The 57,671-nt window shown below is 70.0% G+C and carries 46 protein-coding genes (2 of these 46 only partly in view); 27 read left to right on the forward strand and 19 right to left on the reverse strand.

Annotation, left to right across the window (positions count from 1 at the left end; translation table 11 throughout):
- The 5 genes from ACRSBM_RS19325 to ACRSBM_RS19345 all read left to right on the forward strand — a co-directional run.
- Positions 1-303 carry the 3' portion of a DUF305 domain-containing protein gene (locus ACRSBM_RS19325; protein ID WP_434445012.1) on the forward strand. It extends 246 nt beyond the left edge of the window, so 303 of the gene's 549 nt are visible here — the last part of the coding sequence; the start codon falls outside the window, past its left edge; it ends in the stop codon at positions 301-303.
- 47 nt (positions 304-350) lie between these two features.
- Positions 351-779 (forward strand): hypothetical protein, encoded by a 429-nt coding sequence (locus tag ACRSBM_RS19330; RefSeq protein ID WP_434445013.1) that lies wholly within the window; start codon positions 351-353, stop codon positions 777-779.
- A gap of 29 nt (positions 780-808) precedes the next feature.
- Positions 809-1,138 (forward strand): hypothetical protein, encoded by a 330-nt coding sequence (locus ACRSBM_RS19335; protein WP_434445014.1) that lies wholly within the window; start codon positions 809-811, stop codon positions 1,136-1,138.
- A 27-nt stretch (positions 1,139-1,165) separates the two neighbouring features.
- Positions 1,166-1,570 carry a PRC-barrel domain containing protein gene (locus ACRSBM_RS19340; protein WP_434445015.1) on the forward strand — a complete coding sequence of 135 codons (405 nt, stop codon included), beginning with the start codon at positions 1,166-1,168 and terminating at the stop codon, positions 1,568-1,570.
- 66 nt (positions 1,571-1,636) lie between these two features.
- A complete protein-coding gene (locus ACRSBM_RS19345; protein WP_434445016.1) occupies positions 1,637-2,029 on the forward strand; it encodes a VOC family protein in 393 nt (130 codons plus the stop codon).
- A 46-nt stretch (positions 2,030-2,075) separates the two neighbouring features.
- Here ACRSBM_RS19345 and ACRSBM_RS19350 read toward each other — a convergent pair whose 3' ends face one another.
- Positions 2,076-2,438 (reverse strand): anti-sigma factor antagonist, encoded by a 363-nt coding sequence (locus ACRSBM_RS19350; RefSeq protein ID WP_434445017.1) that lies wholly within the window; start codon positions 2,436-2,438, stop codon positions 2,076-2,078.
- A 171-nt stretch (positions 2,439-2,609) separates the two neighbouring features.
- On the opposite strand from ACRSBM_RS19350, the gene ACRSBM_RS19355 reads away from it, so the two are divergent.
- Positions 2,610-3,530 (forward strand): anti-sigma factor RsbA family regulatory protein, encoded by a 921-nt coding sequence (locus tag ACRSBM_RS19355; protein WP_434445018.1) that lies wholly within the window; start codon positions 2,610-2,612, stop codon positions 3,528-3,530.
- Here ACRSBM_RS19355 and ACRSBM_RS19360 read toward each other — a convergent pair.
- The 4 genes from ACRSBM_RS19360 to ACRSBM_RS19375 all read right to left on the reverse strand — a co-directional run bounded on the left by ACRSBM_RS19360 (position 3,464) and on the right by ACRSBM_RS19375 (position 5,070).
- Positions 3,464-3,964, reverse strand: a complete 501-nt coding sequence (locus ACRSBM_RS19360; protein ID WP_434445019.1) for an MSMEG_6728 family protein — start codon at positions 3,962-3,964, stop codon at positions 3,464-3,466. The genes ACRSBM_RS19355 and ACRSBM_RS19360 overlap by 67 nt on opposite strands.
- Positions 3,965-3,968: 4 nt before the next feature.
- Positions 3,969-4,424, reverse strand: coding sequence for a general stress protein (locus ACRSBM_RS19365; RefSeq protein WP_434445020.1), 456 nt, complete (start codon positions 4,422-4,424; stop codon positions 3,969-3,971).
- 58 nt (positions 4,425-4,482) lie between these two features.
- Positions 4,483-4,617 carry a DUF3072 domain-containing protein gene (locus tag ACRSBM_RS19370; protein WP_245982555.1) on the reverse strand — a complete coding sequence of 45 codons (135 nt, stop codon included), beginning with the start codon at positions 4,615-4,617 and terminating at the stop codon, positions 4,483-4,485.
- A gap of 111 nt (positions 4,618-4,728) precedes the next feature.
- On the reverse strand, positions 4,729-5,070 hold the full coding sequence (locus tag ACRSBM_RS19375) for a hypothetical protein (RefSeq protein ID WP_434445021.1): 342 nt from the start codon (positions 5,068-5,070) through the stop codon (positions 4,729-4,731).
- A 116-nt stretch (positions 5,071-5,186) separates the two neighbouring features.
- Between ACRSBM_RS19375 and ACRSBM_RS19380 the strand changes: the two genes are divergently transcribed.
- Positions 5,187-5,543, forward strand: a complete 357-nt coding sequence (locus ACRSBM_RS19380; protein WP_434445022.1) for a DUF6401 family natural product biosynthesis protein — start codon at positions 5,187-5,189, stop codon at positions 5,541-5,543.
- A gap of 44 nt (positions 5,544-5,587) precedes the next feature.
- On the opposite strand, the gene ACRSBM_RS19385 is transcribed toward ACRSBM_RS19380, so the two are convergent.
- The 3 genes from ACRSBM_RS19385 to ACRSBM_RS19395 form a co-directional block, all read right to left on the reverse strand.
- A complete protein-coding gene (locus ACRSBM_RS19385; RefSeq protein WP_434445023.1) occupies positions 5,588-6,409 on the reverse strand; it encodes a mechanosensitive ion channel family protein in 822 nt (273 codons plus the stop codon).
- 80 nt (positions 6,410-6,489) lie between these two features.
- Complete coding sequence (locus tag ACRSBM_RS19390) at positions 6,490-6,666, reverse strand: hypothetical protein (protein ID WP_166051932.1); 177 nt, start codon at positions 6,664-6,666, stop codon at positions 6,490-6,492.
- Between the two features lie 156 nt (positions 6,667-6,822).
- On the reverse strand, positions 6,823-8,601 hold the full coding sequence (locus tag ACRSBM_RS19395; RefSeq protein WP_434445024.1) for a hypothetical protein: 1,779 nt from the start codon (positions 8,599-8,601) through the stop codon (positions 6,823-6,825).
- Positions 8,602-8,736: 135 nt separating this feature from the next.
- Between ACRSBM_RS19395 and ACRSBM_RS19400 the strand changes: the two genes are divergently transcribed.
- The 6 genes from ACRSBM_RS19400 to ACRSBM_RS19425 are packed head-to-tail and all read left to right on the forward strand — an operon-like array spanning position 8,737 to position 15,151.
- On the forward strand, positions 8,737-9,726 hold the full coding sequence (locus tag ACRSBM_RS19400) for a LacI family DNA-binding transcriptional regulator (protein ID WP_434445025.1): 990 nt from the start codon (positions 8,737-8,739) through the stop codon (positions 9,724-9,726).
- Positions 9,727-9,740: 14 nt separating this feature from the next.
- Complete coding sequence (locus ACRSBM_RS19405; protein WP_434445026.1) at positions 9,741-11,336, forward strand: FAD-dependent oxidoreductase; 1,596 nt, start codon at positions 9,741-9,743, stop codon at positions 11,334-11,336.
- A 12-nt stretch (positions 11,337-11,348) separates the two neighbouring features.
- Positions 11,349-12,554 (forward strand): ABC transporter substrate-binding protein, encoded by a 1,206-nt coding sequence (locus tag ACRSBM_RS19410; protein WP_434445027.1) that lies wholly within the window; start codon positions 11,349-11,351, stop codon positions 12,552-12,554.
- Positions 12,551-13,438 carry a carbohydrate ABC transporter permease gene (locus ACRSBM_RS19415; protein WP_434445028.1) on the forward strand — a complete coding sequence of 296 codons (888 nt, stop codon included), beginning with the start codon at positions 12,551-12,553 and terminating at the stop codon, positions 13,436-13,438. The genes ACRSBM_RS19410 and ACRSBM_RS19415 overlap by 4 nt, the downstream gene beginning before the upstream one ends.
- Positions 13,428-14,261, forward strand: coding sequence for a carbohydrate ABC transporter permease (locus ACRSBM_RS19420; RefSeq protein WP_434445029.1), 834 nt, complete (start codon positions 13,428-13,430; stop codon positions 14,259-14,261). The genes ACRSBM_RS19415 and ACRSBM_RS19420 overlap by 11 nt, the downstream gene beginning before the upstream one ends.
- Positions 14,258-15,151, forward strand: coding sequence for an alpha/beta hydrolase (locus ACRSBM_RS19425; RefSeq protein ID WP_434445030.1), 894 nt, complete (start codon positions 14,258-14,260; stop codon positions 15,149-15,151). The genes ACRSBM_RS19420 and ACRSBM_RS19425 overlap by 4 nt, the downstream gene beginning before the upstream one ends.
- Here the strand turns inward: ACRSBM_RS19425 and ACRSBM_RS19430 are convergent.
- Positions 15,142-16,206: a family 2 encapsulin nanocompartment cargo protein terpene cyclase gene (locus ACRSBM_RS19430; RefSeq protein ID WP_434453125.1), complete on the reverse strand. Its 1,065-nt coding sequence runs from the start codon at positions 16,204-16,206 to the stop codon at positions 15,142-15,144. The genes ACRSBM_RS19425 and ACRSBM_RS19430 overlap by 10 nt on opposite strands.
- Positions 16,207-16,223: 17 nt before the next feature.
- Entirely contained in the window at positions 16,224-17,078 is an 855-nt protein-coding gene (locus ACRSBM_RS19435; RefSeq protein WP_434445031.1) for a geranyl diphosphate 2-C-methyltransferase, read from the reverse strand.
- 454 nt (positions 17,079-17,532) lie between these two features.
- Between ACRSBM_RS19435 and ACRSBM_RS19440 the strand changes: the two genes are divergently transcribed.
- A complete protein-coding gene (locus ACRSBM_RS19440; RefSeq protein ID WP_434445032.1) occupies positions 17,533-20,400 on the forward strand; it encodes a right-handed parallel beta-helix repeat-containing protein in 2,868 nt (955 codons plus the stop codon).
- A 78-nt stretch (positions 20,401-20,478) separates the two neighbouring features.
- Here ACRSBM_RS19440 and ACRSBM_RS19445 read toward each other — a convergent pair whose 3' ends face one another.
- On the reverse strand, positions 20,479-21,258 hold the full coding sequence (locus ACRSBM_RS19445) for an ion transporter (protein WP_434445033.1): 780 nt from the start codon (positions 21,256-21,258) through the stop codon (positions 20,479-20,481).
- A gap of 60 nt (positions 21,259-21,318) precedes the next feature.
- Positions 21,319-22,260, reverse strand: a complete 942-nt coding sequence (zapE, locus tag ACRSBM_RS19450) for a cell division protein ZapE (protein WP_434445034.1) — start codon at positions 22,258-22,260, stop codon at positions 21,319-21,321.
- A 32-nt stretch (positions 22,261-22,292) separates the two neighbouring features.
- On the opposite strand from zapE, the gene ACRSBM_RS19455 reads away from it, so the two are divergent.
- The 3 genes from ACRSBM_RS19455 to ACRSBM_RS19465 all read left to right on the forward strand — a co-directional run bounded on the left by ACRSBM_RS19455 (position 22,293) and on the right by ACRSBM_RS19465 (position 24,854).
- The gene (locus ACRSBM_RS19455; RefSeq protein ID WP_434445035.1) at positions 22,293-23,234 is read left to right on the forward strand and encodes a pirin family protein; all 942 of its coding nucleotides are present in this window, start codon (positions 22,293-22,295) and stop codon (positions 23,232-23,234) included.
- Between the two features lie 306 nt (positions 23,235-23,540).
- Positions 23,541-23,942, forward strand: a complete 402-nt coding sequence (locus ACRSBM_RS19460; protein WP_434445036.1) for an SsgA family sporulation/cell division regulator — start codon at positions 23,541-23,543, stop codon at positions 23,940-23,942.
- A 96-nt stretch (positions 23,943-24,038) separates the two neighbouring features.
- Positions 24,039-24,854, forward strand: coding sequence for a helix-turn-helix domain-containing protein (locus ACRSBM_RS19465; RefSeq protein ID WP_434445037.1), 816 nt, complete (start codon positions 24,039-24,041; stop codon positions 24,852-24,854).
- On the opposite strand, the gene ACRSBM_RS19470 is transcribed toward ACRSBM_RS19465, so the two are convergent.
- The 5 genes from ACRSBM_RS19470 to ACRSBM_RS19490 all read right to left on the reverse strand — a co-directional run bounded on the left by ACRSBM_RS19470 (position 24,848) and on the right by ACRSBM_RS19490 (position 30,037).
- A complete protein-coding gene (locus tag ACRSBM_RS19470; protein ID WP_434445038.1) occupies positions 24,848-25,780 on the reverse strand; it encodes a glycoside hydrolase family 6 protein in 933 nt (310 codons plus the stop codon). The genes ACRSBM_RS19465 and ACRSBM_RS19470 overlap by 7 nt on opposite strands.
- A 24-nt stretch (positions 25,781-25,804) precedes the next feature.
- Complete coding sequence (locus ACRSBM_RS19475) at positions 25,805-26,002, reverse strand: hypothetical protein (RefSeq protein WP_434445039.1); 198 nt, start codon at positions 26,000-26,002, stop codon at positions 25,805-25,807.
- Positions 26,003-26,094: 92 nt separating this feature from the next.
- Positions 26,095-27,705 carry a glycerol-3-phosphate dehydrogenase/oxidase gene (locus ACRSBM_RS19480; RefSeq protein ID WP_434445040.1) on the reverse strand — a complete coding sequence of 537 codons (1,611 nt, stop codon included), beginning with the start codon at positions 27,703-27,705 and terminating at the stop codon, positions 26,095-26,097.
- 27 nt (positions 27,706-27,732) lie between these two features.
- Complete coding sequence (gene glpK, locus ACRSBM_RS19485) at positions 27,733-29,250, reverse strand: glycerol kinase GlpK (RefSeq protein ID WP_434445041.1); 1,518 nt, start codon at positions 29,248-29,250, stop codon at positions 27,733-27,735.
- A 31-nt stretch (positions 29,251-29,281) separates the two neighbouring features.
- Positions 29,282-30,037, reverse strand: a complete 756-nt coding sequence (locus ACRSBM_RS19490; protein ID WP_434445042.1) for an MIP/aquaporin family protein — start codon at positions 30,035-30,037, stop codon at positions 29,282-29,284.
- Between the two features lie 243 nt (positions 30,038-30,280).
- On the opposite strand from ACRSBM_RS19490, the gene ACRSBM_RS19495 reads away from it, so the two are divergent.
- Both ACRSBM_RS19495 and glpK (ACRSBM_RS19500) read left to right on the forward strand, forming a co-directional pair.
- Positions 30,281-31,045, forward strand: coding sequence for an IclR family transcriptional regulator (locus tag ACRSBM_RS19495; protein ID WP_434445043.1), 765 nt, complete (start codon positions 30,281-30,283; stop codon positions 31,043-31,045).
- A 25-nt stretch (positions 31,046-31,070) separates the two neighbouring features.
- Positions 31,071-32,564 (forward strand): glycerol kinase GlpK, encoded by a 1,494-nt coding sequence (glpK, locus tag ACRSBM_RS19500; RefSeq protein WP_434453128.1) that lies wholly within the window; start codon positions 31,071-31,073, stop codon positions 32,562-32,564.
- Here glpK (ACRSBM_RS19500) and ACRSBM_RS19505 read toward each other — a convergent pair.
- Entirely contained in the window at positions 32,561-33,937 is a 1,377-nt protein-coding gene (locus ACRSBM_RS19505) for an aminopeptidase P family protein (RefSeq protein WP_434453131.1), read from the reverse strand. The genes glpK (ACRSBM_RS19500) and ACRSBM_RS19505 overlap by 4 nt on opposite strands.
- 185 nt (positions 33,938-34,122) lie before the next feature.
- Here ACRSBM_RS19505 and ACRSBM_RS19510 point away from each other — a divergent pair, with 185 nt between their 5' ends.
- On the forward strand, positions 34,123-35,067 hold the full coding sequence (locus ACRSBM_RS19510) for a LysR family transcriptional regulator (protein ID WP_434445044.1): 945 nt from the start codon (positions 34,123-34,125) through the stop codon (positions 35,065-35,067).
- A gap of 10 nt (positions 35,068-35,077) precedes the next feature.
- Here ACRSBM_RS19510 and ACRSBM_RS19515 read toward each other — a convergent pair whose 3' ends face one another.
- Positions 35,078-36,655: an MFS transporter gene (locus tag ACRSBM_RS19515; RefSeq protein WP_434445045.1), complete on the reverse strand. Its 1,578-nt coding sequence runs from the start codon at positions 36,653-36,655 to the stop codon at positions 35,078-35,080.
- A 401-nt stretch (positions 36,656-37,056) separates the two neighbouring features.
- Here ACRSBM_RS19515 and ACRSBM_RS19520 point away from each other — a divergent pair, with 401 nt between their 5' ends.
- The 7 genes from ACRSBM_RS19520 to ACRSBM_RS19550 form a co-directional block, all read left to right on the forward strand.
- The gene (locus ACRSBM_RS19520; RefSeq protein WP_434445046.1) at positions 37,057-37,818 is read left to right on the forward strand and encodes an ESX secretion-associated protein EspG; all 762 of its coding nucleotides are present in this window, start codon (positions 37,057-37,059) and stop codon (positions 37,816-37,818) included.
- A 518-nt stretch (positions 37,819-38,336) separates the two neighbouring features.
- Positions 38,337-38,735: a hypothetical protein gene (locus ACRSBM_RS19525; protein ID WP_434445047.1), complete on the forward strand. Its 399-nt coding sequence runs from the start codon at positions 38,337-38,339 to the stop codon at positions 38,733-38,735.
- Positions 38,736-38,778: 43 nt separating this feature from the next.
- Positions 38,779-40,476, forward strand: a complete 1,698-nt coding sequence (locus ACRSBM_RS19530) for a PPE domain-containing protein (RefSeq protein ID WP_434445048.1) — start codon at positions 38,779-38,781, stop codon at positions 40,474-40,476.
- Entirely contained in the window at positions 40,473-41,225 is a 753-nt protein-coding gene (locus ACRSBM_RS19535) for an ESX secretion-associated protein EspG (protein ID WP_434445049.1), read from the forward strand. Before ACRSBM_RS19530 ends, ACRSBM_RS19535 begins: the two co-directional genes overlap by 4 nt.
- Positions 41,226-41,266: 41 nt before the next feature.
- Positions 41,267-41,785, forward strand: a complete 519-nt coding sequence (locus ACRSBM_RS19540; protein ID WP_434445050.1) for a YbaB/EbfC family nucleoid-associated protein — start codon at positions 41,267-41,269, stop codon at positions 41,783-41,785.
- A gap of 9 nt (positions 41,786-41,794) precedes the next feature.
- Entirely contained in the window at positions 41,795-43,531 is a 1,737-nt protein-coding gene (locus ACRSBM_RS19545; RefSeq protein WP_434445051.1) for a hypothetical protein, read from the forward strand.
- A gap of 67 nt (positions 43,532-43,598) precedes the next feature.
- A protein-coding gene (locus tag ACRSBM_RS19550; protein WP_434445052.1) for a hypothetical protein crosses the window boundary here: on the forward strand, positions 43,599-57,671 show its 5' portion. It continues 3,189 nt past the right edge of the window; 14,073 of the gene's 17,262 nt are visible here — the first part of the coding sequence; it begins with the start codon at positions 43,599-43,601; the stop codon falls past the right edge of the window.

Raw genomic sequence — 57,671 nt, forward strand, 5'->3', positions numbered from 1 at the left:
ATGAAGGGCTGGCTGACGTCGTGGGGCGAGCCCCTGACGGCACCACCCGACTCGCACGCGGACCACGGCGGCATGCGGAAATCGGACCCCGAGGAGGTGGCGAGACTGACGGCGTTGCGGGGCGCCGAGTTCGACGAACGGCTACTCAACGTCATGATCGCCCACCAGGACGACGCCGTGCAGATGGCGCGGTGGGAGGTGGGCAGCGGTGCCCACCGGGAGGTGAAGGCCCTCGCCGACCGGATCGAGAAGTCGAGGACCGCGCAGATCGGCATGATGAAGACGTTCCTCGACAGGGTGTGACGGGTACTCGGTGGCTGGTCTCGACCATGCCACCGAGGAGGTCAGCCATGATCAGCCGCTCACTCCTGCGCCAACTGCCCGTGCGCGTCGCCATCGGCGCGTTCGTGCTCCACTCCGGACTGGGCAAGCGCAACGCCGACCAGGAGGCGGCCGAGCAGATGCACGGCTGGGCCTCGAGCACGTACCCGGTCCTGCGCAGGATCGAAGCACGGCGGTTCGCCTCCCTGCTGGCCGCGGGCGAGATCGCCACCGGTGCGGCACTGCTGGCACCGTTCGTCCCGGCTGCCGTCGCCGGTCTCGCGCTGACCGGGTTCGCCGGGGCGTTGCTCGGCATGTACGCGAAGACGCCGGGAATGCGGCAGGAAGGCAGCATCTGGCCGACCGAGCAGGGCACCGCGCTCGCGAAGGACGTGTGGATGCTCGGCGCCGGCCTGTCCCTCGTGGTCGACGGCGTGACGCGGCCCGACCACGGGTAGCACTCCGGTGGACCGGGTAGCCGACCACCATGAGTACGGAACTTCCCATCCCGGGGTACGACCAGCTGCCGCTCGGCGACCTGCGGCACCGCATCCGCTCGCTCGACGAGCAGGACCTGCGGAAACTGCGTGAGCACGAGCGGGAGCACGGCGACCGCGCAGCCGTCCTGCAGGCGATTGACGCGCGGCTGGACGAGCTCGCCGCAGGTGCCGAACCGTCCGGCGGCGACCAGCGCAACACCCCACCCATCAGCGGCAACGCCGGCACGTCACCGGTGTCGCCGGACCACACGCCGGACGACAACACGCCACTGCGCCACGGCGTGCACCAGCAGACGCCCGCACGGGGACGCAACTGACGCGTTCCACCGAGCAGGGAGGCCGACATGCAACCAGTCCCGTTCATCCCGTGGATGTGGCGCGATCCGTCCTGGACGGAGGCACCCGAACCCGACGAGCAGGACCTCGCACGACGCCCCGACACCGGCCTGATCGGCTACGAGGTCGAGGCGACCGACGGCGGCATCGGCAAGGTCGACGAGGACAACGCCAAGGTGCCGCACGACTGCCTGATGGTCGACACCGGACCGTGGATCTTCGGCCGCAAGGTCGTGCTGCCCGTGGGCACCGTGCGGCACGTGGACCACGAGGAACGCAAGGTCCACGTCGACCGCACCAAGGAGCAGATCAAGAACGCACCCGAGTACGACGCGGACGACCACGAGGGCTACCGCAGCCGCACGGACGACTACTACGCCGAGAGCTACCGGCTGATGCCACCGATGCTGTAGTCCTCAGTGGACGCCGTTGGTCCGCGACCGGCCGGAGGTGCCGGACGGCGGATTAGGCTGTCCCGCATGGTCTCGGTGTTGCAGAACGTGGCGATCGACTGCGCGAACGCCTACGAACTGGCTCTGTTCTGGAGCAAGGTGACCGGCCGCCCGTTGCACCCGGACGACAAGCCGGGTGACCGGGAGACCGAGGTGCTGCTCGCGGAGGGTCCCGTGCTGTTCTTCAACCAGGTCCCGGAGCCGAAGACGGTCAAGAACCGGCTGCACCTGTGCCTGCGCCCGGAGACCTCGCGGGACGAGGAGGTGCGGCGACTGCTGGACCTCGGCGCCACGTTCGTCGCCGATCACCGCAACCCCGACGGCACCGGCTGGGCGATCCTCGCCGACCCCGAGGGCAACGAGTTCTGCGTGCTGCGCAGCGAGTCGGACCGTGCTGCCCGGACTCAGATCCTGTCCTGAGGGCACTACCTGGACGCGAGGCACAAAGCCCCGCGGCACAACCGGCCTAGGCCCGCACCAGAGCCTGCGGCACGCTCGGGCGCACGCCCAGCACGGACGTGAGCTCCAGCGCCTGCAGCGGCCGCAGCACCGCGGCGGAGTTCGCCACGACCACCAACGCACTGCCGCGGCGCAGGCAGAGGTCCTGGTGGTCGAGCAGCAGGCCGATGCCCTGCGCGCCGAGGAACCTCAGCCCGGTCAGGTCCACCACGACCGTCGCCGGCGCGACGACCGATCTCACCGCCTCGCCAAGGCGGTCGGACAGGAACTGGGCCGTCGAGCAGTCGAGCTCGCCGGTGACGCGGACGAGGACCGCGTCGCCGACTCTTTCGCAGGTGGCGCGGAAGGGCATGTGACCGTCGGTGAGCACGCGGCAACCTCCAGTAAGGGCGGCACGGGTGGCCGCCACTCAGGCTGCCTGCTCAACCCGACAACGACCGTAGCGCAGTCCACGTGTGTACGCCCCCTTTCTGCCTCGGGGAACTCCAGAGGAGAAGGTTCGCTCAGATGGCCCACACTCGCGCGCGTAGCATCGGTTTCCGTGACCGGTTTCTTTCATGAGACCGCCTTCTACGGTTCGGACGACGACTTCCTCGCGCACGTCGTGCCGTTCCTCGAGAGCGGCTTGCGCGCGGGTGAGCCGGCGGCGGTGGCGTGCGGCGGCCGGAACATCGCCCTGGTTCGTGACGCGCTCGGCCGCGACTCCGCCGTGCTGTACCTGCCGGGCGCCGACCACTACTCGCGCCCGTCCGACGCGATCGCGAGCTACCGCGCCCTCTTCCAGGAGCACACCGCCGCGGGCGCCCGGCAGATGCGCGTGGTCGGCGAAGTGCCGCACCCCGGCGTCGGAGCGCCGTGGGACTGGTGGGCCCGCTACGAGGCCGCCGTGAACCGGGCCTACGCCGAGTTCCCGGTGTGGGGCCTGTGCCCGTACGACACCAGGACGACGCCCCCGCACGTGCTCGCCGACGTCGCGCGCACGCACCCGAACATCGCCACCGCACCCGGCACGCACGAGGCGAACCCGAGCTACCGCGCGGACCTCGCGTGGTCGCCGCAGACCCCGGACCTGCTCGAACAGGACAGCCCCCTGGTCGAGCTCGTGGACCCGACCGCGGCCGCGGTGCGCGAGGCGGTCGGGGTGGCCATCAGCGGGATGAGCCTGACCGAGGACGACGCGCATGACGCCGTGTACGCGGCGAACGAGATCGTCACGAACGGCCTGACGCACGGCACGGCGCCGGTCCGGTTTCGACTGTGGGCGGACGGCTCACGCGTGGTGGTGGCGGTGACCGACCAGGGCCCCGGCCCGTCTGACCCGCTGGTGGGCCTGGTGCCGACCACCGAGACCCTTTCGGCCGGGCTCGGGCTGTGGATCCTGCACCGCACCTGCGACTACGTGTCGATGGGCCGCGACGCCGACGGGTTCACGGTGCGCGCGAGCGTCGGCGGCCAGACGTAGGGCAGGTCGTCCGGCACGCCGGGGAAGAAGCGGCGGTAGTGCGCGGGGTCCTTGCGCACCAGCGACGACTGGTGGCTGCGGTGCACCGCCTCGTCGCCGAGCCAGCCGGGCAGGTCGCCCGCCTCGGCCAGTTCGTCCTGCGAGCGCACCACCACAATGCCCGTGGCGTGCTCGAGGTCCGACCGCATGGTCGCCTCGCACGTGTCCTGGAACCCCTGCGCACGCCATTCCGCGCAGATTTCCAGGCCGTACCGCACGAGCGCCTCCTCGTGGCCCACCCACATCTTCACCGCGGGGTGGTGCCGCCAGCCGTGCCCTGGCACCACCAGCGCACGCTGGACCTGGAGCGCCTCGACCCGCTGCTTGCCGAGCCTGCGCCGGTCCAGCACGCGGGCGGAGGCGGCGAAGTCCGGGTACGGCAGGAAGGTCTGCACGGGCTCAGAGCACGTACCGGGCCGCCTGGCCGGCCATCGCCCGGTCGACGTGCACCTCGTACCGCTGGGCCTCCAGCGTCATGACGCTGGAGAAGTCACGCCGGCCGCGCGTGCTCCAGTGCGCGACGAAGCCGAAGACCGCGCCCCAGAACGCGCCGATCAGCAGGCTGATCAGCAGGAACCAGAGCCAGCCCGCTCCGGCGGTGAACAGCCCGAACAGCAGGCCGATGAACACACCGAACCAGGCACCGCTCGCCGCGCCCGCGGCCGCGGCGCGACCCCGGGTCATGCGGCCCGTCACCTGTTCGACCGTGCGGACACCGTCCCCGATGATCCGGACGCTCTCCACCGGGAAGCCGTCGTCGGACATCCTGTCGACCAGCCGCTGCGCTTCGACGTAGTCGGCGAAGCTCGCGAGCACGCTGGACTCGGTCCTGGTCACCTCTTGGTTGATCTCCACACCGAGCGGCTACCCGCGATCGCCGCTCCCGACACCAGCGACAGCGGTCCCGGAGTGGTCAGCTCCCGCGGCCGGTCTTCTCCTGGAGCCGGTCGATGAGCTGGGACGCCTCGACCTTGGTGAGCTCGGCCGGCACCTCCTCGCCCGCCTCCTGGGCGAGCGTGTGCAGGTAGGACTCCTGCGGGCCGGTCATGGGCTCGTCACCGGTCGTCCAGTCCCGCGGGTCCTTCTCCGGCGTGCGGTTCACTGTCGTCCCCTTTCACTCGAACGCACGTTCGAGGTACCCGGGACGGCAGCGGCTCAATCACCGGCCGAGAACGACGTCGCCGGGAGCGGACGGGCCGGGGACGACCGTCGGGGCCGACCCGCGGGAGAGCAGGCGGTGGGCGACGGTCAGCAGCATCCGCGCCTCCAGCCGCTCGCCGTAGCGCAGGTGCTCGTCCGCGGCTTCGACACACCCCGTTACCTGCGGTGACACGCTGACTCCCGCCGAGGCGCAGGCCGCCAGCGCCTCCTTGAGGCGGGTGCGGGCCGCGTCGGCCTCGGGGTCGGCCAGCGCGGTGCAGACGGCGTTGTCCAGCTTCTCCAGCGCGGTCAGGCGCAGCTGCCGCGACGAGTTGTCGCCGAGTTCGGTGGTCACGATCATCGCCCGCCTTCACAGCCGAAAAGCCGGCGCCGACTGCTTGACGCAAGTGCGGCGGGTTACCCCGTTCGAGCGCCCTCAAACCAGGCCGCGAAGCCGGCCCGGTTACCGTGGCGGGCATGCGTGCGACCTGGCGCGAGAAGAACGCGCGACAGTGGATCTCCGAGCTGTCCGACCGGATCGGGATGGCCGGGTGGGCGGCGCTCGCCATCACCCCCGCCCTCGCCGCCGAGGTCGACCAGCACGGCGCCGCCGTCCGGGACATCCTGCTGCTCGGTGTCGAGGGTGCCGGCACGGTGGGAGCGGTCGTGCTGCTGGCCTCGTACGGGCGCGGGCTGCTCGACCACGCGGTCGACGCGGACTGGACGCCGACGTCGTGGCTCGGCGTCCGGCTGATGGCCGTCTGCCAGCTGGCGCACCTGCACGACGTGAAGCCGTTGACCGACGACGTTCACGCGCTTCCGAAGCTCACATGAGACGAGGCGCACCTGGTGGGTACGCCTCGTTCTGGAACCGTCGTTCAGCGGTCGTCCGGCCTCCGCGTGCCGAGCACCGGATCCTCCGCCGGCATCGGCCGCGCGGCCGGGGTGACGGGCGCCGTCGCCGGTTCGGCCGACGTGACCGGCGTGCCCGCCCGCACGGCGTCCTCACGCCCGCGCTGGTAGGCCTCCGTCTGGGCCTGGGCCTGCGGGAACTCCTGCTCCGCGCGTCCCAGCCAGCCTTCCCACCGCTGCTGCATCGGCCGCACCAGGCCACCGCCCACACCGACGACGAGGATGCCGCCGACCGTCGCGAGCACCGCGATCAGCACCGGCGTGGTCACCGTGGTGGCGACACCGATCTGGTTCAGCGCGGCGATGATGCCCAGCGCCCAGATGAAGATGGACGCGATGTTCGCGAGGATCCGCCCGTAGGACAGGCCACCGAGGGCACCGCCGATGAAGTCCTTCACCGCGTTGGCGACCGCGCCGGCCACCACGACGATGATGATCGCGACCGCGGCCTTCGGCAGCCACGACACGATGCCGGTCAGCAGCACGGAGACCGGGTTCGGACCCCACACGCCGAACGCGATCTGCAGCGTGATCAGCACCAGCGCGTAGTAGACCAGCTTCGCGATGAGGTCAGAGGCGTCGTACTTGCTGTTCGCGAGCATCCGCCGGATGCCGCCGCGCTCCACGAGCCGGTCGAACCCGACCCGCTCGAGCACCTTGTCGACGAGCTTCGCCACCGCCTTGGCGACGAACCAGCCGATCAGCAGGATGAGCAGGAACGCCGCGAGCTTGGGTACGAACGTCGCCACCGCGCGCCAGGCGTCATTCAGCCCTTGTCCGAAGTCCATGTCGAACTCCCTTCGCACGGGCGCCCGACCGGGTCACCCGCACTGGGCAATACCCAGTGCGGGTGAATTTCACACGGCCTTCACGACACCTGCCGGAGCTCGCGGTCGCTCGCCACGAGGTGCTCCCAGGTCCGGCCGCGCTGGCTGGGCGGCGCGGAGCCGTCCGCGGTGCACACCGGGTACACCAGGCCGAAGGGAACCGGCTGATCGAACTCGTCACCGGTGCGAACGTCGACGAGACGACGCAGGTGTGCCATGACAACCACTCCTCACGACCGGCCGGGGCCACACACGTCCGGACCACCCACCCGAACGGGGGACCTGGGGTTTGGGATCACCGAATACCCCGTGAGCTGCGCGGACATGCGCACAACCGTTGCTACATCAGGGTGAATCCCTCCGTCCACAATGGACTAACGGGCCGTGACCACCAGGGTGAAGGTGCCGTCGTGCGGCACGGTGAGGATGTGCATCCGCCTGCCGGGATAGGTGATCGTCGACGCCGGCCGCAGCTGGGGAACCAGCGACCGGCCCCAGTCGAACCGCACGACGACCCGTCCGCGGGTGAGCGTCAGGCCGCGCGAGTCGAGTGAGACGGTGTCGGAATCCCGTACCACCAAAGGAATCTGCTCGGTGGCGGCACCGCTCGCCCGCACCGTCCGCGTGATCCGGTCGCCCACGGTCACCTCGGTCACCACGGACCCGGACGCCGTGCGGTAGCGGAACCGGTAGGGCTCGCCGCCGAGGAACTCCGCCTGCTGCGGCCCGTTCGCGTCCGGCACCTGGCCGGGGAACACGGTGGCCCAGCACGCGTGGTTGTTGTTGTTCATCGACTGCACGAGTGTGCCCGCCACCGGGTGCCACAGGAACGTCAAACCGGTGCGCGCCAACGAGGTCGCTCGCCGGACACCGAAGTACCCGCCGAGGTACCACCGCGGCCGGCGGACGAACAGGAAGTCCTGTCCCTGATCGCTGCGCCGCTCGGTGAAGTGCGCTCGCTGGTAAGGCAGCCGCGCGATCGCCGCCGTTCGTTCGGCACGGCTCGGGTACCGCTCGCCGTAGATCGCGTGCGAGAGGATCCGCGGTGACGTGTCCGGCTTGACCAACGCGGGCACCGGCGCCGGATCGGCGGCCCACGCGGTCCGCGCGGCGGCCAGGTCCTCGCGGCTCGACAGGAACGCGGCCAGGTCGGGCACCACCGGCACGAACTGGTTGTTGAGCGCGGTCCGTTCCGGATCGGGGCGCACGTCGGCGTAGAACTTCGAGGACGTGCGGGAGTTCGGGGCGATGTTCGCGAACCAGCCGGAGCCGTCCGGCTCGCGCAGCAGGTTGTAGCCGAGCCAGTCGGTGTACTTCCTCGTCATGGCGACGAGGCTGGGGTCTTCCGACTGCCGCCACGCGTCGGCGAGCTCCGGCAGCATGACCTCGAAGTTGTAGTTGGTGTCCGCGCCGGACTCCTCGTAGAAGTACCCGGCGGGGCTCTGCCCGGTCCGCGCCAGGCGCGCGAACGCCTCGGTCAGCCGCTGCCGCAGACCGGCGTCCGGGTCCTGCTTCAACGCGAGCGCCGCACCGGCGAGGCCCGAGGCGGTCTGGTTGGCCCACGTGAGCGGCGACTGCCAGACGGTCTCGTTCGCACCGTCGAGGAACCACGTCATCGCCCGGCGCAGCGAGGCGGTGATCTGGGCCTGCCTGCCGGGCAGCACCCCGGCGCGGCGCAGCAGCGCGTTCGTCTTGCTCAGGTACCCCATGCCGAACCCGGTCGCGGCCAGCGAGTGCTGGTCGCGCGAGTACTCCGGCCACGACCCGTCGGCGTGCTGCAGCCCGAGGTAGTGGCCGAGCCCGGCGTCCAGCGCGGCGATCACCTGGGCGCTGCCGCGGTACGGGTTCCACGAGCGGGACTGCGTGGCGAACCACGCCAGCGTGTAGACGTGCTCCTGGACGCGGGCGTTGTACGAGGCGTTGGGGTTGCGCCACCAGCCACCGCCGAAGAAGCCGCTCGCGTTCATGTCCGCGACCATCGGCGAGACGAGCATCAGGTACTGCGCGAACCGCTGCTCGGCTGGCGCGAAAGCGCGGCGGTTCGGTGTGACGGGTGGGGGCGCGGGCAAGGCGTGCGCCGACGTGGGCAGAGCGGCGAGCAGTCCGATCGCGGTGGCACCGGTGATCAGGCTGCGACGGCTGAATGCGTTCACGGGCCTACCTCCTTGGCGCAGCACCCTCGCTCGCCCAGGCCCGGCCCGTCAAGATGCTAATTCGAATTATTACAGGGTTGACGGCGGCGCGGATGCTGACGCAGACTCTCGGCCAATGCGAATTGGCAGGTGTTCATGGCCAAGAGGCTCACCCAGCAGGACATCGCGCGGATGGCGGGCGTCAGCCAGGCCACGGTGTCGCTGGTGCTCAACAAGCGGACCGACAGCGGCGTCCGCATCGCGCCGGAGACCCGTGCCCGCGTGCTGGAGGTCATCCGCAGGACTGGCTACGTCGCGAACCCGATCGCGCGCCGGTTGCACGACCAGCGCAACCGGATCCTCGGCGTGTTCACCTACGAGGCCGTCTTCCCGAGCACCCGCGCGGACTTCTACCAGCCGTTCCTCGAGGGCATCGAGGAGCAGGCGGAGGAGGCGGGCTGTGACCTGCTGCTGTTCACCAGCGCCAAGGCGGCGGGTGACAAGCGGCGGATCTTCAGCGACGACAGCAGGATCCGGCTCGCGGACGGGTGCGTGCTGCTCGGTCGTTCCGTCGACCGCGACGACCTCGCCCAGCTCGTGAGCGAGGGCATCCCGTTCGTCTCGATCGGCCGGCGCGACGACGCGGGCGGCCCGGTGCCGCACGTCGGCGCCGACTACGTCCCGGCGGTGCGGGACCTGGTGCACCGCGCGGCCGCCCTCGGGCACCGCCGGTTCGCCTACCTCGGCGCCGGCACGGGCGCGGAGTCGTCCGCGGACCGGTTGCTCGGGTTCAAGCACGCCGTTGCCGCGCACGGTGTTCAGGGCACGCACATGCCGTACGCCGACCTCGGCCAACTGCTCGACGCGGGCGTCACGTGCGTGCTCGCCGAGGAGGTCTCCGACGGTGCCGCGATCGTGCTCGCCGCCCGCGAGCGCGGCCTGTCGGTCCCCGGCGACATCTCCGTGCTCACTCTCGGCGCGGCCACCCGGCCCGCACCGGACGACGTGGCGCTCACCGGCTTCCGCATCCCCCGGCGCGAGATGGGGCGGCGGGCGGTGCAGGCGCTGACCGAGGTGCTGGAAAGCGGCACCACCCCGCGGGAACTGCTCGCGTGCGAGTTCGTCGAGGGCACGACCCTCGGTTGATCAGGAGGAACCTGTTGCTGCACAACACTGACGTGGTCGTCGTGGGTGGCGGGCTCGGCGGAGTCGCCGCGGCCCTCGCCCTGCTGCGCGCCGGCCGCCGGGTCGTGCTCACCGAGGAGTTCGAGTGGCTCGGCGGGCAGCTCACCAGCCAGGCCGTGCCGCCCGACGAGCACAGCTGGGTGGAGCGCTTCGGCGTCACCGCGAGCTACCGGGCGTTGCGCGAGGGCATCCGCGACTACTACCGCCGCCACTACCCGCTCACCGCACGGGCACGGGCGTGGCGCGAGCTCAACCCCGGCGCGGGCAACGTCAGCAGGCTCTGCCACGAGCCCCGCGTGGCCGTCGCCGTGATCGACGAGATGCTGGCGCCGTACCGGGGCAGCGGCAAGCTCACGATCCTCCAGCCCGCCAGGCCGATCTCCGCGCGCAGCGACGGCGACCGGATCGTGTCGGTCACCGTCGAGCACGACGGCGAGCAGATCGAGCTCGCGGCTCCCTACATCCTCGACGCCACCGAGACCGGCGAGCTGCTGCCGTTGTCCGGCACCGAGTACGTGACGGGCTTCGAGTCCACACTGGACACCGGCGAGCCGAGCGCGCCCGAGGTGGCGCAGCCGGCGAACATGCAGGCGATGTCGGTGTGCTTCGCGATCGACCACGTCGACGGCGACCACACGATCGACCGGCCCGCGCGGTACGACTTCTGGCGGAACTACCAGCCGGAGTACTGGGGCGACCGGATGCTGTCGTTCCGCTCCCCCGACCCGCGCACGCTGAACACCGCCGAGCGCACCTTCACCCCGAACCCGGACGACGACCCGCTGTCGGTCGTCTCGGACCAGCGGGTCAGCGCGGGTGACGGCAACCTGTGGACGTTCCGGCGGATCGCCGCCCGCCGCAACTTCGTCGAGGGCGCCTACGACAGCGACATCTGCCTGGTGAACTGGCCGATGATCGACTACTTCGAGTCGCCGGTGATCGACGTCCCCGACGCTGCGCGGCACATCGCGGCGGCGCGGGAACTCTCGCGCTCGGTGCTGTACTGGCTGCAGACCGAGGCACCGCGCGCGGACGGCGGCACCGGCTTCCCCGGCCTGCGGCTGCGCGGTGACGTCACCGGCAGCGCGGACGGCCTGGCCCAGGCACCGTACATCCGCGAGTCCCGCCGGATCCGGGCCGAGTACACGATCGTGGAGCAGGACCTCTCACTCGCCGTACGCGGCGACAAGGGCGCCGTGCAGCACGTCGACGCCGTGGGTGTCGGCATGTACCGCATCGACCTGCACCCCTCGACCGGCGGCGACAACTACCTCGACGTCGCGAGCTGCCCGTTCGAGATCCCGCTCGGCGCGCTCATCCCCCAGCGGGTGGAGAACCTCCTGCCCGCGGGCAAGAACATCGGCACCACCCACATCACCAACGGTTCCCACCGGCTGCACCCGGTCGAGTGGAACGTGGGCGAGGTCGCGGGCGCGCTCGCGGACTTCTGCCTGGCGCACCGAGTCACCCCTCGCGCGGTGCGCGACACCCCCGCCCTGCTCGCGGACTTCCAGCACCGGCTGGAACGCGACGGGGTCGAGCTCCGCTGGCCGGACGTGTCCGGTTACTGATGGGAGACAACGATGTCTAGACTTCTGGCGCTCATCCTCGCCGGCCTGCTCGCTCTCACGGCGTGCAGCGGTTCGTCCGCACAGTCCGGCCCCAAGTCGCTGCGCATGACCGTGTGGACCGCGAACGAGGCGCATCTCAAGCTGCTCAACGAGATCGCGAGCGAGTACAAGGCGTCCCACCCGGACGTCACGGAAATCAAGTTCGACTCGATCCCGGCCGACGGCTACACCACCACGCTCACCACCCAGATCGCCGGCGGCAACGCGCCGGACCTGGCGTGGATCCTGGAGGAGTCGGCACCGGACTTCGTCGCCTCCGGCGCGCTGGCGCCGATCAGGGGCAAGGTCGAGAAGGCCGACGAGCTGGTGCCCTCGGCGACGAAGCTGTGGGAGAAGGACGGCGAGCTGTACGCGTTCCCGTTCTCCACCTCGCCGTTCGGGCTGTTCGTCAACACGGACCTGGTGAAGGACGTGCCGCCGGACTGGACCTGGGACCAGGCGATGGCGGCGGCCGCGGCGTCCGGCAAGGGCCTGGTGCTGCCGGACTTCAAGTACCAGAACTGGGCCGTGCTCTCGGCGATCTGGCGTGGGTGGGGCGCGAACGCGTGGAGCGAGGACGGGAAGTCCTGCGGCTTCTCCAGCCCCGAGATGAAGGACGCCCTGTCGTTCGTCCACAAGGCGATCTTCACCGACAAGGCGATTCCCGGCCCCGGCACGACCGTGGACTTCTTCGCGGGCAACGCGGCGATGGCGGTCAGCCAGATCTCGCGGGCGGGCGCGTTGAAGGAGGCCAAGTTCGGCTGGACGCTGCTGCCACTGCCGAAGGGTCCCGAGGGCGACTACGCGGTGATCGGCCAGGCGGGCGTGGGCGTGCTCAAGCGGTCGAAGAACGCCGAGGCCGCGGCGGACTTCCTCGGCTTCTTCACCAACACGGCCAACTCCGCGAAGCTCGCCCAGTTCTTCCCGCCGGTGCGGCAGTCGCTGCTCAACGCGGACACGCTCGCCAAGAGCAACCCGCTGATCAAGCCCGAACAGCTGCAGTCGGTCGTCATCGACGGCATCAGCAAGGGCGTCGTGAAGCCGAGCCACCAGGGCCAGGAAGAGCTGAACCAGACGATCCGCGCGGCGCTCGACCCGTTGTGGACGCCGGACGCCAACGTCGGCGAGGTGCTCGACGGGGTGTGCGCGAAGATCAAGCCGTTGCTGGAGCGCCAGTGACGTTCTGGACGTATCGCAGGCGCGACAACCTGGTCGGCTACCTGTTCGTCGCGCCTGCGCTGCTCGGCAGCCTCGCGTTCGTACTGATCCCGTTGGCACTGGTCGGCTGGTACAGCCTCAACGAGTGGAACGTGCTCGGCGGGACGTTCGAGTTCATCGGTGCCGAGAACTACGAGAAGCTCCTCGCCGACGAGAAGCTGCGGGAGTCGCTCGTCGCCACCGCGTGGTTCGCCGCGGGCCTGGTGGTGCTGAACCTGTCGCTCGCGTTGCTGCTCGCGGTGCTGCTCAACCAGAAGCTGCGTGGCACCACGTTGTTCCGCACGCTGTTCTTCTCCCCCGTGCTGGTGTCGCTGGTGGCGTGGACGCTGGTGTGGCAGCTGATGCTGCAGCCGGAAGGCAGCGTCAACGGGCTGCTCGGCGTCTTCGGCGTCGACGGCCCGAACTGGTTGCGCGGCGACGCCACCGCGATGGTCTCGGTGATCGTCGTGCAGGTGATCAAGAACGTCGGGCTGAACATGGTGCTGTTCCTGGCGGCGCTGCAGGGTGTGCCGGCGCCGTTGTACGAGGCGGCGAAGATCGACGGTGCCGGGGCGTGGACCCGGTTCCGGCGCATCACGATCCCGTTGATCAGCCCGACGATCCTGCTCACGTCGATCATCACGATCGTCGGCTCGCTGCAGGTGTTCGCGCAGATCGCGGTGCTCACCCAGGGCGGTCCCGGCACCTCGACCACCGTCCTGATCTACTACCTGTACCAGCAGGCGTTCCAGTTCCACCACTTCGGCTACGGCGCGACGATCTCGGTGCTGCTGTTCGTCATCGTCGCCGCGTTGACCCTGCTGCAGTGGAGGATGCGCCGGAAGTGGGTGCTCCATGAGTCGTAACGTCTCGAAGCGGAACGTCGCGCTCTACGGGTTGCTGTGTCTGCTGTGCGTGCCGTTCGTGTTCCCGACGTGGTGGATGGTCACCTCGTCGATGAAGCCGATCAGTGAGATCTTCTCCGAGTCGCTGTTGCCGCGCGAGTGGACGTTCTCGACGTACGAGCAGGTGTTCCGGATGCAGCCGTTCGGGCAGCAGTACTGGAACAGCCTCTACATCGCGGTGATCGTCACGATCGGCACGATGGCGGTGGCCGCGATGGCCGGGTACGCGTTCGCGCGCATCCGGTTCCCCGGTCAGAACGTGCTGTTCGTGGTGGTGCTGACCGGCCTGCTCATCCCGAGCGAGGTCACGATCGTGCCGTTGTTCCAGCTGTTCCAGTCGCTGGGGCTGACGAACACGCACTGGCCGTTGATCATCGTGCCGATCTTCGGGGCGCCGTGCGTGCTGGCGATCTTCATCATGCGCCAGTTCTTCATCGCGCTGCCGCCCGAGCTGGAGGAGGCCGCGCGCATGGACGGCCTGGGCCGGGCGGGGATCTTCTACCGGATCGCCCTGCCGCTGTCCCGGCCGGCGTTGGGCGCGGTCGCGATCTTCACGTTCCTGCACTCGTGGAACCTTTACCTGGAACCGATCGTGTACCTGTCGACGCCGGACATGTTCACGCTGCCGCAGGCGTTGACGCAGTTCGTCGACATCTACGGCGGTCCGATGTGGAACGTGCAGCTGGCCGCCGCCACGATGACGGCGGTGCCGATCCTGATCGTGTTCGTGCTGGCGCAACGGCAGTTCATCGAAGGGCTCGCGCACACGGGCGTGAAGGGGTGATCGACCCGGAGATCGCCGCCGCGGTCGACCTCTCCCGACCGCCGCTGACCCCGGACGGGATCGCGGAGAGGCGGGCGAACGGGCGGGTCGTCACCGACGCCGAGCTGACGCGGGGCGGCACGGTGACGTTCACCGAGGAGGACGCGGACGGCGTGCCGGTGCTCGTGCTGCGCCCGGCCGGATTGCCCGAAGGCCCGCCCGTGCTGCACCTGCACGGCGGCGGGATGGTCGCGGGCACCCGGCGCTCGGACCTGCACGTGCTGGCGGAGTGGGTCTCGGAGCTGGGTGTCGTGCTCGTGTCGCCGGAGTACCGCCTGGCGCCCGAGCACCCGCATCCGGCGCCCGTGCGGGACTGCTACCGGGCGCTGACGTGGATGGAGCGCACCGGTTTCGGCCCGCCCGTCGTCGCGGGAACCTCGGCGGGCGGCGGGCTGGCGGCGGCGGTCACGCTGATGGCCCGCGACCACGGCGGACCGGCCATCCTCGGTCAGCTGCTGATGTGCCCGATGCTCGACGACCGGTGCGAAACCCCGTCCAGCCACCAGTTCCTCGACGGCACGACGTGGGTGCGCACGTCGAACATCACCGGGTGGACGGCGTTGCTCGGTGCCGCGCGGGGCGGGCCGGACGTGTCCCCGTTCGCCGCTCCCGCGAGGGCTCCCGACCTCTCCGGCCTGCCCCCGACCTACGTCGACGTCGGCTCGGCAGACCTCTTCCGCGACGAGGCCGTCGGCTACGCCTCCCGGATCTGGCAGGCGGGCGGGGACGCCGAGCTGCACGTGTGGCCCGGCGGGTGCCACGGCTTCGACCAGCTCGTGCCGGACGCCGTGTTGTCGCGACGCGCCCGGGCCACGCGGACGGCGTGGCTCAGGCGGACGCTCTACCGGTAACGCGGATGGGTGGTGTGCCATTCGAAGCCGCCGCCCATCCAGGCCTTGGTGCCCTTCAGGAAGCGGTGCAGCTCGACCGACGGCACCGCGAGCAGCGCCCGGTGCCCCGCCTCGAAGTCGCGCACCAGCTGGTTGTGCAGCTCCACGGTCCGCGCGGTGGCCTCGGCGATCGAGCACTCCCGGTCGGCCGCGATCTGCAGCACCATGTTGCAGACCGGCTTCTCGTCGGCGGCGTCCTTCTCCACCGACACCAGGTCGTTCACGATCACCGACGCCGTGCCCGCGGCCGTGAGCAGCTGCCGCACGCGCGGGTCGTAGTACAGCGGCGCGGGCAGCTCGTAACCTCCGACGGCGTCGATCAGTGTCATCGACGTGTAGAAGGTGTCGTGCTGTCTCGTCGCGAGGTACTGCCATGCGGGCGGGTAGTTGCCCGTGTGCCGCCAGGCCGCGTAGGCGCTCCACGACACGAACATCGCGAACGTCGAGTAGCAGACGCGTTGCACGACCGTCGCCGTGCTGCGCGACGTGAGGTGGGCGATGCCGGAGCGCAGGCCGACGAGCACCGGGTCGGCCGCGAGCGTCTCCTCCAGTTCGACGGTGAACTCGGCAGCGGGTGCGACCGGGTCCATCGCGGCCATCGCCAGCGCCAGGCGTGGCGGCAGCTCGGCCGGGACCGCGCCCATCTCGGTGCTGTCCGCGTACAGGTCGTCGGCGGCCCACCAGGCGGCGTTGAGACGAGCGGCGATCAGCAGCTGGTCGACATCGTCGGTGTCCACGTGGGTCAGCACCGCGAGCCGGCCGAACATGCCGCCCAGGAACCGTTCCGGCTCCTCGAAGCCGCACTCGTCCGCCCACGCGACGAGCCGTTCGTCCACGGCGGCGGCGAGCAGGGCGTCCTCGCGTTCGAGCACCGGCACGTACAGCGGCGGCGCGGTGCCGTCACCCCAGGGGCGTTCGGCGTAACCGGGTTCGGGTGGCAGGGCAACGGCCTCGAGCCGCCCGAGCCGGGCAGCGGAGGTGCCCAGCCCGGACGGCCCGGTGAGGAGGTCCTTCATGTCAGCCACGGACTCCGTCAGATCCGGTCGGCAACGATCAACAGGTAGTGGAAGCTGCCTTCCTTGTAGGCGGTGAGGAACGGGGCCTCGACGCCGGTCGCGACCGACGACCTGGCGCGCAGCTCCCAGTACGGGATCGTGTCCGGCGTCAGGTCGACGACGCTGATCGGCACGAAACCGTTGTCCGCCAATGCCCTGAAGTACTCGCTGCGCGGGTGGATGTTGCAGATGTAGTGCTGGTCGATCTGGCTGACCGCGCGCGAGCGACCGCCCGTCAGGTCGTTGTAGCAGCCGGTGATGCACACGTACCGGCCGCCGGGCGCGATGAGCCGCGCGAACTCGCCGTAGAGCTGCTGGAGGTCCACGTACATCGTGGTCTCGTTGGTCCAGATGCCGTTGAACGAGCCGGTCTCGAACCCGGTGTCGAGCATGTTCTTGAAGTGGAACCGGACCTGATCGGCGACACCGCGTTCCACGGCCTGGTTGTTGGCGAACGCCACCTGCTGCTCGGAGATGCTGACGCCGTCGATCCTGGCGCCGAAGCGGGCGTTGGCCATGAAGCTCGTGCCACCACGGCCGGAGCCGCCGTCCATCAGGTGGCCGCCGGGCGCAACGGCGCCGAACGCGTCCAGCAGGACCTCGGCCTGCGCGGTCTCCAGCCGGTGCATCTCGGCGATGATCGCCTCGTCGCGCACTTCCGCCGGGGCCTCCAGCACCGCCGGGTCGTACTGGCCGAGCCCGTAGTGGTGGTGGTAGAGCCCGTCCACCTCACCGAGCTTGATGTTGACCGGGTCCTTCTCCCTGTTCCAGTAGTCCGCGACGGAACGCTGGTAGTCGGTGCGCAGAACCGGCTTCACAGTGGGGCTCGCCATGACCTGAGTGGCTCCTGTTCGTTGAACGCTCACTGCCGAACAGCAACTGACCTTTGCACCTGACGGCCCAACCCGCGATCCTCCTTTCAGGCTTGGTTCGGCCACGAACGGGTACGGCCAGTACCGCCTCTGTGCGTGCTCCCTAACCCGTGCGGCCGCCCCGATATCCCCACTTTCGTGGGGTTCTCCCGCCCATCCGGATGACAGCCGGGCAGGATTCCGCGCGGCCGGGCACGAAGTTTCCGGTACACCCCGCCGCACCTCCATACCCGCGGCCGGCCCGGCGACTCACACGATTCAGACGCGTGAGCTGCCCGGGAACTGTCCAATCAGGCAAAAGAAGTAACCAAAACCATTGCGGCATTACCTATTTCATGAATGTGAATGTTTGACACACATCTAAACCATCGACTACAAAGAAATCACCCCGCCCTGCCGAAGAGGGTTGTCAATGATGCGAACCTCCGTGCCCCTGCTGTCCCTGCTCTTAATAGGTTCCCTGGCCGTGCCGGTGAGCACGGCGACCGCGGCACCCGCACTGACTGGCCTGGACGTCTCGTCAGGCAACCGGCGCGCCCCCATTTCCGGCCTCTACGACTGGTCGAAGGCGGGCTATCGCGGCAATGGCGTGCTGCCGGGAAACAATGACGTGAACAGCAACGCCACCTGTCAGATCACGGCGGCCGAGCTCGCTTCCCAGCACAACGTGCGCCCGAATGACGCGGCCGACGACACGGCGGGGCTCCAGGCCGCGATCGACGCCATCAGGACCCAGTGCTCGCCGAGTGCGAGCTACTCGAAGCTCAGCCTGATCACGCTGCCGGCGGGCGAGCTGAAGGTGTCGAAGGAGCTGCACGTCGACGCCGACTACCTGATCATCAGGGGTGCCGGCGCGACCGCCACGAAGGTCGTCTACACGCCCGACGCGAACACCCGCTACGACGCGCTCACCCCGGACGGGTCGGACTGGGACGAGGACGGGATGACCTTCGGGCAGGGCAAGGGCGGCTGGCTGTGGCCTGGCCGCGGCCTGTTCCGGGTCCAGTCGCGCGGCGTGCACTCTGCCTACGCGAGCGACTACGCCTCGGCCCCGGAGAACCGCAAGGACATCTTCGAGGGCACGGTCAACGTGCACTGGAAGGCCGGCGCGAAGGTGAGCGCCGCCGCCAAGGCCGGTGACCGCACGATCAAGGTCTCGTCGGTCACCAACATCAGGGCCGGGTCGCTCGTCAACGTCCGGGCCGCCAACTCGGTCAGGTTCTACGAGCAGCAGTTCGCCACCGGGACGCCGTACCCGATGCTGAACATGCACATGCGCCAGCAGATCTTCGCCGTCGCCTCGGTGTCGGGCACCACCGTCACGCTCGACAGGCCGCTGGAGTTCGACGTCCCGGTGAACTCCACCTCGGACGGTTCACCGGCGATCGACGGGACGACCTACGCCTCCAAGGTGTCCCCGCTCGTGGACCCGGTCCTCGGCGTCGGGTTCGAGAACTTCGGCTTCACGCAGGCGATGCCGGACCTGAACCAGGCCGAGGCCGTGCACAACTACGGCAACATGTCCCCCGCGGACCAGATGCACGGCATCGTCTTCAAGTGGGCGGCGAACTCGTGGGTGAAGGGTGTCCGCGCGGACATGACCGGGTCGCACCCGATCGTCACCGAGGAGGCCAAGAACCTGCAGATCGTCGACAACCAGCTCGACGGTTCGTGGAACAAGGGCAAGGGCGGCAACGGCTATTTCCGCGGTTCGCGGGTGTGGGACTCGCTCTACGCCGGCAACACCTCGCGCAACCTGCGGCACTTTACTTTCCAATGGTCCGCCTCGGGCAACGTCGTGATCGGCAACGACTTCGACTCCGACCTGAACCTGCACGGCGGGTGGGAGCGCAACAACCTGTTCGAGAACAACACGGTCCGCGTCTCGTACGCGCACCGGTCCGGCAACTGCCGCGCGAACTGCGGTGAGGAGGGCGGCGGCGGTCCCGACGACTCGAACTGGTTCCCGATCTGGTGGGGTGCGGGTCGCAAGGCCGTCAAGTGGTCGGGTGCGACCGGGCCGCGCAACGTCTTCTTCAACAACACCATGACCAAGCAGCTGTCGACCGGTGGCTCGTACGACCCGTTCTACAGCGAGGCGAGCCGCGTGTACCAGTTCGGCTGGGACGGCAGCGCCTACAAGCACCTCGACGTCGGCGGCACCGCGATCGCGGACTGGGCGAAGAACGAGCAGCGTGACTACACCGGCGGTCACGGCGTCGACGCGACCAGGACCGACTCCGGCAGGTCGTTGTTCCTCAGGAACCTTCCCACCGGCAGCACGCCGGAGGAGCCGGAAACACCTGCCGGGACCGTCCCGGTGTCCACAGTGGACCAGCTGAGGGCCGCGCTGGCGAACGCCCGGCCGGGTGACGTCATCTCGCTGGCGCCCGGCACCTACCGCGGTTCGTTCGTTACGCAGAAGGCCGGCACGCCGGGCAACCCGATCACGCTGACCGGCCCGTCGTCGGCGGTCCTGATCAACGACGGTCCGGCCGGCCAGGCACCGACGCCGTGCCCGGTGCCGACCGCGGGCTGGGACTCGGGCTACGGCCTGTGGCTGTACAACGCGCCGTACTGGACCATCAAGGGAATCACGGTCGCGGAGTCCAAGAAGGGCATCATCCTCGACAACTCCCACCACGTCACGATCGACGGCGTGACCGTGCGCGGGACCGACGAGGAGGGCGTGCACTTCCGGCGCTCCTCCGCGGACGGTGTCATCAAGAACTCGACGATCACCGACGCGGGCGTCGTGACGAAGGCCTACGGCGAGGGCGTCTACATCGGCTCCGCGAACTCGAACTGGAAGTGCCACGGCAACTCCGGCGGCGTCGACAGGTCCGACCGCGTCCAGGTGCTCGACAACAGGATCGGCCCGAACGTCTCCGCCGAGCACATCGACGTCAAGGAAGGCACGCAGGGCGGGCTCATCAGCGGCAACACGTTCGACGGCACCGGGATCAGCGGTGCGAACTCCGCCGACTCGTGGGTCGACGTGAAGGGCTTCGGCTACCGGATCGAGAACAACACCGGCACCTTCGCCTCGCCCGGCACGTTCCGCAACGGGTACGAGACGCACAACCCGAGCACCACCCCGGCGTTCGGCAACGGGTGCGGCAACGTGTGGCGTGGTAACAGGTCCGACCTCGGCAACGTCGGCGAGTACGCGGTGCGCGTGTCGTCCACGTCGAAGTGCCGGAGCAACCCGAACGTCGTCCACGCCTCGAACACCGTCACCAGGGCGAAGAAGGGCGTGTCGAACATCCCGGTCACCCCGTAGAAGGCGGGGGTTACGGGAGTTCCGATCGGTGCACGGCGGCGTCGCCGATCGGGACTCCCGGCTCTCCGGCCGCTGCGATCAGGCGTGGGAGCGCAGCGCGCGGACCTCGTCCCGCAACGCCCGCACCTCCTGCAGCAGCAGGTCGTCGTGCGTCGCGGCACGAGGTGCGGGCAGCTGCCGCACGTCCGGCTCCATCGCGCTGCACACCACCGCGATGAACAGGTTGAGCATGGTGAACGTGCCGACCATCAGGTAGCAGAGGAAGAAGATCCACGCGAGCGGCTGATGCTCCATCAGGTCGCGCATGACGTCGGACCAGCCGTCGCCGGTGGTGATCTGGAACAGGGTCAGCAGCGTCGAGCCCAGGCCGGCGAACCGCGGGTCGCCGGAGTCGCCGAACAGGTTGCTCGCGATCACGCCGCCGACGTAGAGCAGCAACATCAGCAGCCCGGTCAGCGAGAGCAGGCCGGGCACCGACTTCACCAGCGCGGTCACGACCCTGCGCATGCTCGGCACCATCGCGACGAGCCGCAGTGCCCGCAGGATCCGCAGGGACCGCAGCACGGCGAGCGGACCGGCGGCGGGCAGCAGCGCCACCGTGACGACCACGAGGTCGAAGACGTTCCACGGATCGCGGAAGAACCGCCGGCCAGACGCGTACAGGCGGGCCGCGAGCTCGGCGACGAAGACGGCGAGCGCGAGCCGGTCGATCGTGCCGAGCAGGTCGCCGTGCCTCGCGACGATCGACGGCGAGGTCTCGGCCCCCAGCGTGACCGCGTTGACGACGATCACACAGATGATCGTCCACTGGAAGCGGGTGCTCTCGACGACCTCGCCGATGCGTGCGCGCAACGTCATGCCTGACTACTCCTTGCCGGGGGGACAAGGGCTCTATCGGCCGGCACGGCTCCGAGCTGATCACCCGGTCGTGTTGATCAGCTCCAGCCGGCTCGCGGTGCGGGCGAGGTCGAGCGCGTCGCCGCCGATGATCTCGCTCAGCGGGTGGTCACTCACCAGTGTCAGCCGGACGTCCTTGTCCACCAGGACGTCGATGACGTTCGCGAACCGTTGCTGCGCCTCGCGGCCGCAGGTGTCCATGCGCGGCACCGCGGTGATCACCCAGTCGTCGAAGCGACCGGCGAGCACCAGGTAGTCCTGGGTCGAGGTCGGCTTCTCGCACAGGTCGCCGAAGTGGAGCCAGATCCGCGACCCGTGGACGCCGAGGGCGGTGATCGCCCGGCTGTTGACGTCGAGCTCGACCGGCGTGGGCGGGACGTCGGTGTGCGTGACGATCCCGCCGGTCTCGAACCGGGAGCGCGCCTCACCGCGCAGGTGCCGGTAGTCGGTGGGGCCGTCGAGCTGCACGACGTCCATCAGTTCCTTGACGAGCGCGATGCCCGGCAGGAAGTGGTCGTGGTAGAGCGGGTCGGGCAGCAGCCCGTCCGGCGGGTAGTTGGACGTGGCGATGATCATCACCCGCTGCCGTTGGAGCGCCTCCAACAGCCGGGTCATCAGCATCGCGTCGCCGACGTCGTGCAGGTGGAACTCGTCGAACGCGAGGACCTCCGCCCGCCCGGCCAGCTCCTGCACCGCCTTCGCGACGGCGCCGCGTTCGCGCAGGCGCCGGGAGATCCGGCCGTGCAGCTCCTGGAAGAAGGAGTGGAAGTGCACGCGCCGCTTCCGTTCGACCGGCAGCGCGTCGAAGAACGCGTCCGCGAGGAAGCTCTTCCCCCGCCCCACCGGTCCGTGCAGGTAGACGCCCCGGCGCCGCTCCCCCAGCTCCTCGAGCCTCGCGATGGCGGCCAGCTGTGCGTCGTCGAGCACGTACCCGCTGCTCGACACGTGTGCGCGAAGATCCACTGTTCCCCCCGTGCCAGCTTACGATCGACCCCGTGAGCAATGTCGAGGCCGACCCCGTGGAAGTGACGTGCGCCTCCGTCCCCGGCGGCGTGGAGGTTCTGGGCCCGCGTGACGTCCCGCTGGGCGGCCCGCGGGCGATGTCGGTGCGCCGCACCCTGCCGCAGAAGCAGCGCTCCCTGATCGGCGCCTGGTGCTTCTGCGACCACTACGGCCCCGACGACGTCCGGATGGACGTGGCCCCGCATCCCCACACCGGGCTGCAGACCGTCAGCTGGCTCTTCACCGGCGAGATCGAGCACCGCGACAGCCTCGGCGTGCACGCCTACGTGCGCCCCGGCGAGCTGAACCTGATGACCGGCGGCCGCGGCATCGCCCACTCCGAGGTCTCCACCGCCAGTTCGTCCGTGCTGCACGGCGTGCAGCTGTGGCTGGCCCTGCCCGACGCGCACCGCGACGCCCCGCGCGACTTCCAGCACTACGCCCCGCCCGTCGTGGAGGTCTCCGGCGCGTCGGTGCGCGTGTTCCTCGGCTCGCTGGCGGGCTCGACGTCTCCCGTCCGTACCTTCACGCCACTGCTCGGCGCCGAGGTCGTCCTTCCCGCCGGGGCCTCTCTGACGCTCGACGTGTCTCGTGAGTTCGAGCACGGGCTCCTGCTCGACACCGGCGACGTGACACTCGGCGACACCGCTCTCGCGCCCGGCGACCTCGGTTACGTCGGCACGGGCCGCTCGACGCTGACGCTCTCCTCCGCCGAGGGCGCGCGGGTCGTGCTGCTGGGCGGCGAACCGTTCGGCGAGGAGATCGTGATGTGGTGGAACTTCGTGGGGCGCACGCACGACGAGATCGCCGCCTACCGGGACGAGTGGCAGGCGGAGAGCGACAGGTTCGGCCGCGTGCAGGGCTACCCCGGCGACCGCCTGCCCGCGCCGCCGCTGCCCGGCGGCCGGCTGCGGCCGCGCGGCAACCCGGCCTGACCCCGCTATCACTTTCCGTGCCGAATTCGCTACGGAAAGCTCTGCGAAGGTTAAGCCGAATTAAGGTGGCGCTGCTGCCGGTTTCCCGACTTCCGGGGCTTGCCGGCCCGTGACGTCGTCCACAGATCAACAAACGAGAAGCGTCTTTTATGCCTAAAAGTGCAGCTCAGCGACAGTGAAGGCACACGTCTCGGCTGGCACCGGACATCCATGTCAAAAGTCATACTCCGGGACCATTGAAAATCACGTTCCGATCGCATTTCCTGGTCGAGGCATCCACGGAGGTTGCCGGACGTCCAAGGAGGCATGACGAACGTGACACGAGTGGGCGCCGAGTCCGTCTTCGCCTTCATCGCTCCCTCCGGGCGCCCCATGCCCGTCGAGGTCGAGCTCGGCTACCGAGCCGACGACCCGCACGCCGTGACCATGACGTTCCGCATGGGACGCCAGGAGACCGTGTGGCTCGTCAGCCGCGACCTGCTCGCCGACGGGTTGATCACCACCAGCGGCGCCGGCGACGTGCGGCTGCGTCCCCACAACGCCACGACCGCGGTGCTCGAGCTGCAGTCCGACGTCTCGCGCGCGGTGTTCCACGTGCAGTCGTCCGAGCTGCGGGAGTTCCTGAACTCCACCTACGACGTGGTCGCCCCCGGCTGCGAGACCGACTACGTCGACTTCGACGCCGAGCTGCGCAAGCTGCTCGACTGATGCGCCTCGCCTGATCTCGGACGGGCCGTGCGGGCCGCTGTTTTCACCCGAACGAGCCCGTATCATGGACCGATTCCAAGCCATACGTTCGACGTCGTGACCGTGACGACTTCCACCGCGTACAGCCGAGACCTGGGCGACGAACTGCGCCGGTTGAGGCAGAGGTTCACCGGCCTGAGGGGCCGGAGCCTCGCCATCCAGCTCGGCTGGGATCCCAGCAAGGTCTCCAACCTGGAGCACGGCAAGATCCGGGTGAGCGAGATCGACCTCGCCCAGTACCTCACCGCGTGCGGCAAGGACATCGACTTCATCGACGACTTCTGCCGCCGCTACCGCAACGCCTTCGACCCCTACCTCGCCCAGAGCGCCGCCGACGTCCGCACGCTCGCGATGACCGAGGCGATGGCCACCAAGATCACCGCCTACGACGTCCTGACCGTGAACAGCCTTCTGCAGACCCCGAAGTACGCCCGCGCGCTGCAGGCCGCGACCGGGCACGTGCCGGAGGACATGGACCGGCAGGCGGTCCTGCGGCGCCCAGGTGGTCCCACCTGTGTCTTCTACCTGCACGAGCTGGCCCTCCGCATGCACCCTGGCGACGCGCAGGTGATGGAGGAGCAGTGCGCCTCGCTCCAGGCCAACTCACGCCTCGTGCGCATCGTGCCCGCGGAGGCGGAGACGGCCGCCTTCCAGTCCCAGTGCACGTTGTACGAGTTCGAGAAGGCGACGCCGCTGGTGTACGCGGAGTCCGACCTGGCCCAGGTCTTCGCCCAGGACGACACGGCGGTCGAGCGGAGCCGGAAGCTCTTCGACCTGCTCGACGCGGTCGCCCTGGACGAGACCCGGTCACAGCGCCTGCTCGCGGAGTACCGCGGGCCGACACGGCTGCACGTCCTGGCAGGCTCTCAGTAGCCGTAGACCAGGTCGAACGCGAGCTGCGGGTCGAACCTGCCGGCGTCGACGCCCGGCGCCTTGCCGCAGCGCCCGTCCGAGTCGCCGGGAACCTTGACCCACAACAACATCTCCGCGCCACCACCGGTCCGGGCGGGCGTACCGAGCTTGCGTCCGCCGGGGTTGCACCACTCGCCGTTGTGCCCGTTGCCGTTGCGGCTGGTGTCGATCACGTACGGCTTGGTGTACGCGGGCAGCGCCCCGCTGACCGAGTTGCCGTAGGCCGTCGAGGCCGCGGTGGTGTGGTAGTTCGACACGTTGATCGAGAAGCCGCGCACGTTCCGGACGCCGGCGGAGTCCAGCCGGGACGCCATCGTCGCCGCGGGCACCCACTGCGCGTTGCCCGCGTCGAGGTAGGCCCACGTGTTGGGCGCCTTGGCCTTGAACTGCTCGGTGGCGTACTTGATCATCGCCGTCCGCTCGGCGATCTTGGCGCCGTCCATGCAGTTGAAGTCCGCCAGCGAGTCCGGCTCGATCACGACGACGGCCGGCCGCGTGCCGATGCCCGAGGCGAACGCGGAGATCCAGCTCCGGTACGCCTCGGGCGTGCCCGCGCCGCCACCGGAGTGGCCACCGCACGCGTCGCGGCCGGGGATGTTGTAGGCGACCAGCACGGGCAACTTGGTACCGGTCTTGCCGACGTAGGACGACACGGCGGTCTTGACGTCACCGCTCCAGCTGCCGAACCAGCGGGCGATCGGCTTGGTGGAGATGTTCGCCTTGATCGCGGCCTGCCGCCCGTCGCCCGCGTGGTCGCGGACCCAGACGGCGGGGTTGGAGTCGGGGTCGACGTAGAAGCCGTCGGTCAGGCTGACGGGACTGGCGGCGTGCGCGGCCGGGGCGGTCGCCACGACGGCCAGCAGGGCCAGCGCGAGTGCTCTCATCATGAGCCTGACACTCGCGCCCGGCAGTTAAGGAGCGGTAAGTCCTGACGGCAAGAGCGGAGCCACGACACGGGCCAACGGGCCGCTCCGCACCTCGCAGACCGCCCTGGCGAACGGCGCGGCCGGGTCGAGTGAGTCGGGCAGGCGAGCCCACACGGCCCACTGCTCGTCCCACGCCTGGACCACGTCGAGGTGCCCGCCGGGGAGGAACCGGGCCAGGTGCACCCCCTGCGACCTGCCCGGTGTTCCCCAGCAGCGGGAGGAGACGGAAGCCGCCTTCCCGCCGCAACCTCTCGATCAGCTCCGCGCTGTCCATCTCATCTCGCCGCCAGCTCCGTGTCGGCCCGGTAGGCCTCGACCGCCGCATCACGCTCGGCGCCGGACCAGCCGAGCGGCCCGCTGATCAGGTCAGCGACCCGGCCGGCGACCGAGGCGCCGAAGTCGAGGTGCTCCATCGCGATCCGCGTCCGCCGGGCCAGCACGTCCTCGAGCCCCAGCGCGCCCTCGTGCGTCACGGCGTACACGATCTCCGCCGCCAGGTAGCCCGCCACCGGCGACGCCAGTGACGCGTCCTGCGCGATCAGCTCCAGCACGTCGGGCACCGCGGAGCCGTAGCGGCGCAGCAGACGTTCCACAGTGGACGTGGGCAGGCCGGACTCGGCGGCGACGCGGGCCCGGTCCGCCCACAGTTCCTGGAAACCGACGGCGCCGCACAACGGCAGCCGTGCGGTCAGTGACGGTGCGACCGCGCGGCCCAGACCGGCGACGGCGGCGTTCACGACGTCGGCGGCCATCACGCGGTAGGTCGTGTACTTGCCGCCCGCGATCACGAAGAAGCCGGGCTCCGGCTGGGCCACCGCGTGCTCGCGCGACAGCTTCGCGGTGTCGCCGGAAGCCCCGTCCAGCAACGGCCGCAGGCCCGCATACGTGCCGACGACGTCGTCCACGCTCAGCGGCGACCGGAGCACGGCGTTCACGTGGCCGAGGATGTAGGAGACGTCCTCGGGAGTGGCGGAGACGTCCTCCGGCGAACCGGAGTAGGGCGTGTCCGTGGTGCCGATGATCCAGTAGGCACCCCAGGGGATCACGAACAGCACCGACTTCTCGGTCTGCGTGATCAGCCCGCCGTCCAGCTGGATCCGGGAGCGGTCCACCAGGACGTGCACACCCTTGGACATCCGCACGTGGAACGGCGGCGTGCCGGGCGACATCGAGTTCAGCGAGTCGGTCCAGACACCGGTCGCGCTGATGACCCGCCGGGCCCGCACCACGTGCGTCACGCCGGACAGCTCGTCGCGCACCGAAGCACCGGAAACCCGGCCCTCCGAACGCAACAGCGACGTGACCCGCGCCCGCGAGACGACCGTCGCGCCGTGCTGGGCGGCGGTGCGGACCAGCGTCGACACCAGCCGGGCGTCGTCCATCTGCGCGTCGTAGTAGCGGATGGCGCCGGCGAAGGCCGAGGAGTCCAGCGACGGGCCGACGGCGGCCATCTTGCGGCGGGACAGGTGCCGGTGCATCGGCACGGCTCCGGCGCCGCCGATCGAGTCGTACAACAGCACGCCCGCGCCGACGTAGGCGCGTTCCCACTGCTTCTTCAACGGGAAGAGGAACGGCACCGGCCGCACCAGGTGCGGTGCGAGCCGGCGCAGCAGCAGGCCGCGTTCCTTCAGCGCTTCCCGGACCAGCTTGAACTCCAGCTGCTCCAGGTACCGCAGCCCGCCGTGGACGAGCTTGCTGGACCGGCTCGACGTGCCCGCCGCCCAGTCGTCGGCCTCGACCAGGGCGACGGAGAGGCCGCGGGACGCCGCGTCGAGCGCAGCGCCCGCACCGACCACACCACCGCCCACGACGAGGACGTCGAACTCCGTGCTGCCCAGCGATTCGAGCGATCGGGCACGCCGAGCCGGATCCAGCCTTGCGAACAACTTCTTCAGCTCCCTAAAGAAAAGAAGTCAGCGAACGTCGGCGTCGACCCAGTCGAACGACTTGGTGACGGCCTTCTTCCAGTTGCGGTACTCGCGCTCACGCTCGTCGGCCGCGAGTTCCGGCGTCCAGCGCTTGTCCTCGGACCAGTTGGCGCGCAGCTCGTCCAGGGACGACCAGTAGCCGACGGCCAGACCGGCGGCGTACGCGGCACCGAGCGCGGTCGTCTCGGCGACGACCGGGCGCACCACCGGCACGTCCAGCACGTCCGCCTGGAACTGCATGAGCAGCTCGTTGGCGACCATGCCGCCGTCGACCTTCAGCTCGGTCAGCGGCACGCCGGAGTCGGCGTTCATCGCGTCCAGCACCTCGCGGGTCTGGAACGCCGTCGCCTCCAGCACGGCCCGCGCCAGGTGGCCCTTGTTGACGAACCGGGTGAGGCCGACGACGGCGCCACGCGCGTCCGCCCGCCAGTACGGCGCGAACAGACCGGAGAACGCCGGCACGAAGTACGCGCCACCGTTGTCGTCCACCGTCTTGGCCAGCGTCTCGATCTCCGCCGCCGAGCCGATGATGCCGAGGTTGTCCCGCAGCCACTGGACCAGCGAACCGGTGACCGCGATCGAACCCTCGAGGGCGTAGACGGGAGCCTCGTCGCCGATCTTGTAGCAGACGGTCGTCAGCAGGCCGTTCTTGGACGCGACCTTCTCGGTGCCGGTGTTGAGCAGCATGAAGTTGCCGGTGCCGTAGGTGTTCTTGGCGGTGCCGGGCTCGTAGCAGGCCTGGCCGAACGTCGCGGCCTGCTGGTCGCCGAGGATGCCCGCGATCGGCACGCCCTTGAGCACTCCGCCGGGCCCGCCGTTGCCGTAGACCTCGGAGGAGGAACGGATCTCCGGCAGCATGGACACCGGAATGCCCATCTCGCCGGCGATCTCGGCGTCCCACTGCAGCGTGTCGAGGTCCATCAGCATGGTCCGCGACGCGTTGGTGACGTCGGTGGCGTGCACACCGCCGTTGGGGCCGCCGGTGAGGTTCCACAGCGTCCACGTGTCGGTGTTGCCGAACAGCAGGTCGCCGGCCTCGGCACGCTCACGGGCACCCTCGACGTTGTCGAGGATCCAGCGGATCTTGGGACCGGAGAAGTAGGTCGCGAGCGGCAGGCCGACCTTCGCCTTGTAGCGGTCGGCACCGCCGCCGAGCGCGCCCAGTTCCTCGACGATCGCCTGGGTGCGGGTGTCCTGCCAGACGATCGCGTTGTAGACGGGCTCGCCGGTGTTCTTGTCCCACACCACCGCGGTCTCACGCTGGTTGGTGATGCCCACGGCGGCGAGGTCGCCGGTGTTGAGGTCGGCGGCGGAGAGCGCCTGACCGATCACGAACCGGGTGTTCTCCGAGATCTCCACCGGGTTGTGCTCGACCCAGCCGGCGCGCGGGAAGATCTGCTCGTGCTCCTTCTGGCCCACGGCGACGATGGAGCCGCTGTGGTCGAAGATGATCGCCCGCGTGCTGGTCGTGCCCTGGTCGACGGCGAGAACGTACTGCGTCATCGAAAAGTCCTTTCGGGATGGTCAGAACACGTCAGAACGCGAGCGAGGCGACGAGGCCCGCGATCGCGCCGCCGATGATCGGGCCCACGACCGGCACCCAGGAGTACGCCCAGTCGGAGTCCTTCTTGCCCACGGCCTCGCCGTCGGTGCCCTTGTAGGACAGCGGCAGCAACGCGTGCGCGATGCGGGGGCCGAGGTCGCGAGCGGGGTTGATCGCGTAGCCGGTGGGGCCGCCGAGGGAGGCGCCGATGCCGACGACCAGCATCGCGACGGCCAGCGGGCCGAGCTGGGTCGGCGTCTTGCCGAGCGCGAGGACCACGAAGACCAGGACGAACGTGCCGATGACCTCGCACACCAGGTTCCAGGTGTAGCTGCGGATCGCCGGGCCGGTCGAGAAGACGGCGAGCTTGAGGCCCTCGTCGGGCGTCTCGTCGAAGTGCGGCTTGTACGCGAGCCACGCGAGGACGGCACCGAGGAACGCGCCCAGCATCTCACCGGCGAAGTAGACGAGCGTCGAGCCCACGCCGACCGGCACACCGGGTGCGAACTCGTCCGCGCCGCTGGTGAGGATGCCGATCGTCACGGCGGGGTTGAGATGCGCACCCGACTTGTACGCGATGTAGACACCGGCGAAGACACCGAGACCCCAGCCGAAGTTGATCAACAGCCAGCCGCCGTCGAAGCCCTTCGACTTGGCGAGTAGCACGTTCGCCACCACGCCCGCACCCAGCAACAGCAAGATGCCCGTACCGAGCACCTCGCTGAGGAACACTGTCCCGAGACCCACGCTGGCCTCCCAATCGTCTGAGAACGGCTGATCACCCCGTGGTGATTGACGCGGAACGTAATGAGCCACGTCACGTCTGCTCAACGGGCACGGTTCGACAATGTCGACACCTGCGCCCTGCGAAGGTGTGACCGACTGGTTACGCTGCGCGCAGACAAGGCGTTTCAGCCCCGTACCCAGGGGTGATGGCGGTCCCAGCTGTTCGACATTGCCGACACGGGTCGTCTCAATTACGTTTCACGCGTGCCGGGACCAATCCAGTCGATCGAACGCGCCGCAGCCGTGCTGCGGCTCCTGGCGCGTGGCTCCGGCCACCACGGTCTCACGGAGATAGCCGACTCGCTCGGTCTCGCGCGAGGCACCGCCCACGGAATTCTCCGTACGCTGCAACGGGTCGAGTTCGTCGAACAGGACCAGGCGACGGGCCGCTACCGGCTCGGCGCGGCCCTGCTGCACCTGGGAACGTCCTACCTGGACGCGAACGAACTGCGTTCTAGATCGATCAACTGGGCCGACACCCTGGCCGCGCGGAGCGGTCAGGAAGTACGGATCGGCATGCACCACGACGGCGCGGTGCTCGTCGTGCACCATGTGTTCCGGCCCGATGACTCTGTGCAAACACTGGGGATCGGCGCGATGCTGCCGTTGCACGCCACCGCGCTGGGCAAGGTGCTGCTCGCCTACGACCCGGACCTGTCGGCGGCCGCACGCCGGCGGGAGCTCACGTCGCTGACGCGCAGGACGATCACGCGCTCCCAGATGCTGGAGCGCGTGCTGACCGAGGTGCGCGGGCAGGGCTGGGCCGGCGAGGCCGAGGAGTACATGCCGGGTGAGGCCAGCATCGCCGCGCCGATCCGGATCCCCGGCGGCCTGGTGATCGGCGCGATCGGCATCTCCGGCGCGGCGGACCGCTTGTGCGACTCGGCGGGTCGTCCGCGTGCGACGCTGGTGCGCCAGGTCGTGCAGGCCGCGGAATCCGTCACCACCTCGCTTGTCGACGAGAACTGAGGGGCTCGCCGTGCAACGGTTCGTAATGGCGATCGACCAGGGCACGACGTCGACGCGCTGCATCGTGTTCGACCAGAACGCCCGGCTCGTCGCGGTCGCCCAGCGCGAGCACCGGCAGTACCACCCGCGGCCGGGCTGGGTGGAGCAGGACGCCGTGGAGATCTGGCGCAACGTCGACCGGATCATGCCGCAGGCGTTGCGGCAGGCCGGAATCACCGCCGACCAGGTCGTCGCGATGGGCATCACGAACCAGCGCGAGACGTTCGTGCTGTGGGACCGGCACACCGGTGTCCCGGTAGGACGCGCGATCGTCTGGGAGGACATCCGCACCGAGGACCTCGTCGCCGAGCTCGGGCGCAAGCCCGGGATCGAGGAGGTCCGCGACCGCTGCGGCCTGCCGCTCGCGACCTACTTCTCCGCACCGTCGTTGCGCTGGATGCTCGACAACGTGGCCGGGCTGCGCGCGAAGGCCGAACGCGGCGACGTCCTGTTCGGCACGATGGACACCTGGCTGATCTGGAACCTCACCGGCGGCGTCAACGGCGGCCTGCACGTCACGGACGTGACCAACGCGTCGCGGACGATGCTGATGAACCTCTCGACGCGGCAATGGGATCCGATGCTGCTGGAGTTCTTCGGCGTGCCCGCGTCCATCCTGCCGGAGATCCGTCCGTCGACCGAGATCTCGGGCACCACCACCCGAGTCGTGCCGGGCATCTCGATCACGGCCGCGCTGGGCGACCAGCACGCGGCCCTGTTCGGGCAGACGTGCTTCGAAAAGGGCTCCATCAAAGGCACCTACGGCACCGGCGGGTTCCTGTTGATGAACACCGGCACCGAGCTGGTGCGCTCGAAGCACGGCCTGCTGACGACGATCGGCTACCAGATCGGCGGCGAACCGGCGTACGCGCTGGAGGGCTCGATCGCCGTCGCCGGGTCGCTGGTGCAGTGGTTCCGCGACAACCTCGGGCTGATCCACAGCGCGCCGGAGATCGAGACGCTGGCGCGCACGGTGAAGGACAACGGCGGCTGCTACATCGTGCCGGCGTTCTCCGGGCTGTTCGCGCCGCACTGGCTCGCGCAGGCACGCGGTCTCGTCGTCGGGCTGACCTCGTACATCAACAAGGGCCACCTGGCGCGGGCCGTGCTGGAGGCGACCGGCTGGCAGACGCGGGAGGTCGTCGACGCGATGAACGCCGACCTCGGGGCGCCGACGCCGGTGCTGAAGGTGGACGGCGGGATGACCGCCGACCACCTGCTGATGCAGTTCATCGCGGACGTCCTGGACATCCCGGTGCAGCGGCCGCTCGTGGCGGAGACCGTGTCACTGGGCGCCGCCTATGCCGCGGGCCTCGCCGCCGGTTACTGGCCGGACCTGGAGGGATTGCGCAGGAACTGGCACCTGGCCGCGCGGTGGAACCCGGTGATGGACGCCCAGCACCGGGAGAACGAGTACGCGAACTGGAAGCGGGCCGTGGAACTCACGTTCGCGTGGGCCCGCTCCACTCCGTCCAATTAGGAGCGCTGCTTGCGCACCCACGCGGCGACGTCGTCCGCCTCGATCGGCAGCGCGTCCGAGAGGATGTCGGCGCCGGTCGACGTCACGACCAGGTCGTCCTCGATGCGCACACCGATACCGCGCAGCTCCGGCGGCAGCGTCTCGTCGTTGGGGTGGAAGTACAGGCCGGGCTCGACGGTCAGCGCCATGCCGCGTTCCAGGATGCCCTGCTGGTAGGTCTCCTGGCGGGCGTCGGCACAGTCGTGCACGTCCAGGCCGAGGAAGTGCCCGGTGCCGCAGACGATGTAGCGGCGGTGGTGCTGGCCGCTCGGGTCCAGCGCCTTGTCGACGCTGACGGGCAGCAGTCCCCAGTCGTGCAGGCCCTCGGCGAGCACGCGCATCGCGGTGTGGTGGAAGGCGCTGTAGTCGTTGCCCGGCCGCACTTCCGCGAGCGCGGCGACGTGCGAGGCGTGCACGAGGTCGTAGACCTGGCGCTGAGCTTCCGAGAACTCGCCGCTGACCGGGAACGTGCGGGTGACGTCGGCGGTGTAGAGCGAGTTCATCTCCACACCGGCGTCGAGCAGCAGCAGGTCCGCGTCGTTCACGCGCCCGTCGCAGCGCGTCCAGTGCAGCACCGGGGCGTGCGGACCGGCGGCGACGATCGAGGTGTAGCCGGGGCCCTTGCCCTCGGTGCGGGCGCGGCGGTCGAACGTGCCCTGCAGCCAGCGCTCTCCCCCGCCGCGCACGGCCTGGCCGAGCTCCATGGCGACGTCGGCGAAGCCCTTCACGGACGCGTCGACAGCCTGCCGCAGCTGCTCGACCTCCCAGTCGTCCTTGATCCGGCGCAGCTCGGCGAGCACGGTGCGCAGCTCGTCGCTGTGCGAGCCGGTCAGGGCGTCGAGCACCGGGTCGACGCCCTTGGCGACGAGCGTCTCCGGGTGGCGGCCGCGCAGGGCGTGCGCGAGTTCTTCGAGGGGACGGGCCGTGATGCCGAGCGCCTCACCCCACTCCTTCGGGCCCGCCGCGGCGCCGATCCAGAACGGGCTGCGGTCGGCGTCACCGAAGAAGTCGACGCTGTGGGCCTCCGACGGCACCGGCACGAACAGCGTGGCATCGGAGTCGGACAGCACCAGCACGGCGCCCTCGACCTGACAGCCGGTCAGCCACACGAAGTCGCTGTCGGCGCGGAACTCGTGGAACGTGTCGTTGGACCGGACGTGCGCCCGTCCCGCCGCCAGCGCGATCCGCTTGCCGGGCAGCGCACCCGTGAGCCTGGCACGGTGGGCCCGGGCCGCCTCGGCGGTGCCGGCCGGCAGGTCGACGGAGCTGTCCCACTCCCCCCAGCCGTCGCGGATGTACGTGCGGAAACCGTCCGCGTCCACCAGTTTCGCCATGTCGCGGCGTGTCCGAGCCAATGCGCGTCCTTCCAGAGTGGTCCTTCCTGCCAGCCTTCCCGCCGGCGGAGGGGTTCCGCCAATCTCAGATGGCCATAGCGTGGAGCTATGGAAGACGGTGCGTCCCCGGCCGGGCACCTACCACGAGGAGGCATTCGCCACAAAGAGGCGTATAGCCTCGCGCTATGGAACTGGAGATCCGGCACCTGCGGGCGATCTGCGCCATCGGTGACGCGGGCAGCCTCTCCCGCGCGGCGACGCAGCTCGGCATCTCCCAGCCGTCGCTCACCACTCTGTTGCAACGTGTCGAGCGCATGGTCGGCGGGACGCTCTTCGACCGCGGCCGCTCCGGTGCGGTGCCCACACCGCTGGGCGCGCAGCTGCTGCAACGGGCCAGGTTGCTGCTGGTCGAGCTGGAGGCGTTCGGCTCGGACACGGCCGGCCGCGGCGGGCCGATCCGGTTCGGTTCCGTCCACATGGAATGCGTGGCGGCCCTGTACTCCCGGCTGGAGCAGGCGCTCGACGACGTCACGCTGGTGGTCGACGCCTCGTCGACCGGACTGGCGCTGGCGCTGGCGAACGGCCACCTCGACGCGGCGGTGATCGCCGTCGACGAGGAGGCCGACCTGGGCCTGCCGCGCGGGGTGGCGCAGCGGGTCGTCGTGCCGTGGGTGCCGGTGTTCATCGCCGTTCCCGCTGGTCATCCCCTGGCCTCGCGGACGGAGGTGGACCTCGCCGATCTCGCCGGGGAGGCGTGGATCGGGCCGCCGGGCGCCGAGGACGGGTCGCTGACGGCGTTGCGCGCGGCCTGCCGGGCGGCCGGGTTCGCGCCGCGGCTCCGGTTCGAGATGCCGAGCGGTGCCGGGCGGCAGCTGATCGCGGCGGGCAAGGCGGTGCAACTCGTCGAGCCGACCTCACAGGGTGGTCCGGGGGTGGCGGTGCGGCCGCTGGTGGGAGCCCCGATGCGGATGCGGCTGGTCTTCGCGTGGCGGCGGGAGCGGCTGACCTGGAGCCAGGCCGGCCGCGTGTTCGCCGAGGTGCTGGGCGCCTACTCGGACCAGGCGCTGGCCAGTCCGGTGTTCCGGCCGTGGTGGGAGGCACGCGGCGAGGCGCTCACGGCAGCGACCTGAGCAGGCCGGCCTACTCCGGTTTCGGGGGCGCGGCGAACAGCAGGTGCCGCACGTGCGGGGCGTCCTTGGCCAGCGCCCGCGCGGTCTCCTGGTTCTGCTGGTCGACGACGGTGCCGCGTTCGACGTGCTGGCGCAGGTGCTCCTGCCAGGTCGCCACGGTGAAGGTCTCCAGGAACGTCTCGGGTTTCCCGGTGTCCCGGAACAGCCCCCACATCGTCGCGCCCGTACGCCTTCGCGCCCTGCCCACGCGCTGCATGGCGTCGATGAACGCGTCCTCGTTCTCGGGCGCCACCGGCCACTCGACCGTGACCAGCACGGGGCCCGCGTCGGTGTCGTCGATCTCCGGCGGTTCCTCCCAGTAGGTCGCCGGGCTGACGTCGAGCGGCCGGTCGATCAGCGGCAGCCACCTCGTCGCGCCCACCACCAGCACGACCATCGCCACCGCGGGCACGATCATGGCCGTTCGCAGGCTGTACGCGTCCGCGATCGCGCCCCACACCACCGCGCCGAGCGCCTGCCCGCCCATGAGGATCAGCTGGTAGTAGGCCAACGCCCTCGCCCGCGTCCACGCGGGCAGCATGACCTGCGCGGAGGCGTTGAACGTCGACAGCGTCGCGATCCAGCACGCACCCGTGAACAGCATCGCCACGATCACCAGCGACACGCTCTCGGTCAGCACCGCCGTGCTCGTCGCCGCCGCGTAGACGAGGGTGGCGAACAGCACCAACCGGTTCTTGCTCATGAGCCGCAACAGCTTCGGCACCACGAACGCGCCACCGATCGCACCCGTGCCCACGCTGCCGAGCAACACGCCGTACCCGCTGGCGTCGAGCTGCAGCGGACCGCGTGCGATGGCGGGCAGCAACGCCCACAAGCCGCTGCCGAACACGATGAACAACGTGAGCCTGGTGAGCACCCGCCGGAACATCGGCGAGCTGCGCACGTACCGCGCGCCCGTCCGCATCGCGGTGGCGATGTGCTCGGTGCCGAGCGGGCGGTGGTCCGACGGCCGGCGCCACCGCGCGAGCACGATGAGCACGCCGAGGAACGAGACGGTGTTGAACGCGAACGTCGCCTCGGGCCCCACCAGCGCGATCAGCAGACCGCCGAGCGCGGGCCCGATCGCGCGGCCGACGTTCATGTTGACGCCGTTGAGCAGCGCGGCCTGCGGGATCTCCTCACGCGACACCAGTTCGGGCTGGATCGCCTGGAACGACGGCATCGACAGCGCCTGCCCGATCGCCATCAGCGCCAGCAGCCCGAGCAGGCTGGCGGGCGACGCGCCGCCCGTGCCGGCGAGCAGCATCAGCCCGCCCGCGCCCGCCAGCATCAACGCCTGGCCGGTGATCAGCACGTGCCGCCGGTCGAGGATGTCACCGAGCGCCCCGGACGGCACGACCAGCAGGAACACCGGCAGCGTCGTGGCGGTCTGCACGAGCGCGACCTGCAGGGCGGTGCCGCCGAGGTCGCCCATGAGCCACTGGGCGCCGACGGTCTGCGCCCAGGTGCCGATGTTCGACGCGAACTGGGCGAGCCACAGCGCTCGGAACGCGCTGCGGCGCAGGGGTGCCCACGCGGAGACAGTCACCGCTTGATCTTCACACCCGTGGGTGTTCCTTGCCGAGCACAACCGGGAGGTTTCTTTTAGTCTACACTGAAATCATTGAGAATACAGACTCCAAGCCGTGAGCCTGCGACCGAGATCAGCCCATGTGAGTTGGACCACAGCGGGACTGGCGGATGACCCGTTTCCGCAAGGCGACCAGGCCGGAACGGGCCGTTCCCAGCACCTGAGAGCGCTCCCCGAAACCAGCGGAAACAGCCCCGCGAACGGACCGCGGACACACGGAGGAAGCCCGTTTCGTCCGCCATGACGGATTGTGAGTTTTCGCCTCGACCGGGTGTGCATTCGCTGATTCGAGAACGGTCGGCGGGATTCTGATCGATACTGCGCGCAAAGCTGGCTGAGCAGAAAGGTTCCGAGCACTCGTGATCACGCCCGAGTTCTTGCTGTCTACCCGCGAGTTCGAGGTGCTGTGGCAGACGCTGCGGCTCGGCAGGATGCCGTACCCGCTCGACGTGCCCAGCGAAGGAGCGACCGAGAGCGACGTCAAAGCGTTGCGGGACAAGACGATCGCCGGTCTGCGCGAGCGCGGGATCGCCGACGACGTGCGGCTCGAGGACCTGCTGCGGCTGCTCGACGACCACGAGGTGTCCGTGGACGCCGTCGCCGGGCTCGGCCGGACCATCCGTGCGCTGGCCGCCTCCAACGGCAGGCAGGCCGTCCTGGCCGTCATCGACGGCGAGCAGGTCGGCCTCGCGGAGATCCGGCCGACCGGGCTCGCCCGCGAGATCGTGCGGGTGCTGCCCGAGGGCGTGGCGGGTCCCGGCAACTCGCTGTCCGTGCGGCTGGAGACGTTGCAGCAGGCCGTCGCGCTGCAGGAGGCCGAGCAGGACGAGGACTCCGAGGACCCGTGGGGCGCGGCCGACGAGGAACTGGACGACCGCGGCGCGTTGCTCAAGGCGGGACTGTCCGCACAGGACGCGAAGCAGATGGACGAGCTCGCGGCGAACAAGGTCGCGGGCGGCCAGTTCGGCGTGACGCACGGCCGCAGCAGGGCCGACGTGGTCATCAACTGGTTCGACACCCACCAGGGCCGCTACCTGATGGTCCGCTCGGACGGCTGGCTCAGCCTGTCGCCGACCGACAACGACCGGATCGCCGCGCGAATCGACACCGTGCTGGCGTGAGCGGCGTTCCACGCTTCCCCGGCCGGCCGCCGGCCGGCCGGGGATTCGGGTGCTCCGAAGCCGGACGCATCGCGTCTCCGGCAAGGCATTCGCCACGCGGACCGGCACTCACAGCAGAAGGCCTGCTTCCGCTCAGCGCTGACCGCTCGACCGAACGCGGGCGTACTCTCCGGATGTGCCCTCGTTCGACTGCGTGTCACCCGATCCAGTGAGCGGCGAACCATGGCGTGACGAACCTCAAGAGAGCCCTAAGTTCTAGATGGTTCACCGGTGTGATTTAGGCCACATTGGCCGCACGTCAAGACCCGATCAGGTTGTGAACGGAGATCAGGAGCCCGAACGGGCTTTACCCGGAGAGCGCTCCCACAACCAGGGCAAACGATCACGCCCGTTACAGGACGTTCACCTGCTAGTGGCCCGTTTCCCTATGTGGCAACGCATTGTGAACGTAAGTCTCAATTGGCAACTCGTACGCGGCAAAGCGAGCGTTGCACGAAAACACACCCGATACTGCCCGCATGTACATCGTCGGTGACAAAGACGCTGTCCCGCTTCGTGACCCCGTGCCGCTTCGTGACACCGTCACCTCGGGTCAGGTGCAACTCGACCCGGCCGCGGGCGAGGAACTCCGCAAGCAGTTCCAGGCCCAGATCGACCAGGTCGACTCGTGGATCGAGCGCGCGAACACCAGCATCGCCCGTCCCGTACCGCTGGGAGCGAACCCGGTCGGCGACAAGATGCGCGAGAAGTTCACGCAGCGCGCCGAGGGTGAGCCGCACTCGTTCGTCAGCGTCATGACCGCGTATCGAACGGTGCTGGAACAAACGAAGAACTCGATCGTCGAGGCGATCGAGAACTTCAGCCGCCTCGATGAGGACAAGCAGGCCGAACTGAAGAAGCACATGGGTAACAGCTGATCTTCGGGCCAGCTGATCCACCGACGCGAGAGGCAAGCCGGTCATGCCCCCCGAGACCGACCCGAGCGAGATCGACAACGTCCCGGTCCTCACGGACCCGCAGAACTGGGCGTCGCGATCGCACCACGAGCTTTACGCCGCGGTGCACAACAACAACGACCCCGGTCAAGCCGGCCAGATCAGCTCCGACTGGAGCACGTACGGCAACGAGCTGACCGAGGCGTCCCGGACCATCAACTCGGTGATCACCGCGTCGGAGTCCAAGTGGACAGGTGACGCCGCCGAGGCCGCCCGAGCCGCGATGAAGAAGCTCGGGGACTGGGTCGACGAGACCGCGAAGACCGCCGTCGAGGTCGGTGCCAAGGTCGCCGACCAGGGCCGCGTCATGGAGACCGCCCGGGCGCAGATGCCCGCGCCCGTCGAGTTCGACTGGGGCAAGGCCGCGGCCGCGCTCTCGCAGCCGGGCACGCCGGCCTTCGTGCTGGCCTCCGTCGACATCGCGGTGGCCAACGCCGCGTCGCGCGAGGCGAAGGACCAGGCCGTCACCGTGATGACGGACATGGAGAACAACTCCCGGCAGATCGACTCCTCGACACCGGTCTTCAAGCCGCCGTTCAACCCGAACACCGGCGAGGTCGAAGAGCCGAAGATGATGATGGCGCTTCGCTCGAACGTACCCGCCCTCGGCAACGAGGTCGAGTTCCTCCAGGGCACCCGCGCGCAGGGTGCGGCCACCGCGCTCGCTCCCATGGGCACCGAAGCGGGTGTGGCCGCGTCCGGTGGAGCCGGCGGCCAGAGCGCCGCCAGTGCGAACCAGACCGCCGCCGCGGCGGCCTACACGCCGACCGCCCCCGGCTACACGCCTGCCGCCGGCCCCGCCGGTGCCGCGGGCGGCGCCGGTGGTGCCGCAGGAGGCGGCGCGGGTGGTGGCGCCGGTGGCAACTACACCCCCCAGATGCCCGGCTACAACCCCGGCAACACGAGCACGAACACCGCTGCGGCGTACACCCCGACCGCGCCCGGCTACACGCCGTCGACCAACACCGGCAGCACCTACACCAGCGGTGGCGGTGGCGGCGGCAGCAGCTACACGCCGCAGATGCCGGGCTACACCCCGCAGACGGGCCCAGGCAGCACCATCAACAAGGGTGGCGCCAACCAGTACATCCCGAAGGTCCCCACGGTCGGCAAGGACATCGCCAACCCGAACTACACGCCGCAGAACCCGAAGGGTCCAGCGGCCTACACGCCGACGGCGCCCGGCTACAACGGCCCCGGCGGCACCGGCGGCGGCGCGGGTGGCGGCGGCGGCGCGGGTGGCGGCGGCGGTGCCGGTGGCGGCGCGGGCATGAAGGGCGGCCCGATGCCGTTCACGCCCTCGATGGGCGCGGGCGGTGGCGGTGGTGCCGGTGGTTTCGGTGGCGGCGCGGGCGGTGGCGCGGGTGCTGGTGGCGCGATGCAGCCCGGTGGCTCGACCGGTGTCGTGGGCCAGGGTCAGAACCAGGCTCGCCCCGGCATGCCGATGGGCATGGGTCTCGGTGGTTCGTCCGCGGCCGGCATGGGCGGCGCGCCGATGGGTGGCGCTCCCGGTGCCGGCGGCAGGGGCGAGGAGGACAAGGAGCACCGTTCCGCCAGCTACATCATGGGCGGTGACCTGTTCGACGTCCCCGGTGAGAACCTGCCCCCGTCGGTGATCGGCGCCGGCAAGATGAAGAAGCAGAAGGGGCCCGAGCAGTCGTGATCACGCCCGAGTTCCTGCTCTCGCCGCGCGAGTTCGACGTGCTGTGGCACGAACTGCGGCTCGGCAGCATGCCCTACCCGCTGGACGTGCCCAGCGAGGGCGCGACCGAGCAGGAACGCCGCGTGCTGACCGAGAGGACGCTCGCGGAGCTGAGCTCGCGCGGCCTGGTGGGCAACGACCGCCTGGAGGAATACCTGCGGCTGCTCGACACCCACGACGTGTCCGTGGACGCGGTCGCGGGTCTCGACCGGACCGTGCGGGCGCTCGCCGTCTCCAACGGCCGGCGCGCCGTCCTGGCGATCATCGACGACGACCGCGTGGGCCTGCTCGAGATCCGGGAGACCGGACTGGCCCGCGAGATCGTCAAGGTGCTGCCCGACGCCGTGCCCGGTCCGGGCACGCCGGTGAACGTGCGGGTGGAGACGCTGCAGGAGGCCGTCGCGCTGCAGGCCGCGGACGACGCGGGCGCCGACGAACCGTGGGGCTCGGACGAGGTCGACGAGCGGCACGCGCTCCAGCAGGCCGGTCTGTCCGCCCAGGACGCGAAGCAGTTCGAGGAGCTCGCGTCGAACCGCGTCGCCGGCGGCCAGTTCGGTGTCACCCTCGGCCGCCAGCGGTCGGGTGTTGTGATCAACTGGTTCGACACCCACCAGGGCCGCTACCTGATGGTCAACTCGGACGGCTGGCTCAGCCTCTCGCCGACCGACAACGACCGCATCGCCACCCGAATCAACGCTGTGCTCGCGTGATCTAGCGCGTCTCAGTCGAACCGCCGCCGCCGGAGGACCGTGTGAACCCCGCGAACCCCACTCAGTGGGTCGAAGAGTACGAGGCCAAGCTGGCCGACCTGAAGAAGAAGTCGGAGGACCTCACGGAGAACTTCGCGGCGTCCACCGCCACCGTGACGTCGAAGGACGGCTCGGTGACCGTGACGGTGGGCCCGAACGGCGGCCTGCAGAACCTGGTGCTCGGGCACCGCGCGGTGGAGCTGGGCGCGTCCCGGCTCACCGCGGTCATCCTCGAGACCGCGCGGCGCGCCCAGAAGCAGGCGGCGCAGCAGGTTCTGGAGCTCTTCAAGCCGCTCGGCGAGGGCACCGAGTCCTACCAGATGGTCGCGGACTCGATCCCGGCCGACGAGGAAGACGAGGACACCTACGACGAGGTCGACGAGATGGACGAGGTCGACGACGAGCCGGCCCCTGCACCGGCACCTCCGCCGGTGAGCCGGCCAGCGGCGGCCCCGCAGCCGCCGCCCGCCCGCGGACGACGTCCCGCGGACGACGATGACGACGACAACCAGCCCTGGTAAGGAACAGCGATGACCGCGCCTGAAACCAAAATCGACTCTCCTGCCGGGATGCACATCACCGAGGAGAACAAGCTCAAGGGCTCGCTGTTCATCGAGGCCTACGGCAGTCTCATCGACGGCATCAGCAAGGACGCGGAGTCCGAGACCGAGAAGGCTCTCGACATCACGTTCAACGCCATCGGTGCGGCCTCGGCGACCGTGATGCTGGCGATCGACCCGCTGGGCAGCATCATCGGTGCCGGTGTCGGCTGGCTGATCGAGCACGTCTCGTTCCTGCGGGACGCCCTCAACCAGCTGATGGGCAACCCGGAGGAGATCCAGGCCAACGTCGAGGCGACCAAGGCGCGCGCGGCCGAGCTGCGCGTGCTGGCCGAGGACCACAAGAGCGGCCTCGCGACGTTCGACGGCTGGACGGGTGCGTCCTCGGAGAACTTCAAGAAGTCGATGGACGGCATGACGCAGGAGCTCGACGAGCTCGCGCAGGCCGTCGAGACCAAGGCCAAGATCGTCGCGATCATGGGCATGCTCGTCACGGTGCTGCGCGACATCGTCCGCGACCTGATCGCCCAGCTGATCGGTTCACTGATCGCCGGCGCGCTCATCGCGGCCGCCGCCGCGATCCCGACCTTCGGCGCCTCGATCGCGATCTTCGGCGGTTTCGCGGTCGGCAAGGCGGTCGCGCTCGGCGTGAACATCGCGTCCCGCGTGGCCCGCGTCGTCGCCGCCCTCGGCCGGCAGATGAAGCGCATCGGTGACCTCGACGACATCATGGAGAAGATCAGCAAGGGCTGGCAGCGCTTCGAGAACGTCGCCGACGTCGCCGAGATCGGCTACGAGGGCTACAAGGCCCAGGCCGGCGTCGACAAGAAGATCGACGAGGCGATGGCAGCCCGCCAGCCCGGTGGTGGCGGCGGAACTACGGCCAGTGCCACGGCCACGCCGCACAATACGGTCCTGAACAGGACCGTCGCTCAGCCGGACAATGCGGTCAGGGAGATGAACCAGCTGGCCCCGATGCAGACCAACACTGCCAGGGAGATGAACCAGCTCGCCCCGATGCAGACCAACACTGCCCAGGCGTACGAACGGGGCATGGTCGCCGAGCGGGCAGTGATGGAGCCGGCGCAGACGCTCCACCGGGCAGTGATGGAGCCCGAGCAGACGCTCCATCGGACACTGGCGGAGCCGGCCCAGACGTTCCATCGGTCAGTAGCCCCGCAGCAGACGTTCGAGGCACTGGCCCCGATGCAGCCAGTCGAACAGGGCACCCCGGCCCACACCGTCCATGCGCGGCTAGAGCCGATGCAGACCGGGGAGCGAATGCACGAACAGCTGCAGCCGATGCAGACCGGGGAACGGATGGGTGCGGCCTCGGACTCCACGATGGCGTCCGGCGTCAGCATGACCGCGGGGACTCCAGCCCACGAGCCCATCCAGCCGATGCAGGCGCGCGAGATGTACATCAGCAACGAGACCCCGTCGGAGCCGTTGCAGGGCTCCTACGAGCCGTTGGCGCGGACCCAGATGTCGCACGCGTACGACGCTCTCGAGCCGTCGCATCCTGTCCAGGCCTTCTCGCGCGTCGAGGACGAGCAGCCCGTCTACGAGAGCGTCAACCCGCTCATGGCGGCTGAGCGGGTGGAGCCGACCGCGGCCTACGAGGCGGGCAGCCAGGCCGGCGGTGCCGCGGCACCGCCCCTGCGGGCCGCCGCCGCCTTCGAGCGCCCGGTCCGGCCAACAGAGTAAGTCCAGCCAACAGCCGGGATCCCAGGGTTCCGCTTTGTTCTGACGTAGCACTGGAGAATCGCCGCTCATGGCCAAGGGGAACGTTCCGCCTCCCAGCCCGTCGTCCAACCCGCCGGTGAACACGACGCCGTCCCCCTCGGCGACGCCGCCACCCACCGGAACGGGTGGCGGCGGCCCCACCGGCAACAGCGGCTTCTCCGTGAACGACTCCTCGATGCAGGGGTTGCAGAACAAGGCGGGTGACCTGGGGTCCCGGCTGTCGGGCATCGCCGGAGGCCTGCGCGGCCTGAACTTCAGCGGCAACGCGCTCGGCCCCATCGGCCTGTTCGCGGTGCCGGCGCTCAACGCGTCCAACGAGAACGCGGTCTCGCAGGCGGACCGGGGCGCCAAGGCGTTCACCGACGTGCAGGGCGGTCTGAAGGCGACGCACCAGACCTTCGTCAACACGGACCAGAGCCAGCAGAGCAACTTCAAGTCGCTCGACCCGTCCACCGACGCGAAGAACGTGCGCGGCGGTGCCAACAACACGCCGGGAAACGTCGCCCCTGGCGGCCCCACGGTCAGCAACCCGCAGTCGAACAAGGGCGGCGCCCTTGGCACCGCGCCGCCCGGCGCCAAGGGACCGGGCGGCAGTCAGGTCTCCACGGCACCGAACCTCAAGGGCGGCACCGGTGCCACACCGGGCGGCGCCAAGGGACCGGGCGGCGGTCAGGTCTCCACGGCACCGAACCTCAAGGGCGGCGCCGGCGCGACCCCCGGCGCCAAGGGCCCCGCGCCCTACACCCCGTCAGCACCCGGCTACACGGCCCCCGGCAACGCCGGCGGCAAGGGCGGCACCGGCGCGACGCCAGGCGTGAACACGGCAGGCGGGCCCGCTGCCGGCGCCGCGCCCAACCTCAAGGGCGGCGCCGGTGCCACGCCGGGCGCCAAGGGCCCCGCGCCCTACACGCCGTCAGCACCCGGCTACACCAACCCCGGCAACGCCGGCGGCAAGGGCGGCACTGGCGCGACATCCGGCGTGAACACGGCCCGCGGGCCCGCTGCCGGCGCCGCGCCCAACCTCAAGGGCGGCACCGGCGCGACCCCCGGCGCCAAGGGCCCCGCGCCCTACACCCCGTCAGCACCCGGCTACACCAACCCCGGCAACGCCGGCGGCAAGGGCGGCACCGGCGCGACATCCGGCGCGAACACGGCCCGCGGGCCCGCTGCCGGCGCCGCGCCCAACCTCAAGGGCGGCACCGGCGCGACCCCCGGCGCCAAGGGCCCCGCGCCCTACACCCCGTCAGCACCCGGCTACACCAACCCCGGCAACGCCGGCGGCAAAGGCGGCACCGGCACCACGCCCGGCGCCGCCGGCGCGACCCCTCCCGGCGGCGGCGCCAAGGGCCCCGCGTCCTTCACGCCGACGGCGCCCGGTTACAACAACCCCGGCAACGCCGGGAACTCTGGCAACTCCGGCGGAGCGGCCGGCACCAAGCCCGCCGTGACCGCTCCTGGCCCGCAGAACGCCGCGCCACCGCCTCCCCGCGGCGGCGCGATGCCACCCGGCATGGCGCCACCCATGGCCCCGCCGATGGGTGGCGCGACGCCCGGTGCGGCCGGCGGCGAGCGAGGCGGCAGCAAGTACGGCACCGGCGGCGCGAAAGGCGTGTTCGACGCGCCCAAGCCCCCCACGCCCGACAGCACCATCTCCAAGGCCCCGCCGACCTCGTCCTCGACTCCCCCGCCCGCGCCGAAGCCCACTCCCCTCGTCCCGCCGACCGGCGGTACGACGCCCGGTTCCACGCCGGGTGGCACCACGCCCGGTGGCACCACGCCGGGCGGTTCCACGCCGGGTGGCGCGACCCCCGGCGCCGCCACGCCGAAGCCGGGCGGGATCCCCAGCACCCCTGCCCCGACGACGCCCGGCGGACAGAGCGCCGTCAGCACCCCGCCCCAGAGCGCGGGCCCGCGTGGCGGCGCGACCCCCAGCGTGGCGCCTCCCCCCGCGGCCGCGGGGGGCATGGCCCCGCCGATGGCACCGGGAGCGACGCCCGGCGCGGCCGGCGGCGAGCGTGGCGGCAGCAAGTACGGCACCGGCGGCGCGAAGGGCGTGTTCGACGCGCCCAAGCCCCCCACCCCTGACAGCACCATCACCAAGGCCCCACCGGCCACCACGCCCTCGACGCCACCCCCGGCGCCGAAGCCGACGCCGCTGTCCCCGCCCCCGGCCGCGACCGCTCCCCCGGTGGCCGCCCCGAACACCGCGCCGCCCGCCCAGTCCCGGCCGGGCACGCCACCCGTGTCGACGCCGCCTCCCGCCGCGAACGTGCCGCCGCCCGCCCAATCGCGCCCGGCTCCCATCGCGCCACCGATGCCGTCGCCCGCGCCGAACACGAACGTGCCGTCGGCGCGCCCGGACACCACGCCGTCCGCGCAGCCACCGCGCTCTGACGCACCACCCGCACAGACGCGCCCCGCACCGCCCGCCAACGTGCCACCGATCAACGCGCCGTCGCCCACGCCGAACGTCAACACCCCCTCGGCCAACGTCCCGCCGGCGAACACCCCGTCTCCCCGTCCGGAGACGACGCCGTCGGCGCAGCCGCCGCGCACCGACGCACCACCCGCGCAGACGCGCCCCGCACCGCCCGCCAACGTGCCACCGATCAACGCGCCGTCGCCCACGCCGAACACGCCGCCGGTCAACACGCCGCCGGTCAACGCGCCGAACCCGACCACCCCGCCGGTCAACACCCCCTCGGCGAACCCGCCGAATCCCAGCACGCCGTCGCCCCGGCCGGAGACGAACGTCCCGCCGGTTCAGGCGAAGCCGGACGTCCAGGCGAACCCGAAGCCCGACACCAACGCCCCTCCCGTCCAGACGCGCCCCACCCCGGCACCGGCCGTCAACACGCCGCCGGTCAACACGCCGAATGTCAACACGCCCCCGGCGAACGTCCCACCGGTCAACGCGCCCACGAACGTCCCGAGTGCCGACGTCCCACCGGCGAACTCACCGAAGCCCGACACGACAGGCCCGAACCCCAAGGGCCCCAACACCGACCCTGCCAACCCCACCGTCCAGTCGCGCCCGGCCCCCGGCCCCACCCCGGCCGTCCCGTCGCCGAACACCACCACGACCCCCAGCGCGGCACCCGACCTCGTCGTCGCCCCACCGCTGCCCACCCCGGCGCCGAACACCACGAACAACAACCCGGGCACCAGCGCGAAACCCAACCCGAACCCCACCGTGGTGCCGCGCACGCACCCCGCGGCCGACAACTTCCAGGCTCAGACGCGCCCGGAGGGCAAGGGCCGCAAGCGCGCCGCCATCAAGAAGTACGTCGGCTACAACTCCATCAGGGGCCTGTTCGACAAGGGCAACACCACCCCGGCCCCAGCTCCGAGCACCAGCCAGAACCCGAACACCGACACCGACGCGAACCAGAACGCCAACGCCAACGCCGACACGAACACCGGCACGCGGCAGACCCGTCCGGCGCCGACGCCGAACCCCGCCATCCCGATGACCACGACGGCGCCGCAGCCGGTCGGCCAGGTCCCGGACACGAACCTGCCGAGCTTCTTCCAGGACAACAAGGCGCTCGGTTCGATCACGCCGACCGACGTGCGTGGCGCCGACGCGGTCGTGGCCGAGATCCAGGGCATCAATCCGGACGACCAGGCCCGCATCAAGAACGCGCTGGAGAACGACTTCGAGACGTTCCTCGACCGCGGCCGCAACTTCCAGGTGAAGATCGGCGGCAGCTGGTTCGAGGCGAACATCCGCGCCGAGATGCGCGCGGACGCCGACACCGAGGTCAAGGCCGACGCCGATACCAAGGTGGACAAGAACTTCCAGGCCGCCGCCGCGTCCACCACCACGAACACCATCGCCACGTCCAACGACGTCGGCGCCTCGGCGACGGCCGGTGTCGCGATGGGCCCGTACGGCTCGCTCGGCGGCAAGGCCGCACTGGCCACGCCCGCGGTCTCGCAGGCGACCACCAACTCGATCACGGAGCAGCGCGCGATCAAGGGGTCGGACGACGGCTCCAAGAAGGTCACCGTCCCGGTCTCCTACGAGATCACGCTGACCGACGCGAGCGGGAACCCGAAACCGTCCACGACCGTCGACACCGGCACGGACGTCACGCTGCAGATTCCGGCGGACCTCAGCACGATCGTCGACTCCGGCAAGACCTCCGCCGCGGTCAAGCCGGCCGACGCCGGGTGGGGCGCCAAGGTCGAGAACGCGGTGCCGGAAGCCGTGGTGGTCAAGGATTCCGGCAAGGCGTTCTCCGACGTCGCGAGCAAGCTGCACCCGTCGATCACGAAGGTCGGCTCGCCCGGCCGCGAGACGCTGCAGAACTTCCTGAGTCCCACCTCGATCCGCACCAACCTGCCGGCGATGCTAGGCGGGTTCGTCACCTCGCCCGACCTGACCAGCCCGCATGCCAGCAAGGGCGCGGCGGTGCAGATGACCGCGACGCTCAAGGACGCGAAGCTGGTCGGCGTGCACGACACCGCGGCGCTGGACCTGAAGGACACCTCGGCCTGGGGCAGCAGTGTGTCCGCTGCCACCAAGACCGGGTTCGACGTGACCGCCGGGTTCGGCGGCAACATCGGCGTGGCCGGCCAGGTCGGCGGCACGGTCGGCGCCACGGCCACCTACTCCGCGCGCACCGCGGAGGGCGTGAACGCGGGGTCGAGCAGCAGCCAGAAGACCGGAATCGGCGTCAAGAACGAGACCGGTCTCTACGAGGTCACGGCCGAGGTCGAAGTCCGCACCCCGGCCGGTGACAGCGTCAAGGTCGAAGTGACCACGCACATGCGCATGGGCCTGCACGAGGCCGGCGCCGCGGGTCTGCCCACGCCGGACGGCACCAGGAACACCACCACCGACCCTGCCACCGCGGACACCAGGTTCCTGCCGCCCTACGTCGCCGACACGCTCGCGGCCGGCAACGCCAAGGTCGGCGAGTTCGTGCCGGCCACCAAGGTGCAGGGCCAGGTCGAGGGCGCGCTGCGCGACCTGCCCGGCCTCGGCAAGTTCCTGCCGACCTGGAACAACCCGGACGCGAACCCGCGCTCCAGCAAGGGCCAGGGCTACGCCGACGTGGCCGAGCAGCTCGCGAACCAGCGCAAGCTGACCGCGAACCTCTCCCCCGCCGCGTTGAAGGCGAACATGGACAGCCTGCTCGGTCCGGGCGTCCAGGTGCAGCTGAAGAACACCGGCAAGACGACGAACACCTACCTCAACGTCACCGTCAAGGCGAAGCTGAGCAACCCCAAGCACCTCGGCCAGGCCGACGCGCGCCCGGTCAGCAACTCCACCACGACCGGCCCGAAGCTCGACGCCAACACCAGCACCACCAAGGGCTGGACCGGTGGCGTGCAGGGCAGGGCGAACATCCCGATCAAGGCCGGTGGCGCCCGGCTCATCCCGATGCCGCAGGCCGGTGTGTCCTACAGCCACTCGTGGACGGACAAGGTGTCGGCCGGACCGGCGGTCTCGAGCACCTCGTCGAACCCCGGCAGCCCCGACGCGCAGGTGTTCCAGCAGGACGTCGAGTTCGAGATCGAGATCACCGAGTTCACCCGGCCCCGCACCTGGGTGCGCAGCATCGTGCCCGGCGCGCCCGGCTACCATGCGCCCGAGGCGAAGACGGTCGCCAAGACCGGCGCGGGCCTGGACAAGATCGACGGCAAGGTCAACCTCTGGGTGTCGGACGGCTCCACCCTCAAGACCGACCCCGGCGACGGGTTCAAGCCCGGTGACCCCAAGGCGACGAAGCTGGACGACTCGCCGACCATCAAGGACCTCCTGAACCCCAAGGAGCCGCGGCCGAAGTCGCCGAAGTTCCTCAACGTCGAGGCGATCGCGAACACGGCCGCGTTGCGCGACCACGCGATCGACACGATCAACCGCGCGGCCGGTGGCGACTCGGCGCTGACCGTGCCGGGCACCGCGGCCCGCGCCCAGATCGACAAGATGTTCGCCCCGGAGAACCTCAAGGCGAACCTGCAGCGCATGATCGAGACCGGCGTGCAGGAGCAGGGCCTCAAGCACGACCGCCGCATCAACGAGCGTTCCGGCGCCATCGGCATGTCCGTGAAGCTGGGCAAGGCGACGCTGGTGGCCGTTTCGGACACCACCAGCACCGAGAACTCGGTCAGCGGTGGGTACAAGGCCGGTGAGTCGTCCTCGACCAGCAGGTCGGTCGACCTCACCGCCGGCATCAACGTGCCGGTGCGTCCCAACGTCACGCCGCCGACCGCCGAAACGCCGTCGCAGCCCAGCGGATCCGGCGGTGCCGCGGTCACCGGCAAGGTGACGCCGTGGTCGGACAGCAAGACGTCGTCGAAGGAGATCGGCGGCAACGTCGACCGAGGCAGGACCACCCCCGCTGACGCGCGGACCGTGCTGGTCCAGATCGACGCCGAGGTCACCATCATCACTGAGAGCCGCGCCGGGAACTTCCTGCACGGTGGCACGCCGAACGCCGAAGGCGTGAAGGTCGACATGCCGAAGTCGATCTTCATGAGCGTGTCCGAGGACGTCGCGCGGGAACTGGGCGTGCTGCCCGACGTCGCGTCGAAGGTGCCCAAGCCGGAATTCCCGAAGATGGCGCCGCCGTCGACGGTGGCGGCCAACGAGCCCGGCGCGATCGGTCTGTCCGATGTGGAGACGGTCCCGGACCTCTCCGGCGTGGTCAACGACCTCACGAACCAGCTCTCCACGAACACCAAGAAGTTCGGCAGCGGTTCGCTGATCCCGGACTCGGTGTTGCAGGACTCGATGAGCAACCTGCAGCGCATCGTCGACCTGAACTCGCCGACGAGCGTGAAGGCGATGATCGACAGCGCGCTGGACGGCGGCGTGCCGCTGCTGGTGCACCAGCCGGGCACGTTCGGCAAGGACTCCTACCAGGTCACGCTGCGGGCCAAGGCGGACACGCCGAAGTTCGACAAGGTCGTCAACGACGGCGTCGAGATGAGCCACAACTCCGGCGGCTCCCGCAAGGAGAGCGACGGCCAGGGCCGCGGCACCGGCTGGGGCCTCGGCGTGCGGGCACCGGGTCTGGCCGCGCCGGGCAGCGCGAACCCCAACGTCTCGGGCACCGCGGGTCTCAGCGCGGGCGCGAACGTCGGTGCGAGCACGAGCAGCTCGGTGACGACCTCGACCAACGAGGCGTTCAGCAACACGCGCACCGCGAGCGGGCCGGCGGCGCAGTACACCGTGCCGATCGAGTTCGAGCTCGTCGTCGAACGCGGTGACAAGGTCGTCGCGAAGGCCGCGAGCGGCAAGCAGGAGATGGTGATCCGCACGCACGCGGACAACCAGAAGGTCGCGGGCAGTGCGGCCCCTCAGCCGTACATGTCCGCGGCGAGCAGGCGCGGCAGCGAGTTCGGCACCCCGGAGGCGACGCTCGCCTTCCAGCAGGACAGCCGTGCCTCGCACCTGCCCCCAACCGCGTCGGTGGAGAGCTGGCGTGGTGCCGGGGACCTGCGCGACGCCGGGGTGATGGTGATGGAGGCGGCGGGCGCCGGCAAGGGCCTGACCGGCAAGGGCACGGGCTCGCTCAACAGCCTGTTCTCGACGCTGAGCCCGGAGAACCTGCAGCCGCACCTGCCGTCGATGCTATCGGGCCCGCTGGACGTGCCTGGCCTGAAGGAAGCGGCGCTGACCTTCGGGCAGGACGCCGAAGTCAAGGTCTACGCGAAGCTGGTGAACCCGCAGCTGGAGTCGCTCAGCGACGACGTCAAGATCGAGACGCCGCTGACCACGAAGACCACCGACACCTCCAGCGAGGCCAAGGTGTCCGAGACCGCCGACGTGTCGGTCGGTCTCGCGCAGGGCAGCGCGTTGATCAAGCAGGGCGACCCCAAGGACACCGTCAGCTTCGGCACCGGCGGTGTCGAGCTGCGGCACGCGGGTGAGGACTCCTCCGCGGTGTCCGGCGGTCCCGCGCAGGCCCAGGGCGGCAACGTCAAGCCCAAGGACGGCTCACGCACCGGGCTCGTGCGGTTCGGCATGGAGTACCGCATGGTCGCGAAGATCGGCGGCAAGGTCGGCGTCGTCGACCTGACGGTTCCCAACTCGGCCGGCGTGCGCCTGCCCGCCAGCGAGGTCGAGTCCCTGCTGAAGCACGACTTCGCCGACTCGTTGAAGAACGCCCAGGCCGACGTCAAGAAGGCGGCCGACGACTGGCGCACCGCCGAGAAGGACGTCGAGGCGGCCCGCCACGAGGCCCAGGACGCCATCAACAACGCCGCCGCCGTGCTGGCGAAGACCGACAAGCCGCACGCCGATGCCGAGACGGCGATGAACGCGGCGGTCAAGACGCATGTCGATGCCGAGGCCAAGCTCGAGGCGCAGCAGACGGCATACGACACCGCCCTGGCGGACGCGGACGGGACGCGCGCGACGATCGAAGAGCTCAACCTGCGGATCACGTCGCTGCAGCGGGAGGAGCTGTCGGCCAAGACCGCCCTCGACAACGCCCAGGCAGGCGGTGCGCCGAAGGCCGAACTCGACCGGCACGCGCAGAAGGCCGACGTCGCGCACACCGCGCTGACCGACGCCCAGCAGCAGCTCACCAACGCCCACGCGGGCCTCGACGCGCAGCGCCAGGCAGTAGCCGACGCCCGCGCCGAGCTCCAGGCGCAGAAGAATGTCGTCGCCGAGACTGGCGCCGCCCGCACCGCGCCCGAAGAGGCGCACAAGAAGCTCTCGGACGAGCGCGCCGCGGCACAGAAGGCGATCACGGACGCGGAGACCAAGCTCGACAAAGCCCGGAACGACGCGGACACCAAGCAGCAGCAGTGGTGGGACGCCAAGGCGAAGGTGGACCGCGAAGTCGACGCCTTCAACACGGCGTCGCAGGCCCCGCCGCCCGCGCCGCCCGCGCCGGCCGCGCCCACCGACGCGTCCGTGGCGGAATCCAGCCCCAACGCCGCCGACACGACCACGTCACATCCCGCACCGCCGACCGCACCGCCCGCACCGCCCGCGCCCACCGCACCGCCCGCGCCCACCGCACCCACCGACGCGTCCGAGGCGGAATCCAGCCCCAACGCCACCAACACGACCACGTCACATCCCGCACCGCCGACCGCACCGACCGCACCCACCGACGCGTCCGTGGCGGAATCCAGCCCCAACGCCGCCGACACGACCACGTCACATCCCGAACCGCCGACCGCACCGCCGACCGCACCGCCCGCGCCCACCGCACCCACCGACGCGTCCGTGGCGGAATCCAGCCGCAACGCCACCAACACGACCACGTCACATCCCGCACCGCCGACCGCACCGCCCGCACCGACCGCACCGCCCGCGCCGCCCGCACCCACCGACGCGTCCGAGGCGGAATCCAGCCCCAACGCCACCAACACGACCACGTCACATCCCGCACCGCCGACCGCACCGACCGCACCGACCGCACCCACCGACGCGTCCGTGGCGGAATCCAGCCGCAACGGCGCCGACACGACCACGTCACATCCCGCACCGCCGCCCGCGAAGGGTGATGAGGGCAAGGCTGACGCACCGGTCGCGTCCCCGCCCCCCGCACCGCCGCTGCCGCCCACCCGCAAGAAGGACGGTTCGACGCAAGGTTCCGGCGCCGATGCGGGTCTGTTCGGCACGGCAGCGCCTGACTCCTCGGCGTCCGGTAGCGAGCCGAAGACCACCGACCCGGATGGTGCTCCGAAGGCCGCCGCTGTCCCGGATTCCCGCGACGCGCAGCCCCAGCCGCTTGATGAGGTGGGTGCCGATCAGCCATTGCCGAAGCTCAAGCGCACCGTGCTCGAGGACGAGAGCTGGCGGCACTTCCCCGGCGAGACGGCGCCGTGGATGGTGCCGGCGGAGCGCCCGTTGCACCGCGACCAGTGGAAGCACCTGCGCAGCGAGGCTGAGGGCACCTTCACCCACGTCGAGTCCGAGCTCGTCGCCGTAGTCACCGACGCACCGCTGGTGACTGACGCCCAGGGTCGTCAACGGCCCGCGTTCACGTCTGAGATCGTTCCGGTGCGTCATGACGTCCGCCGCATCGAGGTCGAACCAGGACGATGGGTCAAGGAGTTCACCCTCAAAATCCAACTCGCCGTGCAGCCCGGCGTGGACCCGGCTCGGGTCCCGCAGCTCAAAACCGACGCCGCCCGCGGCGTGGACCGCATGTACAACCAGGGCTACCGGATGCCCGACGGCGACCAGTTCCACGTCCGGGTCGAGTTCACCGACGACCCCGCGGCGGCATACCAGCACGTCAACGTATGGCCCGACAGGGACCGGCTCACCCACGACCAATGGAGCACCGGCGCCAACCCGCAAGACCTCGCACACGAGCTCGGCCACTACGGCTTCGGCCTGTTCGACGCCTACAAGCACCCCGTTGCCGCCCTGCAGAACAAACCGGCCGGCGCCTCCCACAAGGGCCGTGACGGCAAGGACGTCGCAGAGGTGTCCAACAGGGTGATCCGTGACGAGGACAGCGGCCTGATGTCACTGTCCTACCGTCCCGACACCGTCCTGCGCCCGCGCGAACTCTGGCAGATCGCACGGAACCTCGTCGACACCACGAAGATCATCCCGGAAACACCCCACGTGGCGCCGGACGGCAACAGCCCAGCACCCGAACAGTCGATGTTCGCCCGTGCCACCGCCGGAGACATCGACGCCATCAGCACTCTCGCCGCCGAAGGACACCAAGCCTCCCTGCGCGACCTCACCCAACTCGCCACCGAAGGCAACGCACAAGCACACCAGTCACTCGTCGCGCTGGCCGCCCAAGGCGAACTCCACGCCCTCGACGGCCTCGCCCGCGCCGGGCACAACACCGCACACACCGAACTCGACGGCCGCACCCCGGTCCAGACGCTCGCCCAGCTCAGCAGCCAGCCCGTCCCGAACAAACTCGCAAGGGCATTGCTGACCAACCTGGCCGGGGACGGCAACCTCCACGTCCTGCCCGCGATGATCGATCACAGCGACGTCCCAGGCCTTGCCGAGCTGGCCAAAGCCGGCAACCACGACGCCCACACGGCGATCAAAACACTCGCAGGCAGCGGCAACCAGAACGCCGTCAAATCCCTCCACGACAACCAGGACGTCCCCGGCCTCGTCGAAGCCGCCAAAGCCGGCAACCCAGACGCCCACACCGCACTCAAAAACCTCGCCCGCAACAACAACGCCACAGCGGCCCAGGTACTGGCCGACGCCGGCGACGTCACCGGACTCGTCGAAGCAGCCGGCACAGAAGGCCCCGCCTACGAAGCAGTCAAAACCTTCGCCGGCCAAGGCAACACGACCGCACTGGCCAAAGTCGTCGACAACGCCGACATCCCCACACTCACCACACTCACCCAAGCGGGCAACACCAACGCCTACACCGCACTCAAAACACTCGCAGGCACCGGCAACACCGACGCCGTCAAAACCCTCCACGACAACAACGACATCCCCGGCCTCACCGAAGCCGCCAAAGCCGGCAACCCAGACGCCCACACCGCCATCAAGAAATTCGCCGGTGAAGGCAACACCGACGCCGTCAAGGTGCTGGCCGACGCCGGCGACATCCAGGCCCTCGTCGACGCAGCCACCCAGGACGGCCCCGCCTACGAAGCGGTCAAAACCTTCGCCGCCAACGGCGACACCACCGCACTCACCAAAGTCATCGCAGTCGCCGACATCCCCACACTCACCACACTGACCCAAGCGGGCAACACCAACGCCTACACCGCACTCAAAACACTCGCAGGCAGCGGCAACCACAACGCCGTCAAAACCCTGCACGACAACCAGGACGTCCCCGGCCTCGTCGAAGCCGCCAAAGCCGGCAACCCAGACGCCCACACCGCACTCAAAAACCTCGCAGGCAGCGGCAACCAGAACGCCGTCAAATCCCTCCACGACAACCAGGACGTCCCCGGCCTCGTCGAAGCCGCCAAAGCCGGCAACCCAGACGCCCACACCGCACTCAAAAACCTCGCCCGCAACAACAACGCCACAGCGGCCCAGGTACTGGCCGACGCCGGCGACGTCACCGGACTCGTCGAAGCAGCCGGCACAGAAGGCCCCGCCTACGAAGCAGTCAAAACCTTCGCCGGCCAAGGCAACACGACCGCACTGGCCAAAGTCGTCGACAACGCCGACATCCCCACACTCACCACACTCACCCAAGCGGGCAACACCAACGCCTACACCGCACTCAAAACACTCGCAGGCACCGGCAACACCGACGCCGTCAAAACCCTGCACGACAACCAGGACGTCCCCGGCCTCGTCGAAGCCGCCAAAGCCGGCAACCCAGACGCCCACACCGCACTCAAAAACCTCGCCCGCAACAACAACGCCACAGCGGCCCAGGTACTGGCCGACGCCGGCGACGTCACCGGACTCGTCGAAGCAGCCGGCACAGAAGGCCCCGCCTACGAAACAGTCAAAACCTTCGCCGGCCAAGGCAACACGACCGCACTGGCCAAAGTCGTCGACAACGCCGACATCCCCACACTGACCGACTTCGCCGGAAAGAACGTGCCCAACGCCCTGGAAGGTCTGCGACACCTGGCGAACACCGGCAACAGGAACGCCATCCAAGTACTAGCCGATCTCGGCGACACCAACGCACGCGCCTTCCTCCAGCAACAAGCGAACAACACCGGCGCCAATGCGGGTCTGTTCGGCACCGCAGCGCCTGACTCCCCGGCATCCAATTGGGCTCCGAAGACCACCGCCCCAGACGGCACGGACGCGCGGCAGCAGCCACGCGCGCCGCAGCGGAGGAACTCCGACGACTTCGAGGCGCCGGGCAACTCCGAGGTGCCGGGCAACTCCGACAGGTCGGGTGACTCTGACAGGTACGACGACCAGGGCGGGTCGGCTCTCGACGACGACTACGCCGAGCAGACGGCTCAAGGGTCGAACGACGGGCCGAGCCGTGAGCAGGCAGAGCAGTACGCCCGCCAGATCGCCAACGACCTGAACCCAGCCGAAGCGCCCGGCGGCTTCTTCGACATGAACACCACTCCTGACCAGGAATGGCTCCTGGACGAACTCGAACCAGCAACACCAGACCACCAGAACGACTCGGCCCTCGAAGACGACCACGCCGATCAGAGCGGGACACGAGACCTCCTCGCCACAGAAGCCGAACAGGCTCGCGACTGGGCAACCCAAGAGCCGAACGACCTGAACCCAGCCGAAGCGTCCGGCGGCTTCTTCGACATGACCACCACACCAGGCCAGGAATGGCTCCTGGACGAACTCGAACCAGAACCCCTGAACGACCACGACGGATCAGCCCTCGAAGACGACTACGCCGATCAGAGTTGGACACGAGACCTCCTCGCCGCAGAGGCGGACCAGGCTCGCGACTGGATGGCTCAAGAGTCGAACGACGGGCAGAACCGCGAGCAGGCACAAGAAATCGTCACGCGCACGGCCGATTCGGAGATCCTCGGCGACGACCAGGTCCGGACCGATCTGACGGATGTCATCGCGGCCGAGTTGACCGGCGGGCTGTCCTACGAGCAGGCAGAGCAATACGCCCGCCAGATCGCCAACGACCTGAACCCAGCCGAAGCGCCCGGCTCCGGCGATCAGAACGATCCCGGGGCGAACGAGGGCGGGGCTTCAGCGTCGACGAACTACCGCCAGGCACGGGCACACCTTCGAGCCGCGAAGGCCGACCCGAAACTCCGGATGTTCATGATGGAGGTGGCCGCGGGCGCTTTCACCGGCAAACGAGGTGCGGGTGGCCGGGTCACCGTACGGGGAGAAGAACTGGCCGACCTGCGGAGCTCCGTGGCCGAGTTCCGTGAGCTCTCGGCACCGCTGCGGTTCGCCGGCGGGCAGCAACCGGTGACGGTGTACCGCGCCGTGCGCATGGCTCAGGAAGCGCGAGCCGACGACGTCTTCGTCGAACGTCTGCCCTCCTCCACCACTCACGAACTCGATTTCGCGAAGGCGTGGACGGACAACCGCGGAGGCGGCCGCAACTACGTGATCTTCGAGATGTCCGTTCCGGCCGAACACCGAACCATGGCGTTGTCCTACCCGGCGGGCGAACGCGGCAGGCCCGGTGACCCCGCCGAGATCAACGCCGAGCAGTCCGAGGTCGTGGTCGGTCCGACGAGGCTGCGCGTCACAGGC

The organism is Lentzea xerophila, from assembly GCF_051094245.1.
Classification (GTDB): domain Bacteria; phylum Actinomycetota; class Actinomycetes; order Mycobacteriales; family Pseudonocardiaceae; genus Lentzea; species Lentzea xerophila.

Bases quoted from the DNA above. Each gene is read 5' to 3' on its own strand.
- ACRSBM_RS19330 (WP_434445013.1), top strand. From the start codon at position 351: ATGATCAGCCGCTCACTCCTGCGCCAACTGCCCGTGCGCGTCGCCATC.
- ACRSBM_RS19335 (WP_434445014.1), top strand. From the start codon at position 809: ATGAGTACGGAACTTCCCATCCCGGGGTACGACCAGCTGCCGCTCGGC.
- ACRSBM_RS19340 (WP_434445015.1), top strand. From the start codon at position 1,166: ATGCAACCAGTCCCGTTCATCCCGTGGATGTGGCGCGATCCGTCCTGG.
- ACRSBM_RS19345 (WP_434445016.1), top strand. From the start codon at position 1,637: ATGGTCTCGGTGTTGCAGAACGTGGCGATCGACTGCGCGAACGCCTAC.
- ACRSBM_RS19370 (WP_245982555.1), bottom strand. From the start codon at position 4,617: ATGACCGGCCCGCAGGAGTCCTACCTGCACACGCTCGCCCAGGAGGCG.
- ACRSBM_RS19375 (WP_434445021.1), bottom strand. From the start codon at position 5,070: ATGATCGTGACCACCGAACTCGGCGACAACTCGTCGCGGCAGCTGCGC.
- ACRSBM_RS19380 (WP_434445022.1), top strand. From the start codon at position 5,187: ATGCGTGCGACCTGGCGCGAGAAGAACGCGCGACAGTGGATCTCCGAG.
- ACRSBM_RS19385 (WP_434445023.1), bottom strand. From the start codon at position 6,409: ATGGACTTCGGACAAGGGCTGAATGACGCCTGGCGCGCGGTGGCGACG.
- ACRSBM_RS19390 (WP_166051932.1), bottom strand. From the start codon at position 6,666: ATGGCACACCTGCGTCGTCTCGTCGACGTTCGCACCGGTGACGAGTTC.
- ACRSBM_RS19400 (WP_434445025.1), top strand. From the start codon at position 8,737: ATGGCCAAGAGGCTCACCCAGCAGGACATCGCGCGGATGGCGGGCGTC.
- ACRSBM_RS19410 (WP_434445027.1), top strand. From the start codon at position 11,349: ATGTCTAGACTTCTGGCGCTCATCCTCGCCGGCCTGCTCGCTCTCACG.
- ACRSBM_RS19420 (WP_434445029.1), top strand. From the start codon at position 13,428: ATGAGTCGTAACGTCTCGAAGCGGAACGTCGCGCTCTACGGGTTGCTG.
- ACRSBM_RS19430 (WP_434453125.1), bottom strand. From the start codon at position 16,206: ATGAAGGACCTCCTCACCGGGCCGTCCGGGCTGGGCACCTCCGCTGCC.
- ACRSBM_RS19435 (WP_434445031.1), bottom strand. From the start codon at position 17,078: ATGGCGAGCCCCACTGTGAAGCCGGTTCTGCGCACCGACTACCAGCGT.
- ACRSBM_RS19440 (WP_434445032.1), top strand. From the start codon at position 17,533: ATGCGAACCTCCGTGCCCCTGCTGTCCCTGCTCTTAATAGGTTCCCTG.
- ACRSBM_RS19445 (WP_434445033.1), bottom strand. From the start codon at position 21,258: ATGACGTTGCGCGCACGCATCGGCGAGGTCGTCGAGAGCACCCGCTTC.
- ACRSBM_RS19460 (WP_434445036.1), top strand. From the start codon at position 23,541: ATGACGAACGTGACACGAGTGGGCGCCGAGTCCGTCTTCGCCTTCATC.
- ACRSBM_RS19470 (WP_434445038.1), bottom strand. From the start codon at position 25,780: ATGATGAGAGCACTCGCGCTGGCCCTGCTGGCCGTCGTGGCGACCGCC.
- glpK (WP_434445041.1), bottom strand. From the start codon at position 29,250: ATGACGCAGTACGTTCTCGCCGTCGACCAGGGCACGACCAGCACGCGG.
- glpK (WP_434453128.1), top strand. From the start codon at position 31,071: ATGGCGATCGACCAGGGCACGACGTCGACGCGCTGCATCGTGTTCGAC.
- ACRSBM_RS19505 (WP_434453131.1), bottom strand. From the start codon at position 33,937: ATGGCGAAACTGGTGGACGCGGACGGTTTCCGCACGTACATCCGCGAC.
- ACRSBM_RS19510 (WP_434445044.1), top strand. From the start codon at position 34,123: ATGGAACTGGAGATCCGGCACCTGCGGGCGATCTGCGCCATCGGTGAC.
- ACRSBM_RS19525 (WP_434445047.1), top strand. From the start codon at position 38,337: ATGTACATCGTCGGTGACAAAGACGCTGTCCCGCTTCGTGACCCCGTG.
- ACRSBM_RS19530 (WP_434445048.1), top strand. From the start codon at position 38,779: ATGCCCCCCGAGACCGACCCGAGCGAGATCGACAACGTCCCGGTCCTC.
- ACRSBM_RS19545 (WP_434445051.1), top strand. From the start codon at position 41,795: ATGACCGCGCCTGAAACCAAAATCGACTCTCCTGCCGGGATGCACATC.